The sequence below is a fragment of the Diplocloster hominis genome (assembly GCF_032380655.1).
GTDB classification, from domain to species: domain Bacteria; phylum Bacillota; class Clostridia; order Lachnospirales; family Lachnospiraceae; genus Diplocloster; species Diplocloster hominis.
The window spans coordinates 57,672-115,342 of sequence record NZ_JAWDIY010000015.1; the positions used below are offsets into that span (position 1 = coordinate 57,672).

The 57,671-nt window shown below is 50.1% G+C and carries 48 protein-coding genes (2 of these 48 cut by a window edge); 43 read left to right on the forward strand and 5 right to left on the reverse strand.

Annotated features, from left to right (window positions below):
• The 4 genes from ABC831_RS14730 to ABC831_RS14745 form a co-directional block, all read left to right on the forward strand.
• Positions 1–1,080, forward strand: partial view of a cob(I)yrinic acid a,c-diamide adenosyltransferase gene (locus ABC831_RS14730; RefSeq protein WP_343248866.1) — the 3' portion only. The gene continues 18 nt to the left of window position 1, outside the view; 1,080 of the gene's 1,098 nt are visible here — the last part of the coding sequence; the start codon falls outside the window, past its left edge; its stop codon occupies positions 1,078–1,080.
• A gap of 45 nt (positions 1,081–1,125) precedes the next feature.
• Positions 1,126–3,651, forward strand: a complete 2,526-nt coding sequence (locus ABC831_RS14735) for a glycyl radical protein (protein WP_343248867.1) — start codon at positions 1,126–1,128, stop codon at positions 3,649–3,651.
• A 114-nt stretch (positions 3,652–3,765) separates the two neighbouring features.
• Positions 3,766–4,560, forward strand: a complete 795-nt coding sequence (locus ABC831_RS14740; RefSeq protein WP_343248868.1) for a glycyl-radical enzyme activating protein — start codon at positions 3,766–3,768, stop codon at positions 4,558–4,560.
• A 13-nt stretch (positions 4,561–4,573) separates the two neighbouring features.
• Positions 4,574–5,998, forward strand: coding sequence for an MATE family efflux transporter (locus tag ABC831_RS14745; RefSeq protein WP_343248869.1), 1,425 nt, complete (start codon positions 4,574–4,576; stop codon positions 5,996–5,998).
• Between the two features lie 9 nt (positions 5,999–6,007).
• Here the strand turns inward: ABC831_RS14745 and ABC831_RS14750 are convergent, their stop codons facing one another.
• A complete protein-coding gene (locus ABC831_RS14750; protein ID WP_343248870.1) occupies positions 6,008–6,595 on the reverse strand; it encodes a hypothetical protein in 588 nt (195 codons plus the stop codon).
• A 196-nt stretch (positions 6,596–6,791) separates the two neighbouring features.
• Here ABC831_RS14750 and ABC831_RS14755 point away from each other — a divergent pair, with 196 nt between their 5' ends.
• From ABC831_RS14755 to ABC831_RS14785, 7 genes are all read left to right on the forward strand, one after another.
• Positions 6,792–7,220, forward strand: coding sequence for a hypothetical protein (locus ABC831_RS14755; protein WP_343248871.1), 429 nt, complete (start codon positions 6,792–6,794; stop codon positions 7,218–7,220).
• A 43-nt stretch (positions 7,221–7,263) separates the two neighbouring features.
• Complete coding sequence (gene secD / locus ABC831_RS14760; RefSeq protein ID WP_343248872.1) at positions 7,264–9,435, forward strand: protein translocase subunit SecD; 2,172 nt, start codon at positions 7,264–7,266, stop codon at positions 9,433–9,435.
• A gap of 642 nt (positions 9,436–10,077) precedes the next feature.
• On the forward strand, positions 10,078–11,091 hold the full coding sequence (locus ABC831_RS14765; RefSeq protein ID WP_343248873.1) for a LacI family DNA-binding transcriptional regulator: 1,014 nt from the start codon (positions 10,078–10,080) through the stop codon (positions 11,089–11,091).
• A 61-nt stretch (positions 11,092–11,152) separates the two neighbouring features.
• Positions 11,153–12,193 (forward strand): sugar ABC transporter substrate-binding protein, encoded by a 1,041-nt coding sequence (locus ABC831_RS14770; protein ID WP_343248874.1) that lies wholly within the window; start codon positions 11,153–11,155, stop codon positions 12,191–12,193.
• A gap of 121 nt (positions 12,194–12,314) precedes the next feature.
• Positions 12,315–13,802, forward strand: coding sequence for a sugar ABC transporter ATP-binding protein (locus tag ABC831_RS14775; protein WP_343248875.1), 1,488 nt, complete (start codon positions 12,315–12,317; stop codon positions 13,800–13,802).
• 33 nt (positions 13,803–13,835) lie between these two features.
• Complete coding sequence (locus ABC831_RS14780; protein ID WP_343248876.1) at positions 13,836–14,792, forward strand: ABC transporter permease; 957 nt, start codon at positions 13,836–13,838, stop codon at positions 14,790–14,792.
• 32 nt (positions 14,793–14,824) lie between these two features.
• A complete protein-coding gene (locus tag ABC831_RS14785; protein WP_343248877.1) occupies positions 14,825–15,466 on the forward strand; it encodes an SGNH/GDSL hydrolase family protein in 642 nt (213 codons plus the stop codon).
• Positions 15,467–15,592: 126 nt separating this feature from the next.
• Here ABC831_RS14785 and ABC831_RS14790 read toward each other — a convergent pair whose 3' ends face one another.
• Complete coding sequence (locus ABC831_RS14790; protein ID WP_238726995.1) at positions 15,593–15,880, reverse strand: hypothetical protein; 288 nt, start codon at positions 15,878–15,880, stop codon at positions 15,593–15,595.
• A 99-nt stretch (positions 15,881–15,979) separates the two neighbouring features.
• Positions 15,980–16,438: a hypothetical protein gene (locus ABC831_RS14795; protein ID WP_343248878.1), complete on the reverse strand. Its 459-nt coding sequence runs from the start codon at positions 16,436–16,438 to the stop codon at positions 15,980–15,982.
• 118 nt (positions 16,439–16,556) lie between these two features.
• Between ABC831_RS14795 and ABC831_RS14800 the strand changes: the two genes are divergently transcribed.
• Positions 16,557–16,697 (forward strand): hypothetical protein, encoded by a 141-nt coding sequence (locus ABC831_RS14800; RefSeq protein WP_343248879.1) that lies wholly within the window; start codon positions 16,557–16,559, stop codon positions 16,695–16,697.
• Positions 16,698–16,986: 289 nt separating this feature from the next.
• Here the strand turns inward: ABC831_RS14800 and ABC831_RS14805 are convergent, their stop codons facing one another.
• Positions 16,987–17,235 (reverse strand): chorion class high-cysteine HCB protein 13, encoded by a 249-nt coding sequence (locus ABC831_RS14805; RefSeq protein ID WP_343248880.1) that lies wholly within the window; start codon positions 17,233–17,235, stop codon positions 16,987–16,989.
• A gap of 915 nt (positions 17,236–18,150) precedes the next feature.
• Between ABC831_RS14805 and ABC831_RS14810 the strand changes: the two genes are divergently transcribed.
• The 25 genes from ABC831_RS14810 (at position 18,151) to ABC831_RS14930 (ending at position 45,927) form a co-directional block, all read left to right on the forward strand.
• Positions 18,151–19,095 (forward strand): NUDIX hydrolase N-terminal domain-containing protein, encoded by a 945-nt coding sequence (locus ABC831_RS14810; RefSeq protein ID WP_343248881.1) that lies wholly within the window; start codon positions 18,151–18,153, stop codon positions 19,093–19,095.
• Between the two features lie 36 nt (positions 19,096–19,131).
• The gene (locus tag ABC831_RS14815; protein ID WP_343248882.1) at positions 19,132–20,103 is read left to right on the forward strand and encodes an MraY family glycosyltransferase; all 972 of its coding nucleotides are present in this window, start codon (positions 19,132–19,134) and stop codon (positions 20,101–20,103) included.
• A 424-nt stretch (positions 20,104–20,527) separates the two neighbouring features.
• Positions 20,528–20,875, forward strand: coding sequence for a GIY-YIG nuclease family protein (locus ABC831_RS14820; RefSeq protein WP_343248883.1), 348 nt, complete (start codon positions 20,528–20,530; stop codon positions 20,873–20,875).
• Between the two features lies 1 nt (position 20,876).
• Positions 20,877–21,359 (forward strand): DUF6530 family protein, encoded by a 483-nt coding sequence (locus ABC831_RS14825; protein WP_343248884.1) that lies wholly within the window; start codon positions 20,877–20,879, stop codon positions 21,357–21,359.
• 115 nt (positions 21,360–21,474) lie between these two features.
• A complete protein-coding gene (locus ABC831_RS14830; protein ID WP_343248885.1) occupies positions 21,475–22,164 on the forward strand; it encodes a response regulator transcription factor in 690 nt (229 codons plus the stop codon).
• Positions 22,161–23,072 (forward strand): sensor histidine kinase, encoded by a 912-nt coding sequence (locus ABC831_RS14835; RefSeq protein WP_343248886.1) that lies wholly within the window; start codon positions 22,161–22,163, stop codon positions 23,070–23,072. The genes ABC831_RS14830 and ABC831_RS14835 overlap by 4 nt, the downstream gene beginning before the upstream one ends.
• A gap of 29 nt (positions 23,073–23,101) precedes the next feature.
• Complete coding sequence (locus tag ABC831_RS14840) at positions 23,102–23,797, forward strand: ABC transporter ATP-binding protein (RefSeq protein WP_343248931.1); 696 nt, start codon at positions 23,102–23,104, stop codon at positions 23,795–23,797.
• Positions 23,781–25,796: an ABC transporter permease gene (locus ABC831_RS14845; RefSeq protein ID WP_343248887.1), complete on the forward strand. Its 2,016-nt coding sequence runs from the start codon at positions 23,781–23,783 to the stop codon at positions 25,794–25,796. Before ABC831_RS14840 ends, ABC831_RS14845 begins: the two co-directional genes overlap by 17 nt.
• 103 nt (positions 25,797–25,899) lie before the next feature.
• Positions 25,900–26,568 (forward strand): ABC transporter ATP-binding protein, encoded by a 669-nt coding sequence (locus tag ABC831_RS14850; RefSeq protein ID WP_343248888.1) that lies wholly within the window; start codon positions 25,900–25,902, stop codon positions 26,566–26,568.
• A gap of 3 nt (positions 26,569–26,571) precedes the next feature.
• Positions 26,572–29,130, forward strand: coding sequence for an FtsX-like permease family protein (locus tag ABC831_RS14855; RefSeq protein WP_425524593.1), 2,559 nt, complete (start codon positions 26,572–26,574; stop codon positions 29,128–29,130).
• A 59-nt stretch (positions 29,131–29,189) separates the two neighbouring features.
• Positions 29,190–30,098 (forward strand): S8 family peptidase, encoded by a 909-nt coding sequence (locus tag ABC831_RS14860; RefSeq protein ID WP_343248890.1) that lies wholly within the window; start codon positions 29,190–29,192, stop codon positions 30,096–30,098.
• Between the two features lie 480 nt (positions 30,099–30,578).
• Complete coding sequence (locus ABC831_RS14865) at positions 30,579–30,815, forward strand: hypothetical protein (protein WP_343248891.1); 237 nt, start codon at positions 30,579–30,581, stop codon at positions 30,813–30,815.
• A 337-nt stretch (positions 30,816–31,152) separates the two neighbouring features.
• The gene (locus ABC831_RS14870) at positions 31,153–32,337 is read left to right on the forward strand and encodes a M24 family metallopeptidase (RefSeq protein ID WP_343248892.1); all 1,185 of its coding nucleotides are present in this window, start codon (positions 31,153–31,155) and stop codon (positions 32,335–32,337) included.
• 28 nt (positions 32,338–32,365) lie between these two features.
• Entirely contained in the window at positions 32,366–33,415 is a 1,050-nt protein-coding gene (locus tag ABC831_RS14875; RefSeq protein WP_343248893.1) for a LacI family DNA-binding transcriptional regulator, read from the forward strand.
• Between the two features lie 213 nt (positions 33,416–33,628).
• The gene (locus tag ABC831_RS14880) at positions 33,629–34,630 is read left to right on the forward strand and encodes a LacI family DNA-binding transcriptional regulator (RefSeq protein WP_343248894.1); all 1,002 of its coding nucleotides are present in this window, start codon (positions 33,629–33,631) and stop codon (positions 34,628–34,630) included.
• 53 nt (positions 34,631–34,683) lie between these two features.
• Complete coding sequence (locus tag ABC831_RS14885; protein ID WP_343248895.1) at positions 34,684–35,802, forward strand: M28 family metallopeptidase; 1,119 nt, start codon at positions 34,684–34,686, stop codon at positions 35,800–35,802.
• Between the two features lie 47 nt (positions 35,803–35,849).
• Positions 35,850–36,875 (forward strand): substrate-binding domain-containing protein, encoded by a 1,026-nt coding sequence (locus ABC831_RS14890; RefSeq protein ID WP_343248896.1) that lies wholly within the window; start codon positions 35,850–35,852, stop codon positions 36,873–36,875.
• Positions 36,876–36,950: 75 nt separating this feature from the next.
• Positions 36,951–38,450 (forward strand): sugar ABC transporter ATP-binding protein, encoded by a 1,500-nt coding sequence (locus ABC831_RS14895; RefSeq protein ID WP_343248897.1) that lies wholly within the window; start codon positions 36,951–36,953, stop codon positions 38,448–38,450.
• Positions 38,443–39,387 carry an ABC transporter permease gene (locus tag ABC831_RS14900; RefSeq protein WP_343248898.1) on the forward strand — a complete coding sequence of 315 codons (945 nt, stop codon included), beginning with the start codon at positions 38,443–38,445 and terminating at the stop codon, positions 39,385–39,387. The genes ABC831_RS14895 and ABC831_RS14900 overlap by 8 nt, the downstream gene beginning before the upstream one ends.
• Positions 39,388–39,399: 12 nt before the next feature.
• Positions 39,400–40,674: an ArgE/DapE family deacylase gene (locus tag ABC831_RS14905; RefSeq protein ID WP_343248899.1), complete on the forward strand. Its 1,275-nt coding sequence runs from the start codon at positions 39,400–39,402 to the stop codon at positions 40,672–40,674.
• A gap of 80 nt (positions 40,675–40,754) precedes the next feature.
• Entirely contained in the window at positions 40,755–41,498 is a 744-nt protein-coding gene (locus tag ABC831_RS14910) for a glutamine amidotransferase (RefSeq protein WP_343248900.1), read from the forward strand.
• 246 nt (positions 41,499–41,744) lie between these two features.
• On the forward strand, positions 41,745–42,263 hold the full coding sequence (locus ABC831_RS14915) for a DUF1653 domain-containing protein (RefSeq protein WP_343248901.1): 519 nt from the start codon (positions 41,745–41,747) through the stop codon (positions 42,261–42,263).
• Between the two features lie 299 nt (positions 42,264–42,562).
• Complete coding sequence (locus tag ABC831_RS14920) at positions 42,563–43,951, forward strand: beta/alpha barrel domain-containing protein (protein WP_343248902.1); 1,389 nt, start codon at positions 42,563–42,565, stop codon at positions 43,949–43,951.
• An 18-nt stretch (positions 43,952–43,969) separates the two neighbouring features.
• Complete coding sequence (locus tag ABC831_RS14925; protein WP_343248903.1) at positions 43,970–44,653, forward strand: GntR family transcriptional regulator; 684 nt, start codon at positions 43,970–43,972, stop codon at positions 44,651–44,653.
• Between the two features lie 65 nt (positions 44,654–44,718).
• The gene (locus ABC831_RS14930; RefSeq protein WP_343248904.1) at positions 44,719–45,927 is read left to right on the forward strand and encodes an NADP-dependent isocitrate dehydrogenase; all 1,209 of its coding nucleotides are present in this window, start codon (positions 44,719–44,721) and stop codon (positions 45,925–45,927) included.
• A gap of 136 nt (positions 45,928–46,063) precedes the next feature.
• Here ABC831_RS14930 and ABC831_RS14935 read toward each other — a convergent pair whose 3' ends face one another.
• The gene (locus tag ABC831_RS14935) at positions 46,064–47,533 is read right to left on the reverse strand and encodes a FadR/GntR family transcriptional regulator (protein ID WP_343248905.1); all 1,470 of its coding nucleotides are present in this window, start codon (positions 47,531–47,533) and stop codon (positions 46,064–46,066) included.
• Positions 47,534–47,688: 155 nt separating this feature from the next.
• Between ABC831_RS14935 and ABC831_RS14940 the strand changes: the two genes are divergently transcribed.
• From ABC831_RS14940 to ABC831_RS14965, 6 genes are all read left to right on the forward strand, one after another.
• Positions 47,689–49,905, forward strand: a complete 2,217-nt coding sequence (locus ABC831_RS14940; protein ID WP_343248906.1) for a bifunctional diguanylate cyclase/phosphodiesterase — start codon at positions 47,689–47,691, stop codon at positions 49,903–49,905.
• A 223-nt stretch (positions 49,906–50,128) separates the two neighbouring features.
• Complete coding sequence (gene mutS / locus ABC831_RS14945; protein WP_343248907.1) at positions 50,129–52,768, forward strand: DNA mismatch repair protein MutS; 2,640 nt, start codon at positions 50,129–50,131, stop codon at positions 52,766–52,768.
• A gap of 23 nt (positions 52,769–52,791) precedes the next feature.
• Positions 52,792–55,173, forward strand: a complete 2,382-nt coding sequence (gene mutL, locus ABC831_RS14950; protein ID WP_343248908.1) for a DNA mismatch repair endonuclease MutL — start codon at positions 52,792–52,794, stop codon at positions 55,171–55,173.
• Positions 55,174–55,218: 45 nt separating this feature from the next.
• Positions 55,219–56,145 carry a tRNA (adenosine(37)-N6)-dimethylallyltransferase MiaA gene (miaA, locus tag ABC831_RS14955; protein ID WP_343248909.1) on the forward strand — a complete coding sequence of 309 codons (927 nt, stop codon included), beginning with the start codon at positions 55,219–55,221 and terminating at the stop codon, positions 56,143–56,145.
• Positions 56,146–56,279: 134 nt separating this feature from the next.
• Positions 56,280–57,557 (forward strand): methionine gamma-lyase family protein, encoded by a 1,278-nt coding sequence (locus ABC831_RS14960; protein ID WP_343248910.1) that lies wholly within the window; start codon positions 56,280–56,282, stop codon positions 57,555–57,557.
• A protein-coding gene (locus tag ABC831_RS14965) for a BaiN/RdsA family NAD(P)/FAD-dependent oxidoreductase (RefSeq protein WP_343248911.1) crosses the window boundary here: on the forward strand, positions 57,554–57,671 show its 5' portion. The gene runs 1,154 nt beyond the window's last position; only the first 118 of its 1,272 coding nucleotides appear in the window; the start codon lies at positions 57,554–57,556; its stop codon lies beyond the right edge, outside the window. Before ABC831_RS14960 ends, ABC831_RS14965 begins: the two co-directional genes overlap by 4 nt.

The window sequence follows — 57,671 nt, forward strand, 5'->3', positions numbered from 1 at the left end:
ACCGGCGACAGTGGAATGACCAGTCTTATGAAAGAAAAAAATATATCAAAATCCGATGACCGGATCCAGCTGCTGGGGACCATTGATGAGCTGACCAGCAACCTGGGGCTTGTGAAGGCAGACACGGACCAGACGAATGTTGTGGAGTTTCTGGAGCGGATTCAGAATAATCTGATGACGGTTATGGCGAAGGTGGCGGACCCGTTTAATAAGGATTACCGGCTGAATAAGGATGAAGTCACAGCTCTGGAGCAGGAGATCAACCGCCTGGAGAGTCTGTTTGAGCGGGAAAAAAAGTTTATCCTTCCCGGTAAGACCAGACGGTCGGCGCAGATGGATGTGGCCCGGACTGTGGCCAGAAGGGCGGAGCGCTGGCTGGTGGCTGTGGATAAAAAATACGGCGGCGACCAGGTCATAAAACAGTATATGAACCGGCTGGCCGATTATCTCTATATGTTGGCCAGGTATACAGATTACTCTGAAAGCAACCGGCAGAAAGATCAGCCGGAAGCCCTTGCGAATTCCCGGGAATCAGCGGCACCTGCCGGTTCCGGCCTGAATACACCGGCGCCGGGCGGGAACGAACAGACGGAGGGACAGGACAAAATGCAGATGAAAGAAATGAATGAGGCACTGGTGCAGGCTGTCCTGCACAGGCTGGGAACTCCCGGCCGTGTGGGTCTGGACCTGGCGAAAAAGCTGATCGAGAAAATAGAGCTGCATGCGCTGCAGATGGGGCTTCCTTCCGTGATCGCCATCTGTACGCCGGAAGGCAATCCGGTGGCGGTTCATGTGATGGACGGCGCGTTCCTGGCGAGCTTTGATATAGCGATGAAGAAGGCGTACACATCGGTAGCGGTGAAAATGTCTACGATGGAGTTAAGCGCGTTAGCGCAGCCGGGCGGTACCTTCTACGGTGTGGATAAGGCAGACAACGGCCGGCTGATTATCTTTGGCGGCGGCATCCCGTTAAAAGCGGGGGATACGATTATCGGCGGCCTTGGAATCAGCGGCGGAACCGGAGAGCAGGATCATGAGCTGGCAGAGTATGGACAGCAGGTATTAAAGGAACTGCTGTAAGTTGCGTATGTTTTTCATCCGATCACATATCAGGAGGTACGAGCAGTGAATAAATTTTATGAGGACGATATAGAAAAGAGCCCGAGAATTCAGAAACTCATCGATCATCTGTATGAGAAATTGCCGGTGATCGAGGCTGACCGGGCTGTTTTGCTGACTGAAAGCTATAAAGAGACGGAAGGGGAACCGGTGATTACCAGAAGGGCCAAAGCCTTCCACAAGATCTGCACGAAGCTTCCCATTACCATCCGGCCGGATGAGCTGATCGTAGGAAGTAACAGCATTGCGCCCAGAGGCTGCCAGGTTTTTCCGGAGTATTCTTTTGAGTGGCTGGAAAAAGAATTTGACACGGTCGGGACAAGAGATGCTGATCCGTTCTATATGTCGGAGGATACGAAGAAAAAACTCCATGAAGTGTATCAATACTGGAAAGGGAAGACGACCAGTGAACTGGCCACTTCCTATATGGCGCCGGAGACTCTGTTGGCTATGGAACACAACATGTTTACTCCGGGGAACTATTTTTATAACGGGATCGGACATTTTACTGTAAAATACGAAGAGGTGCTGGAAATCGGTTTTGAGGGAATCAGGGCCAAAGCGGAGGCGGAGCTGGAAGCGTGCCGTGTGTCTGACGCGGACTATGCGAAGAGGTCCCATTTCCTGGAAGCGGTAATCTTAAGCTGCCAGGCCGCCATCGATTACGCTTATCGATATGCTGCCCTGGCGCTTGAGGAGGCGGCGAAGGAGAACAGCAGGCAGAGAAAATTAGAGCTGCTTCTGATTGCGCAGAACTGTGCAAGGGTACCCGCGAAGCCTGCCAGAACCTTCTACGAGGCATGCCAGTCCTTCTGGTTCGTGCAGATGCTGATCCAGACGGAATCCTCCGGGCATTCGATTTCTCCCGGACGGTTCGACCAATATATGTATCCGTATTATAAAGCGGATATGGAAGCCGGAAGGGTTACCCGCGAATTTGCCCAGGAGCTGATGGACTGCATCTGGGTGAAATTAAATGACCTGAATAAGGTGCGGGATAAAGATTCCGCGGATGGATTCGCAGGATACAGCCTGTTCCAGAACCTGATCGCAGGAGGCCAGGATGAAGAAGGAAATGATGTGACGAACGATCTGTCTTTTATGTGTATCGAGGCGTCCATGCATACCCAGCTGCCCGCCCCCTCCCTTTCCGTACGGGTGTGGAACGGCACGCCGGATGAATTCCTGATCAAGGCGGCGAAACTGACCAGGACCGGTGTGGGGCTTCCGGCTTATTACAATGACGAGGTGATCATTCCGGCTCTGATGAGCCGCGGAGTTACGATAGAGGATGCCAGGACTTATAACATCATCGGCTGCGTGGAGCCCCAGAAGGCCGGCAAGACCGACGGATGGCATGATGCCGCATTCTTCAATATGTGCCGTCCGCTGGAGATGGTATTCTCAAGCGGGATGGAAAACGGTGTCCAGGTGGGGGTAAAAACCAAGGATATCGCTGCTATGAAGACTTTTGCTGAATTTATGGATGCTTATAAAGAGCAGATGAATTATTTTATCGGGCTTATGGTCAATGCGGATAACGCCATCGATGTGGCCCATGCGGAGCTCTGCCCGCTTCCGTTCCAGTCCTGTATGATCGACGACTGTATCAAACGGGGAAAATCACTGCAGGAAGGCGGGGCTGTCTATAACTTCACCGGTCCGCAGGGGTTCGGTATAGCCAATATGACAGATTCCCTGATGGCGGTTAAAAAACTGGTATTCGATGAGAAGAAGCTTACGCTGCCGGAATTCAAAAAAGCGTTGGACGACAACTTCGGGAAGGGCTTAAGTGAACAGCAGCTGCAGACGCTTACCACCCGGATTGCCAAAGAAATGGTCCAGGCCGGTCAAAGCGTAGGGCCCGGGGAAATCCGGGTGATCTATGAGACGGTAAAAGAAAACAAAGTATCCGAAGCGGATAAGAAAAAATATGACCAATTGCTGGCGTGGATCAATGATGTGCCGAAATATGGCAACGACATACCGGAGGTTGATGAGTTCGCCAGGGAAGTGGCATATACCTACACGAAACCCCTGCAGAATTATAAGAACCCCAGGGGCGGGATCTATCAGGCCGGATTGTATCCGGTATCGGCCAACGTTCCGCTGGGCGCCCAGACAGGAGCGACTCCGGACGGAAGGTTCGCAGGTACGCCGATCGCGGACGGTGTGGGACCGGTACAGGGCAAAGATACGAAGGGCCCGACCGCTACGGCGAATTCTGTAGCCAGACTGGATCACATGATCGCTTCAAACGGCACTTTATTTAACCAAAAATTCCATCCCTCCGCTTTAAGCGGCATGGAGGGACTTCAGAAATTTGTATCTCTGATCCGGGCATTTTTCGATCAGAAGGGCATGCATATGCAGTTTAACGTCGTGAGCAGGGAGACTCTGCTGGATGCGCAGGCTCATCCTGAGAAATATAAGAACCTGGTAGTCCGGGTGGCAGGGTACAGTGCTTTGTTTACGACATTGTCCAAATCCTTGCAGGATGATATTATCAACCGTACCGTGCAGGGATTCTGATAAGAAGATTTTCAAAATGTTGGATTGATCAAGCGTTGTAAAATACTATTTTAAATTGTGATTAAAAAATGCGCCCGGGCTGCGTAAAGAATACGCGCAGCCGCTGGAGGTAACATGGATAACAGTGTGAAAAGCCAGACAGGCAGAATATTTGACATACAGAAATTTTCCATCCATGACGGACCGGGAATACGGACCATCGTGTTCCTGAAAGGCTGTCCGCTGCGGTGTAAGTGGTGCTGCAATCCGGAATCCCAGAGCCATCAGATCGAAACGATGACGGTGGACGGGAAGGAAAAGGTCATCGGCCGGGATGTGACGGCAGAAGAAGTGATGGAGGAGGTCTTAAAAGACCGGGCCCATTACCGCCGTTCCGGAGGGGGACTTACCTTGTCCGGGGGAGAGGCGCTGCTGCAGCCGGATTTTTCGGGAGCTTTGCTTCAGATGGCAAAAGAAGCGGGAATCAGCACCGCGCTGGAATCCACAGGATTCGCAGACTTTGCGGTGATCGGGGAGAAGATCCTGCCGTATCTGGATGTATTCCTGATGGACATCAAACACATCAATGAGGCGAAGCATAAGCTGTACACCTCACAGAGTAATGAAACAATACTAAAAAACGCCAGGAAGATCGCAGAAACGGGACAGAACCTGGTTATCCGGGTGCCGGTGATTCCGACCTTTAATGATACGCCGGAGGAGATCCTGGAGATCGCCCAGTTTGCACGCTCGCTGCCTGGAGTGAAGAAAATTCATCTGCTGCCTTATCACAGACTGGGTCAGGATAAGTATGGCCAGCTGAGCAGGGAGTATCTGCTGCCGAATATCGTGCCGCCGGAAAATGACCGGATGCAGGAGCTGTTCGAAGTGGCGAAGACTACCGGGCTGGAAGTGCGGATTGGGGGATAAGGGAGTAGAGAAAATGGCAGTTACAGTGGAAAAAGAGGCAATTTTTGAGCGTGAACCCATACCGAGGGCAGTCGCCGCATTGTCGGTTCCGACGATTATCAGTTCGCTGGTGACGGTGATTTACAGTATGGCGGATACATATTTTGTCGGCTTGCTGAACGCGCCGGTGCAGACGGCGGCAGTTACGCTGGCGGCTCCGGCGCTGCTGGCTTTTAATGCAGTGAATAATCTGTTCGGGGTGGGCAGCTCCAGTATGATGAGCCGCTCTCTGGGGAGAAAAGATATGGAGACGGTCCGGTTGAGTTCGGCGTTCGGGTTTTACGGCGCGCTGATCTGCGGAATCTTGTTCTCGCTGTTGTGTACCGTGTTCCGGCCCGGGCTGTTAGGACTGCTGGGGGCAGGTGCGGAAACCATCTCGGCCACCAGCGCATATCTGGACTGGACAGTGACGATCGGTGCGGTCCCGGCTATCCTGAATGTGGTGATGGCTTATATGATCCGTTCGGAGGGCGCTTCTGTAAATGCCAGTATCGGTACGATGAGCGGCTGTCTTTTGAATATCGCGCTGGACCCTGTTTTTGTGCTGCCCTGGGGATTTAATATGGGAGCCGAGGGCGCGGGACTGGCTACCTGTATCTCGAATTGTTTTGCTCTTGTTTACTTTTTGGTTTACCTGATGGTGAAGCGCGGAAAAAGCTGTGTCAGCATATCACCGCGGTCTTTTAAGCTGCGGCGCAATGTGGTGCTGGGCGTTTGTACTGTGGGCATTCCGGCGGCGATCCAGAATCTGTTAAATGTGATAGGAAGTACGGTGCTGAATAACCTGGCTGCGCCGTTTGGGGCTTCCGTGCTTGCGGCTATGGGTATCTGCTCTAAGATCAATATGGTGCCTATGTATCTGGCCATGGGGCTGGCCCAGGGCGTCATGCCTCTGATCAGCTATAATTTCGCAAGCGGCAATACGAAGCGTATGAAGTCGGCGATGGGATTTACCATGAAAATAGCGGAGTGTCTGCTGATTGTGACCGCGGCAGTGATGTTTTTTGCGTCAAATCCACTGGTCCGGTTCTTTATCGAAGATGCGGATACAGTGGCCTTCGGCTCACTTTTCCTGAGGGGCTTCTGTCTTGCACAGCCGTTTTTGGCTATTGATTTCCTGTGTGTGAGTACGTTCCAGGCAGTGGGAATGGGCAAGGAATCCCTGTTCTTTGCGATCATGAGAAAACCGGTTTTGGAGATTCCGTTTATGTATCTTCTGAACTTTCTGTTCCCTCTTTACGGCCTTCCCTTTGCGCAGGCACTGACGGAAGTATTTATGGCGGCTTTGGCCGGAGTTGTGATGATTCGGTTTTTGCGGCGTTTGAAAGCTGGCGGTTCCGGGAGTTCTGAAAAGGGTTCTGCCACGGGTTTGGGTATGAAAAAGCCGGACAGTGATTGAGGTTTTGGATTACATGATACCGAAACTGTAGATTTTGTAGTTTTTATCGTCTTTGGATTTCCCCACGAGGAAACTTCGCTCATGCTCACCAGGGCCCCATTGGGGGCTCTTTTCCAACATTTTTTCTGAATAATCCCAGGAGAATTTTACGTGTATGACGGCATAGTCGGTCAGCTTAAATTGTTCGATCTCATCCTCGATCCCATAGTAGCACAGAGGATTCCCGGAGCCATCCTCAGATTTTGGTTCTTTATATTGCTCCGGGGTTAAGGTGTCGATCTGGTGCACGGTGTAGTTCTTGATGTAAATACCGTGGTTAAAATTGCCTTTTTCATTATCAATGGAGATGCTATGCGGTTCGATATCCGCCAGGATCTCTTTCTTTTTATCAAATTCCCCCTGTATGGTATATAAAAATTCAAGGATCACGGTCTCTTCCGCGTCAGATGCCGGTACATCCTCCAGAATCAGACTTCGGTCATCAACGGTATATTCGGTTTCCCCGCCATAGCTGTAGGCGGTTGTTTTGGAAGCCGGGCCGCAGGCGGTTGCTGCCAGGATAAGGCAGAGCAGAATTAGGATACTGGAGCGTCTCATAATTGGTCCTCCTTTAGGTGTGAGGGTTTTTAGGATTCGTCTGTCTGCTTTCATATTAACGGATGGAAACGGGGATGTCAATTGGCGAGGGGCCAGTTAAAATAGTTTGCAAAACCGCTTGAAATAAAATATAATAAAACGAGTAAGTGGAGATAGAAAGCGGAAGTGCTCTATGTCTGGCAAAGGATGCGACACTATGAAAAAGTCTGGAAGCATGATTCTCTATATGGTTTTGCTCATCGTACTGCTTGCCCTGGTGAAGACCGGGACAGGTTCTGAAGCGCGGTCTTACGCTGCGGTTTCGGAGGATACGCAGATTTCTGCTTACAGTTATCAGAGAACTCCGGTATTTACCGTGGTATCTCCCATAGAGATTACTATGGGTATGCAGGAACAGGAGGGGAACGTAAGAATTGCGAATCCTTTGTCCCAGCGGGATGAAGAATTTATTTTCGACGGGTTTCTGGCCGCTCTGCTGCTGTTATCGATAGAATTCCTGTTAGGACGTATCTATCATGTTTTTTTATGGATGCGCTCTGTCTGTCTTACATTCTTATGCGTTCTGATGAATCAGGTCTACATTATTCACCGGTCGGATGGAAAAAAACGTGCGGTTTTTATCTGATTCTTTTCTTTATTAGGAAAATAAAAATTGGAGGAACCGTACCTTGAAAGATAAAAAAAATCATATATGGTTTGCGATGATACTCATTGCAGGCTTTCTTTTGCTTACTATTTTCGGAGCGGGCAGTGATATAAAAGGAATCCGGGATATTCGTTTTGGTATCGATATCCGTGGAGGAGTGGAAGCGGTGTTTGAACCGGTTGGAGTAACGGGGATTCCGTCGGAAAAGCAGATGGAAGCGGCGCGCAATGTCATGGAGAGCAGGCTGGACGCCCAGAACATTACGGACCGGGAAGTGACGGTCGATAAAAGGGAAGGGCATATCATTGTCCGTTTCCCGTGGAAATCCGACGAAAAAGAGTTCAACCCGGAACAGGCGATCTCTGAGTTGGGGGAGACCGCGAAACTTACCTTCCGGGACCCGCAGGGAAATGTCCTGGTGGAGGGGCAGAATGTAGCCGACAGTTCCGTTACGCGAAATACCCAGACCGGCGAGTACGAGGTAGAGCTCCAGTTTGACTCGACCGGAGCGAAAGCTTTTGCAAAGGCCACACAGGATCTGGTCGGACAACAGATGGGGATCTATATGGACGAACAGATGATATCGAATCCCAAAGTCAAACAGGCGATCAGCGGAGGTCAGGCCGTGATCAACGGCATGGCGAATTATGAGGAAGCCAAGGCTTTGTCGGATAAGATCAATTCCGGCGCCCTGCCGTTCTCTATGGAGACCAGCAATTATAATACCATCAGCCCGACCCTGGGGAGCCAGGCTTTAAAAGCAATGATAACTGCTTCTATCGCTGCGATTCTGCTGGTGATCATCTTTATGATCAGCATATACCGGCTGCCCGGCGTGATCAGCTGCCTGACCCTGGTATTCCAGATGTGCCTTCAGATCCTGGCCTTATCCATACCGCAGTATACGCTGACACTGCCCGGTATCGCCGGACTGATCCTGTCTGTAGGCATGGCGGTGGATGCAAACATTATTATCAGTGAGCGGATCGGGGAGGAGTTAAAGACCGGGTCCAGCATCCGAAGCGCTGTGAAGAAAGGTTATCATAATGCGTTTTCCTCTGTGCTGGACGGCAATCTGACGACAGCGGCGGTGGCGGTGATCCTGATGATCTTTGGTTCGGGAACCATGTTGAGCTTTGGCTATACCCTGTTTACCGGTGTTATTATCAATCTGCTGGCTGGTGTCTGGATGTCCAGATTTATGCTGGAATCCGTAATCCGTTATGATAAATGTAACAAAGAAAAACTTTTCCGCAAGAAAAAAGAGCGGAAGAAGATCCGGTTCGCAGAAAAGAGAAAATGGGTCTTTCTCTTTACGGCCTGCGTCCTGCTCATTGGCGGGACGATCACGGCGGTAAACGGTGTGAAACTGGATACCCAGTTTACCGGAGGGGTTGTCTTAAAATATACGTATTCAGGAGATGTGGATACGGAAAAGATCAAGGAGGCGGCGAATAAGGTCCTCGGGCGCCCGGTCAGTGTACAGACATCCCAGGATTCAGCTACCGGTGATAAGAAGCTGGTGCTGACCCTGGCCGGAAACGAGGGAATCAGCCCGGATGATCAGAAAAAAGTATCGGAGGAAATCAATCAAATAAGCGATACCCAATACGAGCTGTCGGAAACCTTTGCTGTGGAACCATACATAGGTGCAAAAGCACTTAAGAATTCTGTGCTGGCCATCGCTTTGTCCGCGCTTTTTATCATTGTGTATATCTGGGTGCGCTTTCAGTCCCTGTCAGGTCTGTCAGCCGGGGTATCCGCAGTCGTGGCCCTGCTGCATGACGTGATCCTGGTATTTTTCGTGTTTGGAGTATTCCGGATACCGGTCAACGACGCTTTTGTGGCGGTGACCCTGACTATTATCGGTTATTCCATCAATGATACCATCGTTCTCTATGACCGCATTCGGGAAAATATTAAAAAGCAGAACGCCGGAAAGAAAGAATCCCTGTGCGCGCTGGTAGACCGCAGCATTACGGAGACCATCGGACGTTCGGTTAAGACCGCAGTCACGACGGCAATCTGTGTGGCTGTCGTGTTAGTCTTTTCGCTGGTTTATCACATTGAATCTATCCGGGTGTTTTCTCTGCCGCTGCTGGTGGGGATTATCAGTGGATGCTATTCCTCTGTCTGCGTCGCCGGACCTCTGTGGGTAACCTGGAAGGAATTCAGGGGCCGAAGAGAGCGGTGATGTAGGGGCGGGGGAGTTATGAGGGGCCGGGGGGAGAGGAAAACGGCGCGGCTGCAAAGCGGCGGGCGGCACATCTCGCGGGACAGAATCGCTTCGGCCGGGCCTAAGAACGTGTAACTCCGAAGAGGACGAAACCTCTGATTAGCAGGACCCGGGGCAAACTCGCCAAAGGATGGCTCAGACAGTGCCCCGGGTCCTGCGAGGTTTCGGCCTCTTCTGCGTAACACGTTCTAAGGCCCGGCCTCAAGCGATTCTGTCCCGCGAGATGTGCCGCCCGTCGCTTTGCAGCCGCGCCGTTTTCCTCTCCCCCCTACACTGTAACAGGCCGGGAGACGGTGGGAACGTTGTTGATTATTCGAGGGAATGAAGATTTCGGCAGATCGTAAATATTTGTGAAAAAAGAACAAAAATCGGTAAAATTTCTACTGAAATCAGATTGAAAAATAGGGAAAATGATGAAAAAATATTTTGGAATTGACAACGTAAATAGTGTCTGCTATGATAAAACCATAAGAAATGGGAACATTCCCAAAATGAAGCATATATAATATAAACAGAATTGGGAACTTTTTTTTAGATTGAAAATGGGAATGTTCCCAAAGATAAACTGAGGCACAGATCCAAAATAAGCAGAGGAATACAATGGCAACGATATTCGATGTGGCGAAGCGGGCGGGGGTTTCTAAATCTACCGTATCCCGGGTTTTAAATCATCCGGATTCCGTGAAAGAAAAGACCAGAACAGCAATCGAACGGGCGATCCGGGAACTGAATTATTCCCCCAGTTACTTTGCCCAGGGAATCCGCACCGGGAAAACCAAGACGATAGCGATGCTGGTACCGGAATACAGTAATATGTTCTACAGTGAAATGTTCCGGGGAGTGGAAGATGTCGCCCTGGCCCACGGATATATGGTGCTGGTCTGCAATACGGAGCGGCACTCCAATTCCGAGGAAGAGTACATAGAAGAACTGCTTCGCAGGAATGTGGATGGTATTATTTACAATACATACCAGATCAATGAAAAAACAATCCGCTATCTCCAGGAAATATCGGACAAAATACCGGTGGTTTTCATGGACCGGATCTTTCATAAGAATGAGGGAATCTCCTATGTATTGACAGACGGCTATAATAGTACCCGCAAGGCGGTACATTATCTGTTCGAACGGGGCAAACGGAATATTGGATATATCCGGAATACGGAAGATATCGCGGTCATAGAGGAGCGTTACCAGGGATATCTGCAGGGGTTAAGGGACTGCGGGCTTCCTGTGAAACAGGAATTTATCTACCGGATCGAACATGAGCACGAACCGGATTACATCAGGCTCGGAAGGCGGGCGGCTAAGCATTATCTCATGCTTGCCAGAAGGCCGGACGCTATCATGGCGGCCATCGATACGATTGCGATCGGATGCCTGCTGCAGCTGCGAAGGGAAGGCGTGCGGATACCGGAAGAGATCAATGTGGTGGGATACGATAATATTTCTTTAAGCGAGCTGATCGAACCGTCCCTGACCACCATCGCACAGCCGATCCGGGAACTGGGGCAAAAGGCGGGAGAGATCGTCATCGCCAGAATCAATGGGGAAGAAATCGGCCATCAGGTAATTTATGACGGGGAACTGGTCATACGGGACACGACGAATTAATGATATGAATCTCCACAGGTGAGATTGATATAAACCAAAAACAATCCAAGGAGGATATGAAATGAAAAAGAAATTATTAAGCCTATTATTATGCATGACCATGGCAGTTTCCATGCTGGCCGGATGCGGCAGCAAAGAAGAAGCGAAGGAACCGGCGGCGGATACGGGCAAAGAAGAAGCCGCACCGGCAGCAACCGCGGCTGGTGAGGAAGCGAAAGCCGGCGAAGGTGAGGCGAAGAGCGGCAGCTATAAGATCGGCATCTCCGTGCTTACCATGTCCGGACAGTTCTTCATCGACATGGTAGCCTCCGCTCAGAAAGCGGTAGACGCTGTCGGCGGTGAGCTGATCGTCAACGATGCCAACAACTCATCTGAGACCCAGGTGGCAGCGCTTGAGAACTTCATCCAGGCCGGTGTCAATGGAATTATCGTAACCGCGGTAGACCCCACCGCTCTGGCTCCTGTGGTAAAAGAAGCCAAAGACGCGGGAATCGCAGTTGTGTGCCATACTTCAAAAGTTGACGGCTATGACGCATATATCGGTGCGGATGAATATCAGCTGGGATACACCCAGGGCCTTGCAGTTGGAAAATGGATCGCAGATAAATGGGGAACGGAAGAGAAGATCGAAGCGGGAACCTTAAATTACGACCTGTTGGAATCCGTTATCCAAAGAAAAGTGGGAATCATGGAAGGGGTTCAGGAAAATGCCCCGAATGTGGAATTCGTAGCAGATGCTACAGCGGCGGATCAGACAGAAGGTATGACCGCGACCGAGAACTTCCTGCAGGCGCATCCGGAACTGAGAATCGTATGCGGAGTCAGTGACGGAGCAGCTCTGGGCGCATACGAAGCATTCAAGGCGAACCAGATGACCGATCCGGAAAAATACATCATCGCAGGTGTGGATGCCACGGACGAAGCACTGAACAAGATCAGCGAGGGAACGATCTATCAGTTCACGGTAGACCAGAACCCGACCGGAACAGGACAGAAATTAGTGGACACCTGTATCGCGGTTATTGACGGCGGACAGTTTGAGAAAGACTTTAATCAGGAACTGGTTGCGGTAACTCCTGACAATATCGCTGATTACAAATAAGAAAAGCACCAGAACAGGCACCGATCCTTTTACACCGTACTTTGAGCTGACCAGAGGAATAAAAAAAACGGCGGAATCGGTGCCTGTAGTATGCAGAGAACTTCTTGAAGGAGGAGTGGATATGGAGACAATTCTGGAATTAAAGCATATCACGAAAGAATATCCGGGTGTGAAAGCCCTAAGCGATATGAATGTTACATTTTATAAAGGGGAAGTCCACGCCTTGATGGGAGAGAATGGAGCCGGGAAATCCACCCTGATCAAGGTGATCTCCGGGGCGATAAGACCCAATGCCGGAGAAATTATATATGAAGGAAAATCCTACAGAGAAATGAATCCGATCCTGTCCCAGAAGCTGGGTATCGGGGTCATTTACCAGGAATTCAACCTGGTACCGGAGTTATCCATTGCGGAGAATATATTTCTGGGAAATAAACTGACCAAAGGCCTTACGATCAACCGGAAGCTGATGAACCAGAAAGCCAGGGAAATCATGGAAGGCTTTGGAATCAAAATCGATGTGACCAAGCCGGTCAGGAGCCTGACCGTGGCCTACCAGCAGCTGGTGGAAATCGCCAAGACAATATCCAATGACGTAAAAGTATTGATTATGGACGAACCGTCCGCTCCGCTTACGAACCGGGAGATCGAAGCTATGTTCCGGATCGTGGAACAGCTGAAGAAAAAAGGAGTGGCGATCATATACATATCCCATCGTATGGAGGAGATCTTCCAGATCGCCGACCGGGTGACTATCATGCGGGACGGTGAATACGTGGGTACCAGACAGACACAGAATACCGGCCGCGCCGAGCTGATCAGCATGATGGTGGGCCGCACGCTGGATGACCAGCAGTATCCGACTATAGACAAAGAAATCGGCGAAACCGTGCTGGAAGTCAGAAATCTGTCCACCCCGGCTCTGCTGAAAAATGTGAGCTTAAGCGTGAAAAAGGGAGAGATCCTGGGGCTGGCTGGCCTTGTGGGAGCCGGCCGGACGGAAACCGTCCGGGCGATCTACGGCGCAGATCCCAAATCCACCGGTGAAGTCTATGTCCATGGGAAAAAAGTGGAGATCAAAAAACCGAGGGATGGGATCAGAGACGGGATCGCCCTCATACCCGAGGACCGGAAGAAACACGGAGTCCTGCTGGATATGAGTATTCGGGATAACATTTCCTTCATATCCATCCGGGATATCTGCAAAGCGGCTGTGGTCAACCGCAAAGCCGACCGGAATCTGGCCCAGTCCTATATTGACAGACTGAAAATCAAGACACCCTCCATGGAACAGCTGACCAAGAACCTGTCCGGCGGAAACCAGCAGAAAGTGGTATTAGCCAAATCCATGGCCAGCAAATCCGATATCCTGATCTTTGACGAGCCCACCCGCGGGATCGATGTGGGCGCCAAGCAGGAGATCTACATGCTGATGAACCAGCTGGCAAAGGATGGGATGGCGATCATCATGATATCCTCGGAAATGCCGGAGCTGTTAGGTATGTCCGACCGGATTCTGGTCATGCATGAGGGGGAAGTGACAGGTGAGTTATCCAGGGAGGAAGCGACACAGACGAAGATTCTGGAACTGGCCTCGGGAAAGAATTGATTTGTGCTGAAAAACGCACGCAAGGAGGATAAGATGAAGAGCAAAAATATTTTAAAACAATTCAGTACCATTATATTACTGGTCATTATGGTCATCTTTTTTGCCATCATGACGGATACGTTCTTTGCAGCCAAAAATATGATCAACATCCTGCGCCAGGTAGCGGTGCTGGGAATCCTTTCCGCTGGTATGACCTTTGTCATCATCTCCGGCGGTATGGACTTAACCGTCGGTTCCCTGCTGGGCTTGACCGGCGTGGTCTGTGCCAAGTTCCTGGTGGAATACCAGATGAACAGCGTGCTGGCGATCCTTCTGACGCTGGTGATTTTAACCCTGTTCGGAACGGTCACGGGAATGCTGATTGTAAAGCTCCATGTAGCTGCCATCGTCATCACCCTGGGTATGATGACTGTGGCCAGAGGCCTGGCCTTTATCATCTCCGGCGGGCTTCCCATCTATGACATTCCTGAAGGAGTCGTGACATTAGGGCAGGGTTATGTGGGCGCGATTCCCATTCCGGTCATCACTATGCTGGTCATTGTCGTCATCGCTGCGTTCATCCTGAACCGCACCTACTACGGCAGATACGTGTATGCCATCGGAGGCAACGAAGAAGCCGCCAGGCTGGCCGGTGTCGCCGTAGATAAAATTAAAGTATCCCTCTATTCCGCCAGCGCATTTCTGGCCGGTATCGCCGGCGTGACCCTGATGGCACGCGTCAGCTCCGGCGCTCCCGCATCCGGAACCAGTATGGAGATGGATGTGGTCACGGCGGTCGTCATCGGCGGTGTCAGCATCAACGGCGGGAAGGGAAAGATCTCCGGTGCTTTTATAGGCGCGCTGATTATCGGCGTCTTGAGCAACGGCCTGACCATTATGAACATAGGCGAATACTATCAGCAGGTGGTAAAAGGCCTGGTCCTGATCCTGGCGGTAGCCTTTGACGTATTTACCAACACGGACCGCATCAAAAAAGTAAAATCCGCCTGAGAACATTACGGAACAGAAAGGAACCATCAACCATGAAAAATATACTGTGTTATGGAGATTCCAACACCTACGGACTGAAATCCGACCTGGTCAGCCGTTACGAGAGGCATGAGCGCTGGACCGGAATCCTCCAGGAACGATTAGGCAGCGAATACTACGTCATTGAGGAAGGACTGGGCGGCCGCACTACTGTCTGGGACGACCCGGTGGAAGAACACAAAAACGGAAAGGCATACCTGCTTCCCTGTCTGGAGAGCCATAAACCTCTGGATCTCGTGATCCTGATGTTAGGCACCAACGACTTAAAGCTCCGTTTCTCCGTCTCCAGCTTTGACGTGGGTACCGCCATGGAGAACCTGGTTAAAACGATTCTAAAATCGGAGGCCGGCCGGGACGGTGCCGCCCCCGGGATTCTGCTGATCACTCCGGTACCGATCTGCAGCGTGGGAAACACTGACCTGGACCGGATGCTTCAGGGTGCGGTAACTAAGAGTCATGAGCTGGCGCCTTACTATGAGCGTATCGCCCGGCAATATCAGATCCACTATCTGAATCCGGAAGGCCAGGTGGAACTAAATGATCTGGATGGAATCCACTATACCCTGAAAGGGCATCAGCAGATGGCAGGCTTGATCCAGAAAAAGGTCTGCGAGATTTTTCCTGAGGAGAAGTAATCCGGCGGGAAGCCCGGTGAGTTTCGTATTTGCGGAACTCACCGGGCTTCCCGCCGTTTCCGGCAGTCTGGTTTCTATGCCGGCAGCAGCCTGCCGGCCGTTATTCGTTTGAACGGGACGGCTCCATCAGGGCTTTTTCGGGGCCATCATGGCAGCCATGTTTTTAACATAATCGATTTGCTTTTGTTCTTCCGGGGATTTCCCCATTTTCAGGGCCTCGATGATCAGGTCCATCTCATTGTTATTGAAAGACATGCCGCTGTTCTGGGCCTGTGACATGGCGGCCATCATAAAGGGAGCCATTTCATTCATCCCTTTTCCTTTTCCCTGGTTGGCCAGGGCCATCAGCATCTGAAGCTTGGCCGGGTCTATTCCGTTAAGCTTCGGGTTGTTGGTTAAGTTTTCTTCTGACATAGGAACCTCCTTGTGGCTTATCATAGTTTTGAAAGGCCTTTAGATAATTTTAATTTGGATCGTCTTATGATCACTTACGTAATCATGGGACCTATGGGTTTAGGTCATATTACCCAGCATGGCTGAGTATGTATCGAACATTGCCTGCTGTTCCGGAGAGAGCATGGATTTTAAGGCGTCCATAGAGTTCGCAGGGCCGGCGCTTTCCCCGGAGGATGCGGTGGACGACTGGTATGCCCGGTATAAGTTCATAGCCTGAAATACATTGAGCAGCATATCCATGGTTTCCCGTTCGGAGTCCGTGCAGAAGGGGCGGATGTCATTGAGCATATTCATGGGATCGGAAGAATCTGCGTTCAGAGAACATGCCTGCAGCTGTTCGTCGTCCACATTGAAGAAATCCATCGTATTTTTAAATTCCAGGAACTTCACATAAATAGAAAGAAAGCGCTGTTCCGTTAAATGTACATAGGGAATGGCCGCCTTGATCATCTGCAGATGCCGGGGAGAGACCTGGGCATCCAGGGCCGTCATTGTGAGTCTTTCATTTTCTTCCATGGAGACCTCCTAAGGTCTTGTTTAAAAATGTATATGTGCCAGGCTGAAAAGATATGACCGATTTCCCGGGGGAATCATATAATATAATGTATTATATGATAGTAAAGAGGAGTTTGACATGGACCAATTAATAATAGATGGGACCGCTGTTTATGAGCTGGATGAAGAATGCATCTGCCGTAAAAAACAAAGGCTGGAGGAGGAGTTAAAACAGCAGGAGATCTCAAAACGAAGAGAAAGCGGACCCCGGAGAAATTAAAAAGGTATTCCTGCAAAAGCAGGAATACCTTTTGCCATTCAATAGGAAAGAGCTCCTATTGAATGGCGAATCCCTCAGGGGGACCGCACTGCGGCGGAAAGGAAGATACCGCTTACGCGGCCCGCCGCAGGCGGAGAGTTTCGCAAGCGAAACTCTTATTTATTTCATAGGAAAGTGCTCCTATGAAATAAAACGCTCCGCGGGGATCGCACTACGGCGGAAAGGAAGATGCCGCTTACGCGGCCCGCCGTAGGCGGAGAGTTTCGCAAGCGAAACTCTTATTTACTGATTAGCAGCATCCGATGTTGTTTCCACCACAGCTATTGCCGCCGCAGCAGAAGAGTAACAGGATGATAATCCAGCAGCAGTCGCCGCCGAAGCCGCCGTTGCAGCCGCCATTGCAGCCACCGCCGCAGCCACCATTGCCCATTCCGCCACAGCAGAACAGCAGGATGATGATCCACCAGCAGCTATTGCCTCCGAAGCCTACATTTCCTTCGCATCCACATCCGCAGTTTGTAGCAGCTAAATCACTCATGTTTTGTTCCTCCAACAAATATTTTGTTTACACTTCATAATATGTAGCTGGGCTTGATTATGTTTACAAAATTTAAAATAATTTTTATTTATTGGGAAATGGGGGGGGTGATTAAGGTCCGGGCTGAAGGGAAGCGGCGTGTCTTGGGGAGCCGGGCGGCAAATCTTGCGGGGCCAAATCACTTCGGCCGGACCTAAGAACGACTAACTCCGAAAACGGGAGAACCTCTTATTGGCAGGGCCTGGAACAAACTCGCCAAAGGTCGGCTCGGACAGTGTTCCAGGCCCTGCGAGGTTCTCCCGTATTCTGCGTAAGTCGTTCTAAGGCCCGGCCTCAAGTGATTTGGCCCCGCGAGATTTGCCGCCCGGCTCCCCAAGACACGCCGCTTCCCTTCAGCCCTGCTTTACAAATGGCTTTTTTCTATGTTCCGTAGGGTATGTATTGATGGGGGCAGTAAAGGATCTACGTATACATAGTACGAACTGGGATTTTACGGCTGATATTGGTGCCGCCCTGGCTCAAAATTTATTTTCCCATTGCGATTATTTGCTCCACTTTCGTCAAAATAAGGAAGGCAATAATACTACGAACCCAGTCAGCCTTACAGAACATGGAAAAAAGCCTATTGTAAAGCAGGGAAGGGAGGGAAGGGCACTGTCCGAGCCGACCTTTGGCGAGTTTGTTCCAGGCCCTGCCAATAAGAGGTTCTCCCGCCTTCGGAGTTAGCCATTCTTAGGTCCGGCCGAAGTGATTTGGCCCCACGGGAATTGCCGCCCGGTTCATAAGACCGGCCCCCTTCCCTCCCTTCCCGGACCACAGTCAACAGATTCTTTGAAAAGGCTGTTTTCACAAGGAACGCTTTGTGATAAACTAAAACACGTATGGTGTACGGAAAACGGATGCAAGGAGGAAAAGATGACGATTGATATTATATATTTGGATAAAGCCTGTGTGATACAGGAGGGAGGAGAACCTTATGAGCGGATGGATGAGCTTCAGGCGGAGCTTAAGCGGAAAGGATATCTGATGGTATATTCGGCGGAGGAGATTCCCCAGGGGATAGAGCCTGACCGGGTTTTGTGCATATCCAACCGGGCGGAGGACATGCCTGCCGCGCACAACGCGGGAAGAAAATTTGGCCTGGCGCTGTGGGGCTGTGCTTCCGTCCGGCATACGAAGGCGGATTATTATTTTATTCAGCCGTTTGACGTCCTGAATCTGCTGGATACCGATCCGCAGGTGTGGGACAGGCACCAGTGGCTGGCCTGGGCGATTGAACTGCAGTTTATCGGGCAGGCGGGAATCACCTATTCTAAGGATCCTTTTGATCTGGAGCGGTTTGCCAGGATCAGGGAGATCGCCGCGCAGATCCTTCATACACAGTCGGGGGTTCCGCTGCCGCAGGTGAGAGAGGTGTTCTGTAATGAGACGGGATTCCAGACGCCGAAGATGGACACCCGCGCGGCGATCTTTTGGGACGGCAGGATTCTTCTCGTAAAAGAACGGGACGGTACCTGGTCTATGCCGGGCGGATGGGTGGATGTGAATCAGTCCATCCGTACAAATACGGTGAAGGAAGTGGAAGAAGAGGCAGGGCTTTGTGTGGTTCCCAGCCGGCTGATCGCGGTCCAGGACCGGAATCTTCACAATACGCCTCCCTATGCTTACGGTATATTGAAGGCTTTCGTGCAGTGCGAAATCGTGGATGGACAGTTTGTGGAAAATATTGAGACGCAGGAGAGCCGTTTCTTCGGACCGGACGAGCTGCCGGAACTGGCGGATGAGAAAAACACCGCTGAGCAGGTACGGCTATGTTTTCTGGCCAGCCAGGACCCGGGCTGGGTCACCATCTTTGATTGAAGATAGAAATTTATAAGGGAAAGGGAGACAAAGAGGATGATTACATATTTGGGAGATAAGATCGATATCCGGCTGGCGGCATTTTGGGGAATTGTGTTTGCGTTCGCCGCTACCTGCTTTTTACTTCAGAAATTCAGCGGCCTGCTGCCCACGGACCAGGGCAGGGAATATGCCCATGATGGCAAGCTGTCTGCAGGGAAACCCAGAGGGGCCGGCTTTTTATTTATTCTGGTGTTCCTGGTGTCCGCGCTGTTGTTTATCGGAATCCAGCGGGAAATGGTGATCTATCTGATTCTGGTGGCCGCCGCCATGATGACGGGTTTTCTGGATGACTGCTCGAAGGCGCCGTGGGGAGAATATAAAAAAGGCCTGCTGGATTTGGTCATTGCGGTAATGGTGGCAGTGACATTTCTGAATTTTAACGACAATACGGTTGAACTGATGCTGTTCCAGACCAGCCTGACGATTCCTCCGGTGGTATTCGGTATTCTTATAGTAATTCTGGTATGGGTTTCGGTGAACGTGACTAACTGTTCGGACGGAGTGGACGGCCTGTCCGGAACGCTGACGATCGTTACCCTGCTATCCATCTATGTGCTGGACCGGATGAAAGGGATGGATGAAAACTATAATTATCTGATTCTTCTGTTTGTGATCTGCCTGCTGGGATACCTGTGGTTTAACGCGACTCCCAGCAAGCTGATGATGGGAGATGCGGGCTCCCGGGCCATGGGGTTATTTATCAGTATCGCGGTGCTGAAGCTTGGAAGTCCTTTCCTTTATGTACTGCTGGCACTGGTACTGATCCTGGACGGGGGACTGGGACTGATCAAAGTCTCCCTCCTTCGGTTCCTGAAAATTAAAATACTGAAAAATGTCAGGACACCGCTGCACGATCACGTCAGAAAGGTGTGGGGATGGTCAAATACCCAGACCGTATACCGGTTCGCAATCATCCAGATCATGATTGCGGTGGGAGTGGTTTATATGGCCTCGCTGCTGGCCTGATGTCAGCGATATATCAGAATGCCGGGTTACGATTCACGGCCATCTTTGGTAAATTGAGAGGGGACTGGCATCTTTCGGTAGGAAAGCTAAATTTTCAAGTAACTGCGTAGAGAAAGGGGCCTGTCCCCGGATGTTGGCTTATCCGGGGAAATAAAGCGGGTGCTTCCCGAGAAGGATGGACCATTTCAGTTAACATCCGGGGACAGGCCCTTTTCTCCACGCAGTTACTTGAAAATTTAGCTTTCCTACCGAAAAGTGCCAGTCCCCTCTCAATTTACCAAAGATGGCCATGAATCGTAACCCGGCATTCTGTTATATGCAAGTCCTGCTTGACAATTAGGAATAAATATGATATTACTAATTTAGTAAATTACTAAACTAGTAGTGTGAAAGATTCCGAAAAACGGGAAAGGGGCAGGCAGCGATGGATAAATCCAGAAAGAAAGAACTGCAAATGGAATATAAATTACGTAAGCCGGATATGGGGGTGTTCGTCATTTCCTGTTCCGGGAATGGAAAACAGTACGTGGGATACGCCCAGGATCTGAGAGGAAAGATGAATGGGCATTATTTTAAAGTGAGCTCGGGATTTCATCCTAACCGCAGAATGCTGGCAGATTGGAAGGAATATGGCGAACCGGCCTTTGAAATGAAAGTCCTGGAACAACTGCCTTACGATGAGAAAGAGGAGAATAAGACAGACTACACAAAAGAACTCCAGGAATTGCAGCTGAAATGGATGAGCAAACTTGAGAATGCGGAGGAATTATAATATGAAAATACCGGTAACCTTAAAACATAAACCGGTCATTGTATCGGAAAACTATGAAAATATCGATGGAAGAAAGGCATATTACACCGATGCCAAAGGGCTGTCACTGGGGCTGGCCCAGTGGAACGACAGAGGAAAAGTGGACATTTCAGCCAAGGTCTGGCGCTATACCGGTGAAAAATGGTCCCGCCAGTCTGAGGAACTGCCGATGCACCGGGTACTTGATCTGTCTATTCTGATCTGCAGAACCATGCAGTATTTCCAGGAGGCGTACCGCTATCCGAAGCTCTACGATTCTGCGCATACCACGATTGACCGGGTGGGGCTGCAAGGTGACGCCATGACGGTGGCGGTGTGCACGGAGAATCCCATGATCGATGAGGATATCCGCCTGTTTTCCCAGACACTGAACGACGATGGCGAGTTGATCGGGGAGAGGCTGCGGGTTCTGGGACAGATGCTCAAAGATATGGGATATGCTTAAATGATTGGACTGGTAATCAGAGCGAAAGCTAACCGGCGATGAGGATACTATATGCGGGGAAGGCATATGGGGCAAGGCGGCCGGATAAAGGAAGAAATTGGTAAAGGAAAGACAGATGAAGGAAAAAATACTGATCGTAGAAGATGACCTGGCGCTAAGCGCCGGGCTTTGCTTCGAACTGCAGGCGGACCAGTATATCGCTATGGCGGCTTACAACTGCCGGCAGGCAGTACAGGTGATGGAGTCGGACCGCTTTGATCTGGTGATTCTGGACGTGAATCTGCCCGATGGCAGCGGTATGGAGCTGTGCCGGACCATACGGGAGAGCTATAAAACACCGGTGGTATTTCTGACGGCCTGTGACATGGAGCAGGATATACTGGACGGATTTGACCTGGGTGCGGAGGATTATATAACGAAACCCTTTAACATCCAGATCCTTCGGCGGAAACTGGAAGTTGTACTGAGAAGAAAGAAACAGGAGCCGGTCAAAAAAGGGGATGGCTTTTCGGACGGATATTTGAGCATCGATTTTGAAGCGCTGGCCGCAGCGAAAAATGGAGAACAGCTGGTGATTACGCCCAATGAATACAAGATTCTGAAACTATTGATCGCAAATGCCGGTAATGTGGTGACCAGACAGCTGCTGTTAGAAAAGCTCTGGGACAGCGCGGAAAACTATATCGATGAACATACGTTAACGGTGAACATGACGCGGCTTCGCAATAAGATAGAGGACGCGGACCATAAGTACATAAAGACGATCTACGGGATGGGTTACGTCTTTACAGGGGAGAACCAATGAAAGATATCATGCTGATTCTTCTGGCGGCCGCGCTGGTCCTGCTGTTGGTCAGGAATATTTACCTGCACCGGAAGGTGATCCGGTTTACCGATTCGATCTGCGGCGCGCTGGACCGTATGATATCCCGGGAAGCGGCCTGGGAACCTTATGAGGATACGCTGGAGGCCAAGATCCAGGGGAAGTTAAACCAGTATGCCTCTCAGGTCAGAGAGGAACGGGAGGAAATTACCGAAACGAAAAGGGAAATTCAGGAGGTGGTATCTGATATTTCCCATCAGGTAAAGACCCCTATCGCCAATATTAAGATGTTCAATGGCATTTTGCAGCAGCACGAGCTGGATGAGGAAAAAAGAAAAAACTTTCTGAAACTAATGGAAGAACAGATCGACAAGTTGGATTTTCTGATGCAGTCCATGATCCGTATGTCCCGGCTGGAAGCCGGAATTCTATCGGTTACGCTTAAGGACGCCAGTGTTTACCAGACCATCGCCAGTGCGCTGAATGGAGCCTGGGCAAAGGCGGAGCGAAAGAACATAGAGATCCGGGTGGACTGTGAACCTCTGATCCATGTGCGGCATGACCCGAAGTGGACGGCGGAGGCCCTGTTCAATCTGCTGGATAATGCGGTGAAATATACCCCTGAGGGCGGCCTCATCAGAATTGCCGTGAAGCCGGGGGAATTTTATACCAGGATCGACGTAGCCGATAACGGAAAAGGAATTGCGAAAGATCGGTATCACAAGATATTTCAGCGTTTTTACCGGGAACCGGAGATTACCTCGCAGGAGGGAGTAGGGTTAGGCTTATATCTGGCAAGAGAAATACTGAGTATGCAGAAAGGTTACATCAGTGTCCGGTCCATCCCGAAAAAGGGGACCACGTTCTCTGTATTTCTTCTGAATACATGAGTGATCAAAGTTTAGAGAAGGAAGCGGCAATGACCATCATACAAACAAAAGAGCTGACGAAATATTATGGGAGCGCAGAGAACTGTGTGCGCGCGCTGGACGGAATAGATCTGGAAATCGAACAGAGCAGTTTCACCGCCATTATCGGAACCTCCGGCAGCGGAAAAACCACACTGCTTCACATGCTCGGCGCACTGGATACGCCGACATCGGGAAGCGTCCTGGTGGAGGGCAGGGAGCTGTCAGGCATGTCTAGGGAACAGCGTGCCATATTCAGGAGGAGGAGGGTGGGATTTATATTTCAGGATTATAATCTGATCCCTACCCTGAACGTATATGAAAATATCGTATTTCCGCTGGATCTGGATCACAGCTGTATCGACCGGAAGATGGTCGGTGAGATTGTGGAGATGCTGAAACTAAGGGACCGGCTCGGGGCCTTTCCCCATGAACTCTCCGGCGGCCAGCAGCAGAGAGTGGCGATCGCCAGAGCCCTGGCTGTAAAGCCTGCTATCGTTCTTGCGGACGAACCCACCGGGAATCTGGACAGCAGGACCAGCCAGGATGTAATGGGACTGCTAAGGAGCATGGCAGATCGTTTCCGTCAGACACTGGTTATGATCACGCACAATGAGGACATTGCCCAGATGGCGGACAGGCTGATCCGGATTGAAGATGGAAAAATCATATCATCAGGAGGAAACGGGAATGTTCCGGAACAATAACCTGTCTGTATGCTGGCGGCTGGTCAGGAGGGAATTCAGGTTCCATAAGAGCAGAAATCTGATGGCTGTCTTAAGCGTGTCATTGACGACGGCGCTGTTCACGGTGTTATCCGTCATTGTACAGAGCCTGGTGGGCAGTATCCGTGATTATTGTATCAATGATATGCATGCTACGGAAGAAATGTACCGGCAGTTTCTGGTAAGCCAGCTGCCGGAACTGTTTCCGTATATTTTAAGTTTTATTCCCGTATTTGTCTGCGGCTTCCTGATCATTTATAATATATTCCGGATCGGGGTGGATGCGGATATTCGTTTTTATGGGAAGCTTATTACCCTGGGAATGACTCCCAGACAGATCCGCGTGATCTGGTATGAGCTGGCGCTTGCCGAATGCGGGCTGGGTATACCGATTGGGGCGGCCCTGGGAATCGGCGGGGCTGTGATGTTCGGGCATGAAATCCTGAGCTTTTCTAAAATTCCTGTCGGGCTGATTGTGAGCCTGAAAGGGATTGCCGCGGCAGGAGTGCTGTCCCTGCTGACGGTTTTCGTTTCCAGTTTCCGTCCGGCCCGGATTACAGCCGGCATAGCACCGGCGGAAGCCGTCCGTTATATGGAGCTGCCAGGAGCCGGGATAAGGAAGGTTAAGAAAAAATTTTTCCCCGTTTCTACCAGAACAGGAAATCAAGAACAGGAAGAAAATAAGCATAAGAGGATAACGCCCAGGAGAATGGCTGTTTATCATTTGGCGCGCAGCAAGAGGAGAACTGCTGTTGTGATTGCCTCTTTGTCCCTGGCTTTCCTTTTGCTGAGCTGTGTCTATGTCCAATATATAAGCGCGGATCACGATATATATCTTCAGTTTATCACGTTTTCGGATTATACGCTGTCCAAAGGCGGGAATGGCGCGGATGGCGCCAATAACAGCAGGGATCTGGAACCGTCTTTGGTCCGTCAGGTGGAAGCACTGCCGGGGATCAGCCGCAGGGGAGCGCTCTATAAACAGGAAGAATGGCTGAACCTTAAGGACCCTATCTACAACAGGCTGACGAATTATTTTGAGTCAGAAGGGGGCTGGCGTTTGAAAAAGATGGAAAGCGATCTCTACTGGACGAAAGCCTACGAAAATATGCGGAAGAATCATACCTGCGTCGGAATGATCTATGGGATGGACAGCAGCTATACGGAATTGCTGACCAGTCCGGAACAGCTGATAGACGGAACCTTTGACGCGGAACTATTTGCATCCGGCGCCTACGCCATAGCCGAGGGAGTGGAGGGCGGCGGGCAGCCGAATTACCAAGTCGGGGAACAGGTAAAGATCGGAGGCAGAACTTTTGAAATCATGGCGTTGTGTATGGCGCCTGCCTATCTGAGCGCAGAAAATGACAGTGCGGAATCCGCTTTTTCCCTGGGTCTCTTTCTTCCTGAGGAGAGTTTCAGACAGCTCTATCCTCAGAGGGGGATTCATAAGCTCTATCTGAATGTGGAGGAAGGGGAACGGGCCAGCGTGGACCGTTGGCTTGCTGACTACCAGAATACGAAGGAGCCGTTTTTGGATATCCGGTCCAGGGAAGCGCTGAAAGAGACATTTGACCAGCAGATCCGCTCCGGTGCAGCGGTCGGTGCGCTGATGGCCCTGACCTTTGGGGTGATCGGTATTTTTAATCTGGCTAATACGCTGATCGCAGGACTTTTATCCCGCAGACAGGAATTCGCAGCCTGCCTGAAACTGGGAATGTCAGACAGACAGCTGTTGTGCCTGATGATCTGGGAAGGGGTCTGCGAGACCGGCCTGGTGCTTGCTGTTGTATATCCGCTGTCCCTGCTGGCGGCAGGTCCCGGAATGTATCTGTATCTGACCAAAATCAGTAATCTATGGGCTTATCAGTACCGGTTTTCCATAATGCCGCTGTTCCTCTGCACACCGATTCTGCTGGCGGCAGCGGTAGGGATTCCTGTTTTGTGTTACCGGATCATAAAAAGGCAGAGTAATTTTTAATTTCTTTAAAGTTACAAAAATGTACCTTTTCTGTACCTATTCCGTAACGATCACCCATTACAATACTCCTATACAGAAAAACGCAGATGAGGAGAAATTAGAAATGGAAACTATCTTACGGACAAAGGATCTGAAAAAATATTATGGAACCGGGGAAACGGTTGTAAAGGCCCTGGACGGTATTGATCTTTCCATCGGGAAAGGAAGTTTTACGGCTATCGTCGGAACCTCCGGAAGCGGGAAATCGACGTTATTAAACATGCTGGGCGGTCTGGATCATCCAAGCGCCGGCAGCGTAATCGTGGGAGGAACCGAGCTGACCGGTCTGGACGAGGAGCAGCTTACCATATTCCGAAGAAAACAGATCGGTTTTATTTTCCAGAATTACAATCTGATTCCGGTTCTGAACGTATGGGAAAATATCGTGTTTCCGTTATCCATGGATGCGAAAGAACCGGATGAGGATTTTATCGACCGGATCGTAACTTTGTTAGGGCTGAAAGAGAAACTGTACCATATGCCGAATCATCTGTCTGGCGGACAGCAGCAGCGGGTGGCGATCGCACGGGCGCTGGCGTCTAAACCCTCCATCGTTCTGGCCGACGAACCGACCGGGAATCTGGACAGCAGGACCAGTGATGATGTGATCGGCCTTCTGAAAATGACCGGAAAAGAATTTCATCAGACCATTGTAATGATTACCCACAACAACGATATTGCGGAACTGACAGACAGAATCGTCCGGATTGAAGACGGCCGGATCTTTGAGTAGGGGGTGGCAAGGTTGAACGTAAAGATGCTAAAAACATTGACGAAAGCCAGCTACCGCGCCAACCGAAGCCGGAATCTGGTGGCGATCCTGGCGATTGTCCTGACCACGGTGATGTTTACCTCCCTGTTTGTTCTATCCGAGAGTATGATGGAAAATATAAGGCAGATGAATTTCAGGCAGGCCGGGACCTATGACCATATGTCTTTTAAATATTTGACCGCGGATCAGGCGGAGCTTATCAAATCCCATCCGGAGATTACCGGCTGGGGAGAAAGTATTGTCATCGGTATCGCCGAGGATGACGGGCTGAAAAACCGCCAGGTAGAGATTCGCTACGCGGACGATAACTACGCCACATACTCCTATGCTGTTCCGACAACCGGTAACATGCCGGTCAGAGAAAATGATATCGCTCTGGATACCGCAGTTCTGGACGCGTTGGGACTTCCCCATGAATTAGGACAGAAGATTACGCTTCACTGGCGGGATGACCTGTACAGCGAAACGCTTACCGGGCAGGAATTTGTGCTCTGCGGCTATTGGGAAGGAAATGCTTCTTCTTTAGCCAGCATGGCGTTTGTATCCAGACAGTTCGCGGCGGAGAAATATGCAGGAGCGGACATAGCCGGGCGGATCGCACAAAACCAGGTGGGCGGCACCCATATGTTGAGCGTCATGGTAAAACATGCATCGAACCTGGAAGAAACCGCGCAGCAGATACTTTCCGACCTGAATGCTCCGGACCTCTCATACGGGATCAATTGGGCCTACGACCCGCAATTAAAGTTTACCGGGCTGTCAGAACTGATTCCCATGCTGCTTGGTATGATCCTGGTATTTGTCAGCGGATATCTGATTATCTATAATATTTTCCAGATCTCGGTCGTGAACGACATTCAATTTTACGGGAAACTCAAAACACTGGGAACTACAGGAAAACAGATACGAAAACTGCTGTACGCCCAGGCCGGCCGGCTCTGCCTGTGGGGAATACCGATCGGGCTTTTGCTGGGCTATGGGCTAGGCAGCCTTCTGGTGCCGGTTCTGATCTTAAGTGAACGTCCATTCGTATCCACGAGCCCGCTGATCTTTTTAGGAGCAGCCGCGTTTGCCTGGGTGACGGTCCGGATTTCCTGCCGCAAGCCTGCAAAGGTAGCGGGAAAAATCTCTCCGGTGGAAGCGCTGAATTATTCCGATGCCCTTGCTCACGGCCCGGAAACCAGAAAGACAAAAAAGGGAGCTTCCATATTCCGTATGGCTCTTTCGAATTTGGGCAGAAATAAAAAACGTACGGCTACGGTCATCTGTTCCCTGACCCTTGGTATGGTGCTGCTCTGCTGCATTTTCGCAAAAAATAAAAGTTTTGACCTTGATAAATACATGAGAAGCCAGGCAATCAGCGATTTCACGGTGGAGGATCTTTCTTTAAGCGCAATGTCTGCCGCCTTTAACCCCTACGGCCTGACGCTGTCGGATCAGCTGATCGGGCAGATCGGAAAGCTTAACGGTCTGCAGGATACGGCCGCGCTCTACGCCCAAAAGACAGATGTGGAGCTGCCCCCGGATGTGCTGGACAGAATCGAATCGTATTTTGAGCGGGAGAATACGTATCGCTATGAGGCCATGGAATATGATCCATACTGGATCGAAGGCTATAATGAGGCGAAGAAGCAAAAGAAAGGGAAAGCGTTAGTCTTTGGAATCGACGGATTTCTCCCGGAATTGCTCACGGAAGACGCCTATATGTTGGAGGGTACCTTTGACGCGGAAAAGTTCAGATCCGGCGATTATGTGATTGCGGGCGGTTATGAATCGGAAGGCAAAAAGGAAGCACAGCCTACCTATCCGGTTGGCAGCAAACTTACACTGAATGGAAAGGAATATGAGGTGATGGCTGTCATCGCTCCGTTATATCCGGCCGGAATAGAGGGGAAGAATGGGGATGACGCTGCATACTGCCTGGATTTTTACCTCCCTGCAGAGTCCTTTCTCCAGATATTCCCGGGCAGCAGCTTGTGCAAATACTTCTTTCAGGTGGCAGAGGAAAATCAGGCTGATGCGGAAAAATTCCTGGAGGACTACCGGAAGAATTATGATAAAAATCTCTCGGTCGTATCCAAAGAAACATTGGCCAAACAGTATCGGTCGGAGACTATGTCCACAGTTATCACCGGAATGGCAGTCAGTGTGATTATCGCGTTCGTCGGTATTTTGAATTTTATTAATTCCATGGTAACCGCCATCGTATCCAGAAAGAAAGAGTTTGCCATGATCCAGAGCGTGGGTATGACGACCAAACAGCTTCGGAAAATGCTGATATTTGAAGGACTGGATTATGCGGGGATGACCCTTGCGGCTTCTTACCTGCTCGGAACGCTGGCTGTCGGCATCGGGGTGCGAATGATGGTGGCTTCCAGCTGGAGCAGCACTTTCCGGTTTACCATCATGCCTCTGGTCCTGTGTACGCCTGTGCTGCTTCTGTTCGCGGTCATCGTGCCCTGTATCTGTTTTAAAAATATCGAAAAGGTCAGCCTGGTGGACCGGCTGCGTGCTGCGGAATAAAGAACTTTTTCCCTTGATCTGAATATTGTAATAGAAAAGAATCAAGAGGGAATTATCTTGTGAATCGAGTCAGAAATTTGCTGGGATGTGAAAGCGCTTACAGGCAGCACGTTCTGGGACAGGGAATCGGCGTTGCGATCCTGGATACGGGTGTCAATCCGCATCCGGATCTGCAGGGCCGGATTATGGGTTTTTATGATGTTTTGCATCAAAAGACAAGACCCTATGATGACAACGGCCATGGCACCCACGTAGCTGGTATCATCGGCGGCAGCGGCCAGGTGTCCAATGGAAAATATATGGGAATTGCCCCGGAATGTCAGCTGATCTCCATAAAAGTGCTGGATCATAAGGGGAATGGTAATTCCAAGGATGTGTTGACAGCCCTGGACTGGGTGATAGCCCATAAAGAAGAGTATAATATCCGTATTATTAATATATCTGTAGGTACGAAACCAAAAGAAGGGACCGGCGAGGAATCAGCGCTGGTGAGGGGAGTGGATAAGGCCTGGGACAGCGGGCTGGTCGTATGTGTGGCGGCCGGGAATAACGGGCCGAAGCCCCAGAGTATCACGACACCTGGTATCAGCCGGAAGGTGATCACCATCGGCTCTTCCGATGACCAGCAATATGTGGATGTATTCGGAAACCGGCGCTATAATTATTCCGGCCGCGGTCCGACCATGTCCTGTGTGAAGAAGCCGGATGTGGTGGCACCCGGATCGAATATCGTATCCTGCAATGCTGCCTGTATCCGGCGCGGGCGGCCTTTTTATTCATCCAAAAGCGGTACGTCTATGGCTACCCCGGTGGTATCAGGCTGTATTGCGCTGCTGCTTTCTAAATACCCGGATATGACCAATGTGGAGGTGAAGCTGCGGCTGCGGGAGTATTCAGAGGATTTGGGGCTGGCCAGAGAACAGCAGGGGTGGGGACTGGTTCAGGTGGACCGGTTGCTGCAGATGTAGGGGGGCTGGGCTGAGAGGGCCGGGCTAAGAGGGCCGGGCTGAGAGGGAACGGGCGGACCCGGCCGGCATCCGGCGTCAAATCTCGTGGGGACAAATCACTTCGGCCGGACCTAAGAACGACTAACTTCGAAGGCGGGAGAACCTCTTATTGGCAGGGCCCGGAACAAACTCGCCCAAGGACGGCTCGGACAGTGTTCCGGGCCCTGCGAGGTTCTCCCGCCTCCTGCGTAAGTCGTTCTAAGGCCCGGCCTCAAGTGATTTGTCCCCACGAGATTTGACGCCGGATGCCGGCCGGGTCCGCCCGTTCCCTCTCAGCCCTGCTTTACTATGGGCCCCCTTGAGGTCAGCTGAATTAGGGGGGGACTGGCACCTTTCGGTAAGAGAGCCGGCCTTTTCGGCAACTGCGTGGAGAAAGGGGCCTGTCCCAGGATGCTGGTCTGTTAGGGGATAAGATTATTGAAGAGTGGATTAGGTGAAATTATGAATGAAAACGAATATTTGCCAATTATGGAGGAATCGCTTAGAATAGAGGTATGGCCCTGCTTTAATGGGGGCATGACTTCATTGATGACTTATGGATGGGCAGAAACTTTTGAAGAACATCAGGCGTGTGGAGGGAGCGGAAAAAAAGATACGGCCGGAAGGAGGTGTAAACTTGATGGGGGTGTTTGGAATGTGTGGGGGGAGCGGATTTCCTATAGAATATGGATGATCTGAAGCCGGGAATCGGTTACCGGGGGTTGGAAGGGGTTTGGGGTAATGGGAAACAAATGAACTAAAATATTTTAGTGATGTAAATGGAGGAGATTTATTTTGAGTTTCGGTTATGGATCGGATTGATAGGCTGGAATTGTGCATAATGTTGATGAAATAGAAAAAATATAAGAAAAAATGGCGAATCAATCAAAAGAATGGCCGAAGAATTCAAAGGTAAATGGGATATTTACAAAAATAATTTAGTTTTCTACTTGACATTTTCTAAAATGATGCTAAAATTAAACTAAAGAAATTTAGAAAACGTGTTAGCACATGGAGGAAAAAGGAGAATAGAAGGATGAGACCGGTAATCAGAGAGCAGGAATTTGCAGACAGATGGAAAAAGGTTCAGGCGTTGATGGAAGAGCAGAAGGTGGATCTGGTGGCAGCTTACGCGGATGACCGTTATGTTTATGGACAGGCTTATTCCAGATGGCTGGTGGATTATGAACCTCAGTTTGAGGCGGCTTTTGTGCTGGTGCCGGCCGTGGGAGAACCCTGTATTATAACGGGTGCTGAGTCGGTGGAGTTCGCACTTCTGTCCTCCAAATGCAAAAATGTGAAAGCCATTTGGGAATTTCTGCATCCGGATGAAGAGTACCCGTACTGCGAAGTTACCAGTTTGGAATCTGTGATCCGGGAACTGGAAGAAAGGTCCGGGAGGAAGATTACGAATGTGGGGATCGCCGGCAAGTCGGCTGTTCCTTATGACTTGTATAAAACCCTGATCGGCCGGTTTGGTGAAGAACACCTGATAGATGTGGATTCACCCATGTCCATGCTGCGGGCCGTTAAGACGGATAATGAGATCGAAGTGATCCGCTATGCTTATCAGATCGCTGAGGCGGGAATGCAGAAAGTATATGAAAGCATCCGGGAGGGAAGTACCGAACGGGAGATCGCCGCGGAGGCGGAGTATGTGATGAGAAAAATGGGCGCGGAAGGAATGGGGATCGCCATGATGATCAATTCCGGCCGGGAGAACACTTCTCCGATTCTGTCCAGGACTACATTCCGTAAGATTGAAAAGGGGGATCTGGTGGTTGCCACGATCGCTCCCAGATATGAAGGGTATCATGGCGCGATTGGCCGTCCTTTTGTACTTGGAACACCGGACGATGATGTGAAGCGCTATATAGAATTAGTTATGTATGCACAGGAAGAAACCAGGAAGATGCTCCGTCCGGGTGTGACGGCACGGGAGATGGATGCGGTTTCCAGAAAATACATAGAGGAAGCCGGTATGGGAAGTCATTTCGCTTATTCCGGTATCCACAGCACCGGTACTATTGAATTCGAACCGCCGATCCTGTCCTCCAAACTGGATCTGACCGTTCAGAAGAACATGGTGTTCTCCATCGATATTCCCATGTTCCTGAATGACTGGGGCGGAATGAGACTGGAAAATGGCTATCTGGTGACCGAAGACGGATGTGAAGCTCTGTGTTCCTGCGACGTGCATTACAGAAAGGAATCACTATAGAAATTATCAGATAGACAGGAGATTTTTCATGAAACTGAAAATGAAAGATATCGCGAAGAAGGCAGGGGTATCTACGACGGCGGTGTCTTTTGCATTGAATGGGAAAGCCGGGATCAGCGATGAGACCAGGAAGAAGATACTGGATATTGTAAAAGAGGAAGGCTATACCACCAATGCACTGATGAAAACCGGCGGCATGGAAAGTGACGGGTCACTGATGGAATCCAAACTGATCATGCTCCTGTGCCCGGTTTCCAATCTCGGAGAAGAGGACAGCTGGAATGTCTCCCTATCCTTTTACGAGATTATGAAGGAAATTGAAAAGAGTATTAATGAATACCATCATTACTTATTTTTTAAGTCTGTCCAGATCCAGGAGGGCTTTCCGGAAAAGCTGAAAGAAATTATTGAAACCTACCGGATTCGCGGCATCATCGTACTGGCTACCGATCTGACCTCCCAGGAAATGAAGACGATCTGTGATGTACCGGTGCCGGTGGTGGCCATCGACCGTTATTTTCGTGACATCAGTGTGGATTGTATTTCTTTTGATAATTATGCCGGGGCCTGTGAAGCGGTACGTTACCTGATCGGATTAGGACATACAAAGATCGGCTATATCTATTCCACGGTGGACAGCGAGAATTTTAAGGAACGGCAGGCCGGCTATGAGGCTACGCTGCGGGAAAATGGAATCGAACCTGAGAAGGCCTATATGATCCGGGTGGATAATAACGGGCAGGAGATCGAACCGTATCTGATGGAAGAGCTGGGCAGGCATTCGAAGCTGCCGACCGCTTTCTTTACGGAGAGTGACACACTGGCTGTGGAAACGATCAAATGTCTGCAGCAGTTAAAAATCGATGTGCCCGGCGAAGTATCGGTAATTGGATTTGACAATATCGTCGTCGCCAATCTGGTTACACCGGAATTGACCACCATGAGTGTTCCGTGGACCGATCTGGCAGACCTGGCTGTGGGCCGCCTGATTGATAAGATGGAAGAAGAGCAGGGAAGAAACCTGAAAATGAAAATTGAAGTGAAACTGATTGAAAGGAATTCCTGCAGGAAGCGATAAAAAATAGTAGCGCTCGAAAAAGCCTCGCTGACTATTTTTCATGCATCGCACGTAAGCGGCTAAAGAACAGCCGCTAAGTGCTCATAGCGATAAAAAAATAGCAGCCGCTCAGTGCTTATAGTATCAGAAGATAGTTCCCCGAAATCAAGGGGAACCATTTTCTAAACATTTAGGGGAACGGTTTCCTAATGGAAACTTAAGGAGGATTTGTATATGACAACCATCCTGGATGTGGCCAGACTGGCCAATGTTTCGAAAACATCCGTATCCAGATATCTGAACGGCCAGAATGCCGGACATATGACAGATGAGACGAAGGAACGAATCGAATCGGCGATCAGGCAGCTGGAATATCAGCCTAACAGTATCGCCCGAAGTTTAAAACAAAAGTCCACCAATGTGATCGGTTTGGTGGTAAACGATATGAGTAATCTGTTTTTCCTGGAGATGATGCGGGGAGTCGAGACAGAACTTAAGAATTCCGGTTACAACCTTTTGATCTGTAACTCGGATAACAATATTCAGATGGAACTGGAATGTCTGAAAATGCTGGAAAAAAGACAGATCGACGGGGTGATCCTGATCGGTATGAACATGCCCAGTTCCCATATCGAAAAGCTTCAGTCTGATATCCCGATGGTGTTATTGGAGCGGGATGCCGGAAATACCAACCTGGATTCCGTAAAAATAGACAACCGGGTAGGCGCCTACGAGGCGGTACGCCACCTGATCCAGAAAGGACATGCGAGGATCGCCCATATTCAGGGCCCGGTGATATCGGCCATGGCCATGGAGCGGTATGATTCCTATCAGGAGTGTTTGAGGGAACACGGGATACAGGTTCCGTTCGATTATGTGGTGCAGGGAAATTATAAGCTGGAAAGCGGATATGCGGGAATGAAGCAGTTGATGGAACTTCAGGAACCGCCCACCGCAGTATTTTGTGCCAATGACTATATGGCCATGGGGGCTCTTCGGTATCTGATTGAGCATAATTATAAGGTTCCCCGGGACGTGGCGCTGGTGGGCTACGACGATATTATGGTGGCAAAGATGGTGACTCCGTCGCTGACCACAGTGCGCCAGCCGGTACTGGAGCTGGCCCGGACGGCAGCCCAGCTGCTTCTGCGCAGAATCGCGGACAAAGACGACGCGAACTATGTGGGGCAATCCGTCGTTATGAAATCAAAGCTGATCGTACGGTCCTCTACCTGAAACACGGGAGGACAGGTGAAAAGCGTGAATGTTGGGAAGGAGGTCTTGGGTGAATGTATGAGTCCGGTTTTGAGGGGATGAAAGAGGAGTGGAAAGGGCTGATTGACATCGGATGTAAGCCTTTTGGGTCGGCGAACCTGATCCGGGCGGCGGATTTCCTGGTGGAGAGTCTTGGCAGGATCTGTCCGGATGCAAAGCAGGATGTCTATGAGATTCCGGCTTGGGAGGTTGGTGACTGGAGACTTGGTTTTTTGGATTCGGAAGGCGGAGAATTAAAAGCTTATCCGTTTTTGGGCAGCGGGGCGTCAGAAGGATTCGGGGGGACGCTTAGGTTTGCCGGATATCACAGGGTTTGGAACATGTATGTATGGGACAGATACGCGGTGGTGGACCCGGAAGGGAAAATAAAGGCGTATGTGACCATCAGAAAAGGAGGCGGTGCGATCCCACAGATGCTGTTCACAGGAACAGGTGAACTTCCGCATTTTATGGTGGGAGAAGAGGAAGAAAGCAGGATTTTGGAGGCGGTTGAAAGCGGTGCGCGGATCGGGGGATTCGTACAGGCGGAAATGAAACCTGACAGCCGGTGCTATGACGTGGTGGGTAGTCTGGGAGACGCGGATGAGAAGGTGGTGCTGTGCGCCCACTTTGACACGGTCTATAATACTACGGGCGCATATGATAACGCGGCAGGTACGGCGGCGCTGTTGGAGACGGCCAGGAGGCTTAAGACTTACCGTCTGAAGAAGAAGGTGGAGATCCTTTTGACGGACGGGGAGGAGTTCGATTTAATAGGCGCCAGAGCCAGATGCGCCAGGGATCAGGAGAAGACCGCAGCGGTTATCAATCTGGACGGCGTGGGAAGAGAGAATGTTCTGGAAGTGTGGAGCGGACCGGAGAGCTTTGAGAGAAAGATAAGGGCTTACCTGGATGAAAGCCTGGAGGAGTTTACGCCGGTTTATATCTGCCCTCCCCCACCTGGGAGCGATCACGCGCCATACTATGAGAAGGGGATTCCGGTGTGCATGCTCACTTTTAATGATCAGGGTATTCTGCATACACCGGAGGATGTGTACGAAGAGAGCAAGCTGACAAATATGGCTAAAATCGTCCGACTGACGCTGGGATTGATGAAACACCTTGGGTTTATTGAGAAGATTGGGGAACAGTAAAAACAGGAATAGCTAAAACATGAATAGCTAAAACAGGAGGTATTTCTATGAAAAAGTTACTGGCAGTTTTACTTTGTGGAGCAATGGTACTTGGTATGATCGGATGTTCAGGAAAAGAAGAAGGGGAACCTGCGGCGGCTCAGCCCAAAGAGTCGGCAGCGTCTGCGGCAGATGAGCAGAAGGAAGCCCCTGCTGATTCCAAAGAAGCAGACGGAGAGAAAAAGTTACTGGGTGTCAGCCTGATGACCCTTCAGTATGAATTCTTCCAGGATATCAAGGCGGGGATTGAAGAAGCGGCTAAGGACAAATATGAAATCGTATTTAACGATCCGAATATGGATCTGCAGAATCAGATCGACGCCATTGAGAATTTCTGTGCGCAGGGTGTGGACGCCATTATCCTGACCTGTGTGGATGGCAATGGGATCATTCCGGCGCTGGATACCTGTGAGGAAAAAGGAATTCCGGTCATCACGGTGGATTACAGGCCAAGCGGCGGCAAATTCGAGACCTACATTGGTTCCGATAACTTCCTGGGCGGACAGCTGGCCGCAAAATGGGCACTCCAGAACGTACTGGAAGGCAATGAGACTCCGAATATTGTATTCTTAAGCAACCCTATGTCTATCGCTGCGGTTGAACGAATCGACGGTTTCAAAGATATCCTGTCCAAAGAATGTCCGAAAGCGAATATCGTGGCAGAACAGGGCGCCGATTCCAGAGAATCCTTTATGAGCGTCATGGAAGATGTATTGACGGCCAACGATAAGGTAGATCTTGTATTTTCCTACAGCGCAGACGGCGGATTGGGTTCTTATGACGCGATCCAGGCTGCGGGCAGGGAAGATGAGATAGCAGTGATCGGCTTCGACGCTTCGGCGGAGGAACAGAACGTGATCGCGGAAGGCGGATGTTATAAAGGCAGTATCATGCAGTTCCCCAGCAAGCTGGCGGAGACAGCGGTAGAATGTGTAGATAAAGTGCTGGCCGGAGAAACTCTGGAAGCGGATACTACGGTAGAGGTCGGCGTGTACACGAAGGATAAGATTTTCTACGCATCGGACCTGCAGTAGCAGATATCTGACACAGGATGTCATGGAAAAGAACACAGCTAAAAACTGGAATTTAAAAAAGAGGGACGAAGGCTTATGGACAGCGGATACATATTGGAGTTTCAGGGCATCAGTAAATCTTTTGTAGGTGTACAGGCGTTAAAAGAAGTAAGCTTTGGCGTGAAAAAAGGTGAGGTCCATGCACTGCTGGGTGAAAACGGCGCGGGAAAATCAACGCTGATGAAGATTCTCTCAGGGGCATACAGCAAGGACACGGGCAGAATCCTGATCGACGGCCAGGAAGTGAACATCCGTCATACAAAAGATTCAGAAAAGCTTGGAATATCCATCATATACCAGGAGCTGAACCTGATACCGGAGATGTCGGTCGCAGAAAATATTTTTCTGGAACGGCAGCCGAAAAAGGCGGGATTCCTGGATTGGAAAAAAATGAACAAGGACGCCATTGAGGTCTTGAAAAGGATCGACATGAATATATCGCCCAAAGTATTGATCTCAACGTTAAGTGTAGCACAAAGACAGATGATTGAAATTGCCAAGGCGATCTCGCTGAATGCCAGAATCGTGATCATGGACGAACCTACCTCCGCCCTGACGGAAGGGGAAACCCGAAAACTGTTCCAGGTCATCGGGAATCTGAAGGAGCAGGGGATCACGATGATCTATATCAGCCACCGGATGGAGGAAGTATTTGAAATATGCGATTCCTACACGGTTATGCGGGATGGAACTTTTATCAGCAGCGGCAGGATTCAGGATGTGAATCTGGATAAGATTATCGAGTACATGGTCGGAAGGCCGATGTCCCAGGTATTTCCGGAAAAGAAAAATAAAGTCGGTGATGTCATTATGCAGGTACAGGACCTGCATAATGACAAGGAAGTCCGGGGAATCACCTTTGACCTGCGAAAAGGGGAAGTGCTGGGATTCGCAGGACTGGTGGGGGCCGGAAGAAGCGAGACATTAAAAGCGGTGTTCGGGTCGGATAAGAAGGCGAAGGGGACCGTGATGATAAACGGTAAAAAGGCATCGATCCATTCCCCCAAGGACGCGATCCACAATGGACTGGGCTTCCTGCCGGAAGACCGGAAAGGGGAAGGGCTGGTCACCGAACTGTCCGTTATGGACAATGTCGTGATGGCAAAACCGGAAAACGCCATGGTCAAAGGTTTCTTCTCCGCCAAACGGGCGAAAGAACTGTGCCGCCGGTATATTAAGGAGCTGATGATCAAGACACCGTCAGAGACCCAGACTGCGAAATATCTAAGCGGCGGAAACCAGCAGAAGGTGGTTCTGGCCAAATGGCTGAACTGCGGGCCGGAAATTATCATACTGGATGAACCCACCCGCGGAATCGATGTCAACGCGAAGATGGAGATCTATAATATGATCACGGATCTGGCGGCTCAGGGGAAATCGATTATTCTGATCTCCTCCGAGATGCAGGAAATTATCGGGCTTTGTGACAGAGTGAATGTCATGTTTGAAGGAAAGATTGCAGGCGTACTGATGAAAGAAGAGTTAACACAGGAAAAGATAATGCATTATGCAACCGGGGGGAACCAGAATGAATGAAAAAGTAGAAACGAAGAAAAGGATTAACTGGAATGATCTGGCCATCGTCTTGATTTTACTTGTGCTGATCGTGATATTGGCGATCATCAAACCGGTGTTCCTGTCAGCGGAAAACCTGTTGAACATTATGCGGCAGGTGACGATCGTGGCCATTCTGGGCATCGGAATGTCCTATGTCCTGATATCCGCGGAGATCGACCTGAGTGTAGGTTCCCTGGCGGCATTATCCGGTATTATCGTAGCGCTTACCCTGAAATCCGGATGGAACATGGGAATCTGTATCTTCCTGGCGCTGCTTGCCAGCGTGTTCTGCGGATTCCTAAATGGGGCTATACACACGTTCGCGAAGATACCGTCCTTTATTGTGACTATGGGTATGCTCAATATCGCCAGAGGAGTGGTGCTGGTCATCACGAATTCCTATCCGATCACCGGTCTGCCCGCTGCTTTTAAGGTCCTGGGGCGGGGATATTTAGGACCGATTCCGATTCCTGTCATCATCATGGTGGTCTGTTATGTGATCGGCTACATCGTGTTAAAATACACAAAATTCGGCCGCAGCATCTATGCGATCGGCGGAAATATCGAAGCGGCCAGGTTATCGGGAATACCGGTATCCAGAAATAAGGTACTGATCCATACCATCAGCGGACTGACCGCAGGAATCGCCGGCGTTGTCCTGGCTTCCCGTGTGTTCTCCGGACAGCCGGGAGCAGGAAACGGACTGGAGCTGGATGCCATAGCTGCATGTGTAATCGGCGGCACCAGTACATCCGGAGGAAAGGGACGTCTCTGGGGAACATTCCTGGGGGCCCTGATTATGGGAATTATAGCAAACGGCATGAACCTGCTGAATATCTCGACCAACTGGCAGCTGATCATGCAGGGGACAATCATCATCGTGGCAGTCGGACTGGACAGACTGAAGAGCGATTAACTGGAGGGGAATATGGACGAGATTAAAAGAAGCATACAGGAAAAGCAGGAAGATTATCTGGAATTCTTAAGAAAACTCATAGGGATGGATACTTCCGTCATCCGCCACGGAGAAGACGGACAGGAAGCAAAGGCACAGGAGTTCCTGGCGGAGTATCTGAAGAATCTGGGCTGTGAAGTGGATATGTTCGAGCCGGATAACGAGCGCATGAGTAAACATCCCGGTTATAACCAGGGGCATCAGTACAAAAACAGGCCGAATGTAGTCGGTACTTACAAAGGAACCGGAGGAGGCAAGTCCCTGATCTTGAACGGCCATATCGATACAATGCCTTCCGGTGAGCTGAAACGCTGGAAATATAATCCGTGGGAGATGACGGAGGAAGACGGGAAGCTGTACGGACTGGGCACAGACGATATGAAAGGCGGCCTTTCCGCTGCGATACTGGCATTGGAACTGGTACTTTCCACGGGATTTCGGCCCCGGGGCGATATCATGATCCAGAGCGTGGTAGATGAGGAAGGCGGGGGTAATGGTTCCCTCTCCTGCGTGGACAGGGGATACCGGGCCGACGGTGTGATCATCGCGGAAGGGACGAATCTGGAAGTATTCCCGGTGAACCGGGGCGCCTGGCTGGGAGAAGTTGAGATCGACGGCCTTCCGATCCATGCCAGTCTCAGGGGATTTGGACAAAGCGCGATCGATAAGATGGTAAAAGTCATGAACTGTATGCGGGAACTGGAATTAAAATGGCTGACCACCAAGCGTCATCCGCTGTTAGATCCTCCCACGATCAACTTCGGTTACATTCAGGGCGGGGTAGCGGCGTCCACCGTAGCGGAAAGCTGCCTGATGAAATTCGAAATCGAGTACTATCCCTCGGAGCTGGATAAGCTGGGCAACCGGTTTCTGGTAGACAAAGACGAAGTGGTGAAAGAAGTGGAAGATTATGTAAATGCCATGGCAAACGGCGACGAGTGGCTGAAGGATCATCCGATCCGCTTCCACTGGTTCCAGGACTGCGCCCCTTTTGAGACAGACGCCAATGACCCTTTGGTACAGACGCTGGCAGATGTGGCCCTGGATGTCACCGGCAGAAGAGTGATCGCGGGAATGTCCGCAGGCTGCGACGCCAGACACTTTACCAATATCGCTAAGGTTCCCACAGTCGTATATGGTCCCGGAACCTGCCAGAACGCCCACGTGGTAAATGAATACCTGACAAAAGACCAGTTTTTCAAAGCCATCGAGTCCTATGCGAAGATGATTATAAATTGGACGGCGTAGGCACTGTGAAAACCGATAAGAGAGCGAAGCGAAAGGCAACTGTCCACTGTACATAAAATTATATCTTACAGGAGAATGGTATGAGAAAATTTAACGTTTTATTTGCAGGTGAATCCTGGTTTTTCACCACGACGGAAACTAAAGGTTTTGATCAGTTTACCATAGGGGGATATGAGACAGAGATCGGCCGTGTACGCGCTTATATGGAAGAATATGCGGATATCACTCATATCCCGGCCCATCTGGTAGCCACAGAGTTTCCGGATTCAGCGGAAAAACTGAAGGAATACGACGCCGTGCTGGTCAGTGATGTGGGAGCCAATTCTTTTCTGCTGCATCCGGACACCTTCCAGCGCAGTATCCGGACGCCGGACAAACTGAAGGCGATCGCGGACTATGTGGAGCAGGGCGGCGCGTTCGGAATGATCGGCGGTTACATGACCTTCATGGGAATCGAAGGGAAGGGCCGGTATCACGAAACGGTGATCGAGGACATTCTGCCGGTGACCATGATGCCGACCGATGACCGCAGAGAGCATCCCGAAGGAATTACCGTGACAGCCTGCCAGGATCCGATGGCTGACGGACTTCCTTCCCCCTGGCCCTATTTGCTGGGATATAATAAGCTGACCGCAAAGGAAGGAGCCAGAGTGATCGCCCAATTTGATGGTGATCCGATCCTGGCGCTGGGTACTTATGGGAAAGGCCGGACCTTCGCCTGGGCCAGCGACTGCGCCCCTCATTGGATGCCGGCAGCCTTTTGTGAGAGTGAATTGAACAAGGAGCTGTGGAAGAGGGTTTTGACCTGGGCCGTTGGAGAATAAGAGAAGCTGCTGACCTTTTGGGTGTCTGGTAAAAATTGGAATCATATAACAAAATCAAATAATAAAATGAAATAACAAGCCGGGGATGCGGTTTTCCAGCCGCTGGCTCCGGTTTGTTTATTTTTGATAGTATTGCAAAATTAACCGGAATCAACTAAAATAGTGCTTATGTATATAGATATCTGTAAATGTATATCTGTATATCCATTATCAGTAAAGAGGCGGCAGCGAAAGGAGACGGATAGGATGGATAAACAGCAGCCAGTACCGGGAGAATTTTACCGGCGCGATCCGGATAAATTATATCAAATTATTACAGTGGCACAGGATGTGGATGACGGGAAATGCAAAATAGTATACCAGGCCTTAAGCGGGGAGTTCCCGGTCTATGTGGAACCATTGGAGCGTTTTTTGGGAGAGACGAACCGTGTGCGTCCCAGAAAATGCAGGAATGTTGCCAGTCGGATGGAAGCCATAGAAAGCTTGAACATTCATGATGAGAGCGAACAGCCGGTAGAAAACGATCCGGACGGCTCAGGGGAGGGGACAGTGAATCCCAGGCTTCTGGAATTTTTGGATGCTTCCACCAATCAGGAGAAACTGGATATCCTCCAGAAAATCCGCAGGGAGATAGACGACAAATTAATGGATGATCTGGCGATGTCTTTGGATCTTACTTTGAGCGGGAAAGATATTCAGCAGAAGTATAAGGAATTACAGAATTGCCTGCTTACCTATATCAAATATGAAAGTGCCAGAAGATGATAATGTTTTAGAAGGACACCCTCAGCCAGTTCATTAGAATGCCGGAACGGACACCGGCCTTTTCCAGAATGGAAGGATCAAACAGGTGCGGCGGTAGAGTAAATCTACTGCCGCATTTTAATTTCCAGAGGAGTTTTCGCCGCAGTCATGAAAACGAAGAGATACAGGAGCGAGAGGATGATACAGGAGCTGCAGCAAGATTGCGCTTGACATATAGAGTATTATTGTATACAATGATACCTAAATAATGGAAAATAATAGTAAAGTCTTGAAAAAAGAGAAAGAGGAGTGTGGCGATTATGGACAACAGACCGGTTAAAATGAATGAACACACAAATTTGCTTCAGTTGGAAGAGCATATCTACCCGTTAGTGGACGTAGACAAGCCAAACGTATTCCGAAATTTATTTCCCTACGATGAGATCCCGAAGATCGCGTTCAACGACCGGATCGTGCCGCACAATATGCCGGAACAGATCTGGATCACAGACACCACTTTCCGGGACGGGCAGCAGTCCAGGGCGCCCTATTCCACGGAACAGATCGTGAAGATATACGATTATTTTCATAAGCTGGGCGGGCCTAACGGAATCATCCGCCAGTGCGAGTTCTTCCTGTACAGCAAGAAGGACCGGGATGCGGTCTACAAATGTATGGAGAGGGGCTACCGGTTCCCGGAAGTCACCAGCTGGATCAGGGCTAATAAAAAAGACTTTGAACTGGTAAAAGAGATAGGCATGAAGGAGACCGGTATCCTGGTCAGCTGTTCCGATTATCACATTTTCTATAAGATGAAAATGACCAGAAAGCAGGCGATGGAACATTATCTGAGTATTGTCAGGGAGTGTCTGGAGACAGGGATCAGCCCCAGATGTCATCTGGAGGACATCACCCGGTCCGATATCTTCGGTTTTGTCATTCCGTTCTGTGTGGAACTGATGAAACTGATGGAGGAATACCAGATTCCGATCAAAGTAAGAGCCTGTGACACCATGGGATACGGAGTGAACTACGCCGGAGCGGTAATCCCGCGGTCGGTACAGGGAATTATCTACGGGCTAACCACCCATGCGGGTGTACCTTCGGAACTGATCGAATGGCATGGGCACAACGATTTCTATAAGGCGGTATCCAACTCCACTACAGCCTGGCTCTATGGAGCCAGCGGCGTGAACTGTTCCCTGTTCGGAATCGGAGAGCGCACAGGAAATACACCGTTAGAGGCGATGGTTTTTGAATACGCGCAGCTGCGCGGTACCCTGGATGGTATGGATACTACCGTCATTACGGAGATGGCGGAATATTTCGAAAAGGAAATTGATTACCACATTCCGGCCAGGACACCGTTTGTAGGCAGGAACTTTAACGTGACCAGGGCAGGTATCCATGCGGACGGCCTGCTGAAGAATGAAGAGATATACAACATCTTTGACACCGGAAAATTCCTGAACCGGCCGGCCCTGGTAGCGGTATCCAATACATCCGGACTGGCCGGGATCGCCCACTGGATCAATACATACTATAAATTAAAAGACCAGCGGCAGGTGGATAAGAATTCCGAACTTGTAAAGAAGGTAAAAGACTGGGTGGACGCCGAGTATGATACCGGCCGTGTCACCGTGATCACCGACAATGAACTGGTGGTTGTTATCACAAATGCTTGTAAAGAGCTGGGGATTGTTTTATAATCGATAGGAGGATCCGATTTGAGTGAATACGATGTGCAAAAAGAAGTGACGGATAAGTTCTCGCTCCGCGGAAGAGTGTTCCATAAGCTTCGCGAAGATATCTTAAGCGGCAAGTACAAACAGAACGAGGAGCTTCGGGAGGTGGCCATCGCTACAGAGCTGGGAGTCAGCAGAACCCCGGTCAGGGAAGCGATCCGGCAGCTGGAGCTTGAGGGACTGGTCAATCTGATCCCCAACAAGGGGGCCTATGTGACCGGAATCACCATCAAGGATGTGAAGGATATCTATGTCATCCGCTCGTATCTGGAAGGGCTGTGCGCCAAGTGGGCCACGGAATTCATCACGGAACAGCAGCTTTGCGAGCTGGAAGAAAATATCTATCTGTCAGAATTTCACGCGGAAAAAGAACACTATGATCAGGTACTGGAGTTGGATAACCGGTTCCATCAGCTGCTGTATGATGCGTCAGGCAGCAAGATCCTGGATCATGTCCTTTCGGATTTTCATCACTATGTCCAGCGTGTTCGTAAGATATCGATCGCAACCCCGGAACGGGCGTTTAAGTCCAATGAGGAGCACCGCAAAATCGTGGAGGCGATCCGTGAAAGGGATGAAGGGCAGGCGGAGAGCCTGGCAAACGAACATATCATGAACACTATGGAAAATATCAGCAAATACGGTCTGGAAAATATTCTCGTTTGAGGCCCGGCAGAAACGATACGGCACTCCCAGGAGAATAAAGGCTACAATAACTAGGAGGATGAGTAATGGAAAAAATCAAAATGGCGACCCCGTTGGTAGAGATGGACGGAGACGAAATGACCCGGATTCTGTGGCAGATGATCAAAGACGAGTTGTTACTCCCGTTCATTGAATTGAACACGGAATATTACGATCTGGGACTGGAGCACAGGAATGAGACCGATGACCAGGTAACCTTTGATTCCGCCGAAGCCACCAAGAAATACGGCGTGGCGGTCAAATGTGCCACCATCACACCCAACGCGGCCAGAATGGGAGAATACAACTTAAAAGAGATGTGGAAGAGTCCCAACGGTACGATCCGTGCGATCCTGGACGGCACCGTATTCCGTGCTCCCATCGTGGTAAAAGGCATCGAGCCCTGTGTGAAGAATTGGGAAAAACCCATCACCATTGCCAGACATGCCTACGGCGACGTCTATAAGGCTACGGAAATGAAGATTCCGGCAGCGGGCAAGGCAGAGTTAGTATATACGGCAGCAGATGGAACCGAGACACGGGAATTGATTCATGCATTTGACGGTCCCGGAATCATCCAGGGAATGCATAATCTGAACAAGTCCATCGAAAGCTTTGCCAGAAGCTGCTTTACCTATGCGCTGGATACCAGGCAGACCCTGTGGTTTGCCACCAAAGATACGATTTCCAAAAAATATGACCATACCTTCAAAGATATTTTCCAGGAGATCTTTGATAACGAATACAAGGAAAGATTCGATGCCGCCGGTATTGAATATTTCTATACGCTGATCGACGATGCGGTAGCCCGTGTGATGAAGTCGGAAGGCGGATACATCTGGGCCTGCAAGAACTATGACGGGGATGTTATGAGCGACATGATCTCCTCCGCCTTCGGGTCTCTGGCTATGATGACCTCCGTACTTGTTTCTCCGGACGGATATTTTGAATATGAGGCGGCCCACGGAACGGTTCAGAGACATTATTACAAGCATCTGAAGGGAGAGGAGACTTCCACCAACTCTGTGGCCACGATCTTCGCCTGGACCGGGGCACTGCGCAAACGCGGGGAGCTGGATCAGAACGCTGCGCTCTCCGAATTCGCCAACCGGCTTGAGAAGGCCTGCATCAAGACCATAGAAGACGGCAGGATGACGAAGGACCTGGCACTGATCACCTCTATTCAGAATCCGACCGTATTGAGCAGCGAGGGATTCATCAAAGCTGTGAGAGCGACTTTGGAAGAAATGTTGTAAGAAAAAATCCGGGAAGTAATAAAATCCGGGAAGTAATAAAATGCAGCGATTGACCCTGAGCGGTTACCGCTGCATTTTATATTGCTGAGAGCTATTTATTGCAGGGCAATCCGCAAGATATTCAATCACCGGCAGATTACGGAGTAAAAACCGGTGGTGTCCGGATCGACACGGCTTCCGGCAGACCGCATTTGATCAAAAAATCACGGACCACCGTCAGGATATGACAGTAGCAGGCGGAAAGGCCGGTGGCGAAGCCGGCGGCGTCCCCCGCCTGAAGACAATGAAAAGCTTTCAGGCTGATTAAGTTCAGCTGGTTTGTACTATTGCTTTTGCCGCTGTAAAAAGAGAAATAATATCCCCATAACAGCAGTTTGTTAATTTCCTTTAAAATAACCCGGTAAGGATGCAAATCTAAATATTTCATAATACAGAAGAAAATCTCTTTTAATGGTATCGCCTGCTGTTCCTCAAAGTGAGATTGCAGGGCGTTGAGATCCTCAGCTGTGAACCGGTCGAAAACGAGCAGCGCAGCAGGCCCGATCAGCAGAGCCATGAGCTGCAGGCCGCTCAGATAAAGCAGTGTATCATGGCGAAAGGTTTTGTCCTTCATACAGTGAAATGTAGCCTGGTCATCCTGCATGATCACCCGAGTCCCCTTGGCGTTTAAGGTTTGGCCAAAGCCCAGTTGATTTAATATGGAAAGGGCTTTTCGTATCGTGGATACGGATACGCCGTATTGTTCCGCAAGCTTTGCTTCCGGCGGAAGATAGGAACCGGATGGATATAAGCCGGTCCCTATTTTATTGATGAGGTCCCGGGCAATCTGGGTATAATAGTGATCCCGGCCACGCTCTGCATGCCATACATAGGAGACATCCGTATCGTCCGGTACATTCGGATAATTCTCTGAAAATTCTTCGAGCAGACAAAGGATATAATCAGTGATTTCATGATAAATGTCCTGGAAACAGCGTTTGGCATTCTGGGAATCGCTTTTTTCCAGGGCCTGGGTTATGGCAGACAGATACCTGCGGGCATTCTGTAAATTCGGTTTGTCGGCGGGGGAGCGGTATTCCACAAAAAAAGGTACGTGGGCATAAACCCGCAGACTCGAATACAATTCATGAAACAACAGGTTCCCTGACGCATGTAATACATCGTGCAGCAGGAAATTGACGGTCCGCCAGCCATTCTTTGAATTGGTTTTTTTGGAGTATGACAGCGCATAAGCGTAATGTTCCATGCTCCGCACATCGCAGACGGAAACGGAAAAAGAGAGCAGAAGAGGCATGATGATTTCCAGCGTTCTATATGCATCCGCAATGGCGGTACGGCATCTTAAGATATACGGGACACAAGAGGACGCTGCACCGTTTTCGGGCCAACGGTAGATCACAACCGCCGGTTTCCGTTCCTGTGTACGGATGAGACCTTCCTCTTTCAGCACGTGCAGTACATCTTTGACCGTGCGTATACCTACATGGTAAATCTCGCAGATTTGGCTCATGGACGGCAGGGAGCTGCCATAATCGAATTGGCCGGTTGTAATCTGCTTGCGCAAATTTTGATACAGATAGTCAAATAACGTTCTTTTATTGTTCATTCCAATCCCTCCCTGTTTAATGTATCACAAAAAATGGTAACAAGCTATATGCTTACGTACTCAAATACTATCTTGTGTGTCAGTTTTTGTTTTGTTAAAATATTATTTATCATAAAGAGAATGAAGGATCGAAAATGAGTCACTCAGGAGCAATTATGAAAAAAGTGAAAATACCAATCATAGCTTTGACCGTGATTATTCTTGCCATGTCTGTCATTACGGTCTGGAATGCGGCCGAACTTCATAACATTATTTCACATAAGACACAGAGATATGTAAAAGATGTATCTCTTCAATTAACCAGTGATATTGAGGGGAGATTGAAGAAAATCACCCAGGATATGCTGGCCCTGGAAGACAGTGTGCTGAAAATCTACGATTACCAGGATGTAGAAGGATTAAAAGAATTTTTAGACCGGAAGGCCGCCGTACTGGAATTTGATTCCCTGATTATAAGTTCCTGTACGGGCAGAAGCTATGCGACCGGAATCACCGTGGACAATCTTTTGGAGCTTCCCGGAGTGCAGGACGCTTTAAAGGGTAATAACGGGGTCTCTTTCCTGGATGGACAGAGCATTCTCTATTCTGTTCCGTTCTATGAGGATGGGCAGGTTGTGGGAGTTCTGTCCGGAATACGCAGTAAAGCCAATATGCAGAAACTAATCCAGCCCCACAGCTTTGACGGGAAGGGCCTGACCTGCATCTCGGACAGCGATGGAAATGTCATAATCTCGCCCACGGATCTGGACCCTTTTTTAAGACTGGATCATATATTTACACAAGAGACGAAAACCAGGCAGCGGGAACTTCAGTCCATATACCAGATGCGGGATAATATGCGCAGCCGGCAGGGAGGGGTCTTTACCTTTACAGCCCTTAACGGTTCAGAACTGGTTCTTTCCTATGATACATTGGAGCCTTATGACTGGGTATTGCTGACACTGGTTCCGGCGGATCTGATCAGCCAGGATACGGATCGGTATGTGACGAAAACCTTTCTGATTACCGCAGGGATCATTCTGGTATTCGCGCTGTCCCTGCTGATCGTTACCAATACGTTTTGCAGCCACAGAAAAGCGCTGGAGCGGATCGCTTTTGAAGATGCCGTAACCGGCGGTATGAGCAATGCAGCCTTTCAATTGCAATGCAAAGAAATGCTGCAGAAGGCTCCCGCAGGTACATACACGGTGATATCACTGAATATGAAGGACTTCAAACTGATCAATGAAAATTTCGGGAGCCCGTCCGGAGATGCCACCTTGCGTTATATTGGAGAAGTCCTGAAGAGAAATCTTAAGCCCGGCGAGCTGTGCGCCCGCGGGGAAGCCGATAACTTTTTCCTGTGCTTAAAAGAAGCGGAGAGGAACCGTATCCAATCCAGATTGGACCGGATACTGGAAGAGGTGAACTCCTTTAATAAAAACAGGGAAGAACCCTATTATTTAACCATCTCACAGGGAGCTTATCTGGTGGATCAGCCTTCTATGGATATTACGCTGATTCAGGACCGAGCCAAGACAGCCTGCCGCGCCCAGAGATATCAATCACAGCAGCCGGTCGCTTACTATGATTCTGCGATCACCAGACGGCTGCAGAAGGAGCATGAACTAAACGACCTGTTCGACAAATCCCTGCAAAATCACGATTTTCAGGTTTATCTTCAGCCTAAGGTATGTCCGTACAGCGGCCGCATAATGGGGGCGGAGGCATTAGTCCGCTGGCAGCACCCGAAACGGGGAATGATCCCTCCCTCGGAGTTTATTCCCTTGTTTGAAAAAAACGGAAATATCTGCCGTCTGGATAATTATATGTTCGGGGAAGTCTGCGCCCTGATAGAACGATGGAGAAAAGAGAATAAGCCAATTTTCCCGATATCAGTCAATCTGTCCCGTCAGCATTTCCGGAATCCGGATCTGCTGCCTCATCTGTCCGAAATCGCCCGAAAACACCAGATACCGGATGGCATGATTGAGCTGGAACTGACCGAATCCGTATTCTTCGACGACAGGAGAATCGAAATCGTAAAAGAAAATATTAAGGCCATGCATAAACTGGGATTTTTATGCTCCCTGGACGATTTTGGCACCGGTTATTCTTCCCTGGGCCTGTTAAAAGAATTTGATATCGATACGATAAAGCTGGACCGCAAATTCGTCCAGGACATCACAAACCCCAAAAGCCAGCACATTCTGGCGTGTATCATGGAACTGACCAAAAATCTGAACATAAAAACAGTCGCAGAAGGGATAGAGACCCAGGAACAACTCGGTTTTCTAAAAGTCTTGCACTGCGATCTCATCCAGGGCTATCTGTATGCAAAGCCCATGCCCATCCCTGAATTTGAGCAATGGGCAGAAAACCACCTGTTCTGAACTATCCAAATGCAGGAAAAACCGGGACTGATTCCGTAAGCCTCTGGCGCGGCACCGACGCCTCAGGTGCGGAATCATCCCGTTTTTCGATTGTATCCAGGGAAACCTTCCTACAACCCAACATCTAGTGGTTGGATTTTCCTTGAAATCAGGTTGTTGTGTTCCTTGAAATCAGGTGCTATAATAAAACGGATAATACGCGAAGATAAGGAAGGTTTCACAGATGGCAGAATTAACACCGATGATGCAGCAGTACGTAAAGACGAAGGAAGAGTATCAGGATTGTATTTTGTTTTATAGATTGGGTGATTTTTATGAGATGTTTTTTGAGGATGCGCTGACGGCCTCCCGGGAGCTGGAGATCACCCTTACGGGAAAGGACTGCGGCCTTGAGGAGCGGGCGCCCATGTGTGGGATTCCCTACCACGCGGTGGAGGGGTATCTGACGAAGCTGGTGAAAAAAGGATACAAGGTGGCGATCTGCGAGCAGGTGGAGGACCCTAAGATGGCCAAAGGCCTGGTGAAACGGGAAGTGGTCCGTATCGTGACACCGGGAACGAATTTCAATACGCAGACTTTGGATGAGTCGAAAAATAATTATCTGATGTGCATTGTCTATCTGGATGAAAAATACGGGGTTTCGGTTTCCGATATCACCACCGGGGAGTTTCTGGTGACTGAACTGGATACGGACCGGAAACTGATCGATGAGATCCATAAATATATGCCATCGGAGATTATCTGCAACGACTCTTTTTATGTCAGCGGGATGGATCTGGAGGATCTGCAGAACAGGCTGGGTATCACGATTTATTCCCAGGATGCCTGGTATTTTGACGATGAGAAATGTATCCGGGTGCTCAAGGAGCATTTCCAGGTGGGAAGCCTGGATGGATTGGGACTAAAGGACTACGACTGTGGGATCATCGCCGCAGGGGCCATGCTGCAGTATCTCTATGAGACACAGAAAACGCCGCTTCAGCATATGACCACTCTGACTCCCTATGCCACCGGAAAATTTATGGTGATCGACAGCTCCACCAGGAGAAATCTGGAACTGGTGGAAACGATGCGGGAAAAGCAAAAAAAGGGTTCGCTGCTGTGGGTACTGGATAAAACAAAAACGGCTATGGGAGCCCGTATGCTGCGCAGCTATATAGAACAGCCTTTGATCAATGAAAAAGAGATCGAAAAAAGACTCTCTGCCATCGAAGAACTGAACCGGAACGCGATTACCAGGGAGGAGATCCGGGAGTATCTGAATCCGGTCTATGACCTGGAACGGCTGATCAGCAAGATCAGCTATAAAACCGCCGGGCCAAGGGATCTGAATGCCTTTGCCGGTTCCCTGTATATGCTGCCGCATATTAAGTTCCTGCTAAAGAATCTGCAGGCGCCGCTGCTTCAGGAGATCTATGAGGAAATTGATGAGTTAAGCGACCTGTATGAACTGGTGAAATCATCGATCCAGGAGGAACCTCCGATCACAATCCGGGAGGGCGGAATTATCCGGGACGGCTACCATGAAGAGGTGGACAAGTTAAGGCACGCCAAGACCGAAGGGAAGAACTGGCTGGCCGATCTGGAAGCCAGGGAAAAGGAAAAGTCCGGGATTAAAAATCTGAAAATAAAGTTTAATAAAGTATTTGGCTATTATCTGGAGGTTACAAACTCCTATAAGGATATGGTGCCGGATTATTTTGTGCGGAAGCAGACGATGGCAAATGCCGAGCGCTACATTACTCCTGAATTAAAAGAACTGGAGGATATGATTCTGGGGGCGGAGGATAAGCTTACAGTGCTGGAATACAACCTGTTCTGCCAGGTCCGGGACCAGATCGCAGAAGAGGTGGTGCGTATCCAGACCACAGCCCGGGCGGTTGCAAAGACGGATGTGTTTGCCTCCTTAGCGCTGGTGGCGGAACGCAATAATTATGTCCGTCCGAAGATAAATCAGAAGGGGATCATTGATATCAAGGATGGCAGGCATCCGGTAGTGGAGCGGATGATTGCCAACGATATGTTCATTCCGAACGATACTTATCTGGATCACAGGGATAAGAGAATTTCCATTATCACGGGGCCGAATATGGCTGGAAAATCCACCTATATGCGGCAGGCGGCGCTGATCGTGCTGATGGCCCAGATCGGCAGCTTTGTGCCGGCCAGAAGTGCCAATATCGGGATCGTGGACCGGATCTTTACCCGGGTGGGCGCGTCCGATGATCTGGCGTCCGGGCAGAGTACTTTCATGGTGGAGATGACAGAGGTTGCCAACATTTTGCGGAACGCCACCTCAGACAGCCTGCTGATCCTGGACGAGATCGGCCGGGGAACCAGCACCTTTGACGGATTGAGCATCGCGTGGGCCGTAGTGGAGTACATAAGCAATCCGAAGCTTCTGGGGGCAAAGACCTTGTTCGCCACTCATTATCATGAGCTGACAGAGCTGGAGGGAAAACTGAACAATGTGAACAATTACTGTATCGCGGTAAAAGAAAAGGGGGATGATATCGTCTTCCTGCGAAAAATCGTCAAAGGCGGCGCGGATAAGAGCTACGGAATCCAGGTGGCCAAGCTGGCCGGTGTGCCGGATCTGGTTATCGACCGGGCAAAAGAACTGGTGGAGGAGCTAAGCGACGCGGATATTACGGCGAAGGCGAGGGATATCGCGGCCGGTTCCAGCGGATTTATTACGGAATCCCTCCATTCTATGGACGTGGAACAGATTTCCCTGTTCGACACGGTCCGGGACGATGATATAATTCTGGAATTAAGGGATATCGATATCAGTACCTTGACACCGATTGACGCGTTAAATACCATTTACCGCCTGCAGAACAAGATTAAAAACCGGTGGTAGGAGCTTTGCCGCGGGAGGAAAATATGGGTAGAATAGAAGTATTAGATCAACACACAATCGACAAAATCGCGGCCGGTGAAGTGATCGAGCGGCCTTCGTCCGTGGTTAAGGAGCTGGCGGAGAATGCCATCGATGCCGGGGCCAGCTCGGTTACGGTAGAGATAAAAGAGGGCGGGACCAGCTTCATCCGGATCACAGATAACGGAAGCGGCATTGAGAAAGATCAGGTGACGACGGCGTTCCTGCGTCATTCCACCAGTAAGATCCGGGCAGTGGAGGATTTGATGACGATTCACTCCCTGGGATTCAGGGGCGAGGCTTTATCCAGCATAGCCGCGGTTGCCCAGGTGGAGCTGGTGACAAAGCCCCATGCAGATACCACGGGAATCCGCTATATTATCGAAGGGGGAAAAGAAGTCAGTCTGGAGGAAGTGGGAGCTCCCGACGGGACCACATTTCTGGTTAGAAATCTTTTCTATAACACGCCAGCCCGGAAGAAGTTTTTGAAAACCGCTATGACGGAGGCCGGTTATATCAATGACCTGCTGATCAAATTAGCGCTGTCGCATCCGGACATTTCCTTTAAATTCATCAATAATGGACAGGTGAAGCTGCACACTTCCGGGAATACAAACCTGAAGGATATCATTTACGGTGTATATGGCCGGGAGATCGCTTCGGAACTGATCGCTGTCGAGGCCGGGGATGCCGGAGTGCAGATCCGGGGATTCATCGGCAAGCCGGTCATATCCAGAGGCAACCGGAATTACGAAAATTATTATATCAACGGCCGGTATATTAAAAGCCAGATTATATCCAAGGCCATCGAGGATGCCTATAAAACCTTTATGATGCAGCACAAATACCCGTTTGCCGTCCTGCATTTTACCATCGAGGGGGATCTGCTGGATGTCAATGTGCATCCGACCAAGATGGAGCTGCGCATTTCCAATCAGGAGGAGATCTATGGGCTGATCGTCCGGACACTGAAGGATGCGCTGTCCGGCAGAGAGCTGATTCCGGAAGTTACTCTGGATTTTGGCAAAGAGAAGGGAAAGGCGGCTGAGGATCAAAAAGAGGCAGCCGGGCAAAATGTTATCCCAGATCAAGCGACCACCATAGAACAATATGAAAATGCGGATCAAGCGGAAAACCTGGAACAAAAAGAAAAGGCAGTGCGAAATGATAACGCGGGACCGTTTTCGTCAGAGAGACTGGATCTGCGGCTGACACGGAGGAACGAGCGTCCTGGTGTCCCGGTAAAGGAAGCCGCGGAAGGAAAAATTTCTTATGGGTTGGAATATGAGACGCAAAAACAGGGGAATCCTTCTGATAGCAGGAAAAGCGTCCAGCCGGCACCGGACAAGGAAAGAGATCCGGGCCAGAAGAACCTGGAATATTTTATGCAGGAAATGCGCAGGCGCGTGATTGCCAACCATGAGGCGCAGATGGAGACGCAGCGTCTCTATGAGCAGATACAGCCTATTCATAAAACGGTTCAACCGGGAGAGGACAGCGGGGAGATTCCGTCAAAGGAAGTCCATCAAAATAGATTATATAAGGATAACCAGGCGCAGAACGGAAAATCAGATTATCCGGCATTTGTACAGGAAGAAAGTATTTACGGCCGGCCGGACGCGCAGGGATGGACAGGCCCGGTAAGCGAAGAGGCTGAAAGCGCGAAGGTTGAAAGTGTGGAAGTTGAAAGCGCGGAAGCTGAAAGTGCGGCGGCAGCGGACGGGATAAGAACGCGGCCGGATGCTTCTGAAATTACAAAAGCAGAACAATTGGAATTGTTCGAGCACCGTCTGCTGGATAAGGACTCCAGAATGGAACACCGGATCATCGGTCAGCTGTTTGAGACCTACTGGCTGGTACAGTTCCAGGATCATCTGTATATCATCGACCAGCACGCGGCCCATGAAAAGGTCCTGTACGAGAGAACCATGAAAAGTTTGGCGTCCAGGGAGTTTACGTCCCAGCTGCTAAGCCCGCCTATCATTCTGACGCTTACCATGCAGGAGGCGGAGCTGCTGAAGCGTTATCAGGACTATTTTACACAGATCGGGTTTGAGATCGAACCCTTCGGCGGCAATGAATATTCAGTCCGAGCTGTTCCGGACAATCTGTTCGGAATTGCGCAGAAAGATCTGCTGATCGAATTAATCGACGGGCTGGCGGATTTTCATATTACGATGGAAGCAGATATGATCAATCAAAAGATCGCGTCCATGTCGTGCAAAGCCGCCGTAAAGGGGAATCAGGTTTTGTCCGGGGCGGAGGCCAAAGCATTGATCGACGAACTCTTAGAGCTGGAGAATCCATATAACTGCCCGCATGGAAGGCCGACGATTATTTCCATGTCGAAATATGAACTGGAAAAGAAATTTAAAAGGATTGTCTGAGGCAGAAATGACGGAGTATAGATTTTTAAGACAGAAGGTGACAACATGAAACGACCGCTTGTGATACTGACAGGCCCGACAGCGGTGGGAAAAACCCGGTTATCCATACGTCTGGCCAAGGCGATCGGCGGAGAGATCATATCTGCGGATTCCATGCAGGTATACCGGCATATGGATATCGGTTCCGCAAAAATACGGCGGGAAGAAATGCAGGGAGTGCCTCATCATCTGATCGATGTCTTGTCCCCCTTTGAAGAGTTTCATGTGGTAAAATTCAAAGAGCTGGCTTATCAGGCTATGGAACAGATCTATGACAGAGGGAACATACCGATCCTTACCGGAGGTACCGGATTTTATATCCAGGCAGTTTTATATGATATTGATTTTACTGAAAACGGGGAGGATCCGTCTGTGCGGGAGGAATTAGAAGCGCTGGCCCGGGAAAAAGGGGCGTCTTACCTGCACGGGCGGTTATCCGAAGTTGACCCGGAGTCAGCCAGGATCATTCATGCCAATAATATCAAGCGTGTCATTCGTGCGCTTGAATACTACAGGCAGACAGGCCAGCCCATATCCGCTCACAATCAGTCGGAAAGGCAGAAGGAATCCCCCTACCGTTTCTCCTACTTCGTATTAAATGACGACCGTTCAAAACTCTATCAGCAGATTGATGCCCGGGTGGATCAGATGCTGGCGGACGGTCTGGTGGACGAGGTTCGTGCCCTGAAAGCCATGGGCTGCACAAAAGAAATGGTTTCCATGCAGGGTCTGGGCTACAAAGAAATCCTGGCCTGTCTCGACGGAGAGTGTACGCTTGAGGACGCAGTCTACATTCTCAAGCGGGACACCCGGCATTTTGCAAAACGCCAGCTCACATGGTTCAAAAGAGAGCGGGATGTGATCTGGGTCAACAAACCGGATTTTGACAACGACGAAGACCGGATTCTTGCATTCATGCTAAACCAAATATAAATGGGGACATGTCCAATCCAGTTTGGGACATGTCCAAACCGAAATGGACATGTCCCAAACTGAAATGGACATGTCCCCATTAGCTATTTTGAGTAAATCGACATTCAGGAAAGGTGAACAAAGGAAAAAGAGCAATGACAGAAGCAATCTATAAAGAGCTGGGCATCAGCCCGCAGGTATTTCAATTTGGGAAAAAGATAGAAGAGACCCTGGCAGAACGTTTTGAGCAGATCGACAAGAACGCGGAATATAACCAGCTGAAGGTGATCAGCGCCATGCAGCGGCACAGGGTAAGTGAAGCGTGCTTTGCGGCTACCAGCGGATATGGATATAATGACCTGGGGCGGGATACGCTGGAGGAAGTATACGCATCAGCCTTTCATACCGAAAGCGCTCTGGTGCGGCCCCAGCTGACCTGCGGGACCCATGCGCTGGCGGTGGCGCTGGCGGCGAATCTGCGCCCGGGGGACGAGCTGTTCTCCCCGGTTGGGAAACCCTATGATACGCTGGAGGAAGTCATTGGGATCCGGCCTTCCAAGGGTTCCCTGGCTGAGTATGGAATCACATACCGGCAGGTGGATCTTATGGAGGACGGCAGTTTTGACTATGAGAATATCCGAAGAGCCATAAACGCGAAAACGAAGCTGGTAACCATCCAGCGGTCTAAAGGTTATCAGACCCGGCCCACCTTATCTGTAGAGAGAATCGGCGGGCTGATCCGTTTTGTAAAGGAGATAAAGCCGGACGTGATCTGTATGGTGGACAATTGCTACGGGGAATTCGTGGAGACGGTAGAACCCACCGACGTGGGGGCGGATCTGTGTGTGGGATCTCTGATCAAAAATCCCGGCGGCGGTCTGGCTCCGATCGGAGGCTATATCGTCGGTAAACAGGAGCTGATCGAAAACTGTGCGTACCGTCTGACCTCACCTGGATTGGGGAAGGAAGTGGGAGCGACTCTGGGGATACTGAATTCTTTTTATCAAGGCTTCTTTCTGGCGCCCACAGTCACGGCCAGTGCATTAAAAGGGGCTGTCTTTGCGGCTAATGTCTATGAGACCCTGGGATTTCCTGTGGTACCCAATGCGCAGGAGAGCAGGCATGATATTATACAGGCGGTTACTTTCGGAAAGCCGGAGGGCGTGATCGCGTTCTGTAAAGGGATACAGGCGGCAGCTCCGGTGGACAGCCATGTGACTCCGGAGCCCTGGGCGATGCCCGGTTATGACAGTGACGTGATCATGGCCGCGGGAGCGTTCGTGTCGGGTTCCTCCATAGAATTAAGCGCGGACGGTCCCATCAAGCCGCCTTACGCCGTTTACTTCCAGGGAGGGCTCACATGGCCCCATGCCAAGTTCGGAATACTGATGTCATTGCAGAAGCTGATCGACGCGGGAGTGGTAAGCCTATGAAAAAAGTCGTGATCGTGGGCGCCGGGGCTTCCGGGCTGATGGCAGGCATCGCTGCGGCGCGGTCAGGTGCCCAGGTGACCATCCTGGAGCATACGTCACAGATCGGGAAAAAAA

What these genes read in the sequence shown, in the direction of transcription:
- ABC831_RS14740 (WP_343248868.1), top strand. Translation starts at nt 3,766, where the DNA reads ATGGATAACAGTGTGAAAAGCCAGACAGGCAGAATATTTGACATACAG.
- ABC831_RS14745 (WP_343248869.1), top strand. Translation starts at nt 4,574, where the DNA reads ATGGCAGTTACAGTGGAAAAAGAGGCAATTTTTGAGCGTGAACCCATA.
- ABC831_RS14750 (WP_343248870.1), bottom strand. Translation starts at nt 6,595, where the DNA reads ATGAGACGCTCCAGTATCCTAATTCTGCTCTGCCTTATCCTGGCAGCA.
- ABC831_RS14755 (WP_343248871.1), top strand. Translation starts at nt 6,792, where the DNA reads ATGAAAAAGTCTGGAAGCATGATTCTCTATATGGTTTTGCTCATCGTA.
- ABC831_RS14765 (WP_343248873.1), top strand. Translation starts at nt 10,078, where the DNA reads ATGGCAACGATATTCGATGTGGCGAAGCGGGCGGGGGTTTCTAAATCT.
- ABC831_RS14770 (WP_343248874.1), top strand. Translation starts at nt 11,153, where the DNA reads ATGAAAAAGAAATTATTAAGCCTATTATTATGCATGACCATGGCAGTT.
- ABC831_RS14775 (WP_343248875.1), top strand. Translation starts at nt 12,315, where the DNA reads ATGGAGACAATTCTGGAATTAAAGCATATCACGAAAGAATATCCGGGT.
- ABC831_RS14780 (WP_343248876.1), top strand. Translation starts at nt 13,836, where the DNA reads ATGAAGAGCAAAAATATTTTAAAACAATTCAGTACCATTATATTACTG.
- ABC831_RS14785 (WP_343248877.1), top strand. Translation starts at nt 14,825, where the DNA reads ATGAAAAATATACTGTGTTATGGAGATTCCAACACCTACGGACTGAAA.
- ABC831_RS14790 (WP_238726995.1), bottom strand. Translation starts at nt 15,880, where the DNA reads ATGTCAGAAGAAAACTTAACCAACAACCCGAAGCTTAACGGAATAGAC.
- ABC831_RS14795 (WP_343248878.1), bottom strand. Translation starts at nt 16,438, where the DNA reads ATGGAAGAAAATGAAAGACTCACAATGACGGCCCTGGATGCCCAGGTC.
- ABC831_RS14800 (WP_343248879.1), top strand. Translation starts at nt 16,557, where the DNA reads ATGGACCAATTAATAATAGATGGGACCGCTGTTTATGAGCTGGATGAA.
- ABC831_RS14805 (WP_343248880.1), bottom strand. Translation starts at nt 17,235, where the DNA reads ATGAGTGATTTAGCTGCTACAAACTGCGGATGTGGATGCGAAGGAAAT.
- ABC831_RS14810 (WP_343248881.1), top strand. Translation starts at nt 18,151, where the DNA reads ATGACGATTGATATTATATATTTGGATAAAGCCTGTGTGATACAGGAG.
- ABC831_RS14815 (WP_343248882.1), top strand. Translation starts at nt 19,132, where the DNA reads ATGATTACATATTTGGGAGATAAGATCGATATCCGGCTGGCGGCATTT.
- ABC831_RS14820 (WP_343248883.1), top strand. Translation starts at nt 20,528, where the DNA reads ATGGATAAATCCAGAAAGAAAGAACTGCAAATGGAATATAAATTACGT.
- ABC831_RS14825 (WP_343248884.1), top strand. Translation starts at nt 20,877, where the DNA reads ATGAAAATACCGGTAACCTTAAAACATAAACCGGTCATTGTATCGGAA.
- ABC831_RS14830 (WP_343248885.1), top strand. Translation starts at nt 21,475, where the DNA reads ATGAAGGAAAAAATACTGATCGTAGAAGATGACCTGGCGCTAAGCGCC.
- ABC831_RS14835 (WP_343248886.1), top strand. Translation starts at nt 22,161, where the DNA reads ATGAAAGATATCATGCTGATTCTTCTGGCGGCCGCGCTGGTCCTGCTG.
- ABC831_RS14840 (WP_343248931.1), top strand. Translation starts at nt 23,102, where the DNA reads ATGACCATCATACAAACAAAAGAGCTGACGAAATATTATGGGAGCGCA.
- ABC831_RS14845 (WP_343248887.1), top strand. Translation starts at nt 23,781, where the DNA reads ATGTTCCGGAACAATAACCTGTCTGTATGCTGGCGGCTGGTCAGGAGG.
- ABC831_RS14850 (WP_343248888.1), top strand. Translation starts at nt 25,900, where the DNA reads ATGGAAACTATCTTACGGACAAAGGATCTGAAAAAATATTATGGAACC.
- ABC831_RS14865 (WP_343248891.1), top strand. Translation starts at nt 30,579, where the DNA reads ATGAATGAAAACGAATATTTGCCAATTATGGAGGAATCGCTTAGAATA.
- ABC831_RS14870 (WP_343248892.1), top strand. Translation starts at nt 31,153, where the DNA reads ATGAGACCGGTAATCAGAGAGCAGGAATTTGCAGACAGATGGAAAAAG.
- ABC831_RS14875 (WP_343248893.1), top strand. Translation starts at nt 32,366, where the DNA reads ATGAAACTGAAAATGAAAGATATCGCGAAGAAGGCAGGGGTATCTACG.
- ABC831_RS14880 (WP_343248894.1), top strand. Translation starts at nt 33,629, where the DNA reads ATGACAACCATCCTGGATGTGGCCAGACTGGCCAATGTTTCGAAAACA.
- ABC831_RS14885 (WP_343248895.1), top strand. Translation starts at nt 34,684, where the DNA reads ATGTATGAGTCCGGTTTTGAGGGGATGAAAGAGGAGTGGAAAGGGCTG.
- ABC831_RS14890 (WP_343248896.1), top strand. Translation starts at nt 35,850, where the DNA reads ATGAAAAAGTTACTGGCAGTTTTACTTTGTGGAGCAATGGTACTTGGT.
- ABC831_RS14895 (WP_343248897.1), top strand. Translation starts at nt 36,951, where the DNA reads ATGGACAGCGGATACATATTGGAGTTTCAGGGCATCAGTAAATCTTTT.
- ABC831_RS14900 (WP_343248898.1), top strand. Translation starts at nt 38,443, where the DNA reads ATGAATGAAAAAGTAGAAACGAAGAAAAGGATTAACTGGAATGATCTG.
- ABC831_RS14905 (WP_343248899.1), top strand. Translation starts at nt 39,400, where the DNA reads ATGGACGAGATTAAAAGAAGCATACAGGAAAAGCAGGAAGATTATCTG.
- ABC831_RS14910 (WP_343248900.1), top strand. Translation starts at nt 40,755, where the DNA reads ATGAGAAAATTTAACGTTTTATTTGCAGGTGAATCCTGGTTTTTCACC.
- ABC831_RS14915 (WP_343248901.1), top strand. Translation starts at nt 41,745, where the DNA reads ATGGATAAACAGCAGCCAGTACCGGGAGAATTTTACCGGCGCGATCCG.
- ABC831_RS14920 (WP_343248902.1), top strand. Translation starts at nt 42,563, where the DNA reads ATGGACAACAGACCGGTTAAAATGAATGAACACACAAATTTGCTTCAG.
- ABC831_RS14930 (WP_343248904.1), top strand. Translation starts at nt 44,719, where the DNA reads ATGGAAAAAATCAAAATGGCGACCCCGTTGGTAGAGATGGACGGAGAC.
- ABC831_RS14935 (WP_343248905.1), bottom strand. Translation starts at nt 47,533, where the DNA reads ATGAACAATAAAAGAACGTTATTTGACTATCTGTATCAAAATTTGCGC.
- ABC831_RS14940 (WP_343248906.1), top strand. Translation starts at nt 47,689, where the DNA reads ATGAAAAAAGTGAAAATACCAATCATAGCTTTGACCGTGATTATTCTT.
- mutS (WP_343248907.1), top strand. Translation starts at nt 50,129, where the DNA reads ATGGCAGAATTAACACCGATGATGCAGCAGTACGTAAAGACGAAGGAA.
- mutL (WP_343248908.1), top strand. Translation starts at nt 52,792, where the DNA reads ATGGGTAGAATAGAAGTATTAGATCAACACACAATCGACAAAATCGCG.
- miaA (WP_343248909.1), top strand. Translation starts at nt 55,219, where the DNA reads ATGAAACGACCGCTTGTGATACTGACAGGCCCGACAGCGGTGGGAAAA.
- ABC831_RS14960 (WP_343248910.1), top strand. Translation starts at nt 56,280, where the DNA reads ATGACAGAAGCAATCTATAAAGAGCTGGGCATCAGCCCGCAGGTATTT.